We start from the raw sequence: 54,685 nt of genomic DNA on the forward strand, positions 1-54,685 counted from the left end.
AGGCTGGCGCCGAAGATGGCCAGCAGCATGGCGTTGACCATCACGGGGTACCAGCGCAGCCACTCGCTTGAATTGGAGACAGCCAGCACCAGGCAGAACGCCACCGCGGCCAGCGGCAGCAGGCGCGCGCCGGGCTGCGTGTCGCGGCCGGCCAGCCCGCGGGCCAGCCACAGCACGGCCAGCGGCAGCGCCAGCCAGGCCGCGCTGACCCGGCCCAGCGTCGCGTACACGACGAAGGGGTAGGCCAGGCCGGCCACGGCCAGCGCGGGCGCCAGGCCGCGTTTCATGCGCCGGCGTCCTGCTGCTTCTGGCACATGGCCTGCACCACGTCTTCGACGGTGCGCACGCTGCGGAAATCGTTGGCGTCGAGCTTGCGCCCGGTCTGGCGGCGCACGTGGTCGATCAGGTCGATGGCGTCGATGCTGTCGATTTCCAGGTCGGTGTAGAGGTTGGCCTCGGGGGTGATGCGTTCGGGCTCGATCTCGAACAATTCGCTCAGCGTGTCGCGCAGCGTATTGAAGATTTCATCGCGGGTCTGCATGGTCAACTCCATTGCCTCAGTTGCGGCGCTGGGCCGCGACAAATTCGGCCAGGTTGGCGATGCTGGCGAAGTGCTCGCGCATGTTGCGCGTTTCGGGGTCGATGGCGATGCCATAGCGCTTTTGCAGCGCCAGGCCGAGTTCCAGGGCGTCGACCGAGTCCAGGCCCAGTCCGTCGCCGAACAGGCTGGCCTCGCGATCGATGTCGTCGGGGGCGATGTCTTCCAGGCCCAGGGATTCGATGACGAGCGTCTTGAGCTCAGTTTCCAGTTGATTCATCCAGCTTGGACTCCACTTGCGGCGCGATTCGCGCTTGTTCGTTGTCGGGGCCGGCGGCGGGCGCCGGGGCGCCGGCCGGCGCGTGGCGCGTCAGCTCGGCATCGAAATAGGCATGCAGGTAATCGTTCATGCGGCGGCCGGCAATCGGCAGCGGGTGCGCATTGGACCATGTGGCGGGATCGATGTCCTCGCCGACCTGGATCACGTAGCGCATGCGGCACGGCGGAATGCGGTACCAGGGCTCGCCTTTGGTCAGGCTGCGCGGGTTCATGCGGATGACCACCGGGGTCACCACCCGGGCGCCGCGCAGCGCAATGGCGCAGGCGCCGCGATGAAAGCGCGGCAGGCTGTCCTGGGGGGTGCGCGTGCCTTCCGGGAACACGATCAGGGTTTCGCCGTTGCGCAGCACGTCGGCGGCGCGATCGAACATGTCGAAGCTTTCATCGTTGGTGATGTAGGCGGCGTTGCTGACCGGCCCGCGCGTGAACGGATTGCGCGCCAGGCCGTGCTTGACGATGCAGTTGGCGTTCTTGACGTGGCCCACCAGGAACACCACGTCCAGCAGTGACGGGTGGTTGGCCAGGATCATCTGGCCGGGCCGGCCCAGGCGTTCGGCGCCCTTGAAATCCACCGTGAGGATGCCGACGCGCACCATGAAGCGGATGAAGAAGCGGAAGGTGCGGTTCAGCGCCCAGCGCGCGCGGCGCTGGCGGTCGGCGGCATTGCCGGGAATCAGGCGCTGCGGCGGGAACACCAGCAGGCGCAGCAGCAGCCCGCCGACGCCGAACATGGTGAAGGCCATGCCGGTGGCGACCAGGCGCCACAGCCAGAAATCCTGGCGGGGCGGGGGGGCGGCGGAGGGGGGGCTGGAAGGGGTCATGCCGAGCGGGTCCAGAGCCATTGGCGGGCGTGGTTGGCATGCCGCCAGCTGGGCGTTTGCAGGTTCAGGTGACGCAACAGGTTCAGCGCGTTGGGCCAGGGCCGCGGCGCGGCGCCGGCGCCAGGGGAGGTCTCGAGCCGCCAGTCGGCGCCGGCGCGCAGGCGGAACGCCGCCGCGTAGGAAAAGGGCACGTCGTCGATCCAGGGCGAGTAGGGCGCGGGCGGCCGCTCCTCGGCCAGCACCACCAGCACGTTGTCGTGGCCTTCGGCCAGCAGCAGCCCCGCTTCCAGGAAGGCGTGCTCCAGACCGTCGTCCTCGGCCGAGAGCGCGATCGATTCGGTGGTTTCGCGGCGTATGATCGACCACTGGCCGGCCAGGGCGTTGTGCACCGACAGGCCGAACGCGGTGGGCGACAGCGGTTCGCCGGCGGCCAGCGATTGCAGCAGGCCGAAATTGCGGGTGGTTTCGCCATGGCGCGAGGCGTAGACCAGCGGCATGGGTGGCTGGCCTTGGGCGACCGGCCAGGCGCATTCGAACACCGCGCGCGCCATCGGGCTGAGGCGGCGGCGCTGCATCGGGGGCAGGAATTCGAGGCGCGGCGGGCTGGGTTCTCCAACGGGACAATAAGGATGTTCAGCCCAGTACGACCAGCTGCTCGCGTCTTGCATACCCGATGTCCAACCCTGCCATTGCGCAATGGAAAAGGTCAGCATAGCGCGCGATCTTACACTGATCGCAAATTCATTAATTGTTTTTAGACGTTACTAAAACAGTGAAAACGCCCGATATTTTACATTTTGTTTTACCAAATTGTGACGTGAAGCCGTGATTCCTGGGGAACTTTCCTTGTGGTGGGCGGACCAAGGCGCGGCCGCTGATTATCAGCCAGATCTGCTCTCGGCGGCGGACGCGCGACGCGCGTCGGCGCTGCGCTCGGCCAAGGCGCGCGATGACTGGCAGGTCAGCCGCGCCTTGCTGCAGCAGGTGCGGGCGGACGCGCACCCGGCCCATGCCCTGTCGCTCAGCCATAGTGGCGGCCACGCCCTCTGCGCCCAGGCGCCGCGGGACTGGGCCGTGGGCGTGGACCTGGAGCGGGTGCGGGCGCGCGATACCGCCGCGCTGGCCGCCTGGGTCTGCAGCGAACCGGAACGGGCCTGGCTGGCGCAGGCCGCCGATACGGCCGCGCGGCTGGAGCGGTTCTATATGTTGTGGACACTCAAGGAAGCCTTCGTCAAGGCGGCCGGGCTGGATTTTCCGGCGGACATGGCGTCGATCGGCCTGACGCCGGCGGCCTCGGGCCGGCTGGCGCTGCGTCCGCCGGCGGGCCGCTGGCAGGCGATGTGCTGGGGGCTCGGCGGCGACTGGGTGATGGCGGCGGCCTGGCGCGGCGCGGACCCGGCGCCGGTCCGCATCGGCTGGCGCGCGGCGGCGGGATGTGCCTGGCCAGCGCGCCGCCTGCTGGGCGAATGGACGGGGCAGGCCGGTTGAGGGCAAGGATGGTTTTGTGCGCCGCACTTAAACATGTATTATTAATGCATGTTTAAAAAAGGGATGGCGCCGGCGCCGTCCGCAGCACAAGGAGCAGTCGATGTTGAGCCCGCAAATCCGCGCCATGGTCAAGGCCACGGCCCCGGTCCTGAAAACCCATGGCGTGGCCCTGACCCGTCACTTCTACGCCCGCATGTTCCAGCACAATCCGGAACTCAAGCACGTGTTCAACCAGGGCCACCAGGCGGGCGGCGAACAGCAGCAGGCGCTGGCCGGCGCGGTCGCGGCCTATGCCGAACACATCGACGATCCCTCGGTGCTGGCGCCGGTGGTGACCCGCATCGTCCACAAGCACGTCAGCCTGGGCATTCGCCCCGAGCACTATCCGATCGTGGGCAAGCATCTCTTGGCGTCGATCCGCGAGGTGCTGGGCGAGGCCGCCACCGACGCTCTGGTGGATGCCTGGGCCGCCGCCTATGGCCAGCTGGCCGACATGCTGATCGCCGAAGAGGCCCGGCTGTACCGGGATTCGGCCGCCAAGCCGGGCGGCTGGACTGGCTGGCGCGCCTTCCGCGTGGTCGGCAAGCAGCCCGAAAGCGCCGAGATCACCTCGTTCTACCTGGCGCCGGCCGATGGCGGCGCGGTGCCGGCCTATCTCCCCGGCCAGTATGTGTCGGTGCGCGTGTACGTGCCGGAGCTGGGCCTGATGCAGCCGCGTCAGTACAGCCTGTCGGACGCGCCGGGCCAGGACCGCCTGCGGATCTCGGTCAAGCGCGAATCGGGCGGCGCGCACGGGCCAGCCGGACGCGTGTCCAATGCGCTGCACGAGCGCCTGGAGGAAGGCGGCGTGCTGGATGTGGCGCCGCCGCAGGGCGACTTCCACCTGCGCCAAGACAGCGCCGCGCCGGTGGTGCTGCTGAGCGGCGGGGTGGGGCTGACGCCCATGGTGTCGATCCTGAATCATCTGGTGGCGACCGACGATCCGCGCCAGATCCGCTTCGTGCATGGCTGTCGCAACCAGGCGGTGCACGCCATGAAAGACCACGTCAATGCCATCGTCGCGAGCCGCGGCAACGTGCGCAAGGCGGTGTTCTACGAGGAAGTCGGCGGCGGCGACCGCCCGGGCCGCGACTACGACCATCATGGCCGGGTCGACCTGCGCGCCATCCGCGACGAGGCCATTATGCCGGATGCCGATTACTACCTGTGCGGCCCGTCCGGTTTCATGCGGGCGCAGCGCGAAACGCTGTTGGCGCTGGGCGTGGCGCCGGACCGCATTCACGCCGAGGCCTTCGGCAGCGGCGGCGCGCCGGCCTGACCGGTGTATCCTGGCGCCCATGCAACTGACCCGATTCACCGACTTCGGCCTGCGCGTCCTGATGTACCTGACGCAGTGCCGCGACCGGCCCGCGGCGGTCACCATTCCGGAGATCGCCACGCGCTTCGACCTGTCGCGCAACCACCTGGTCAAGGTGGTGCACTTCATGTCGCAGCGCGGCTGGGTCAGCACGGCGCGCGGCAAGGGCGGCGGCCTGGCGCTGGCGCGCCCGGCCGCCGAGTACCGGCTGGGCGACCTGGTGCGCGAACTGGAACAGCAGGGCCCGCTGATCGACTGCGGCGAGCCGCCCTGTGCGCTGGACGGCGCCTGCCGCCTGGCGGGGGTGCTGGCGCAGACCCTGCAGGCGTTCTACGACGCGCTCAATGGCTACACCCTGGCGGACCTGGTGCGCGATCCGACCGCCGCGGCCATCATCAGGCTGCATCGCGCCGCCTGATTCCCGTGCCGATCGCCCGCGCCGGTTGCCCGGGGCTGGTGGTCCAAGTCGGTCGTCCGGGCCGGGACCATGAGGCCGGGTTATGGGTGCTGGGGCTTTGGTGATTTGCGGTCATCCGTCCCCCGCTTCAGAATAAGACCGTTGCCATTTTCTTATTTGGAAGCAGGGTATGCGCGTTTGCGTAATCGGTGCCGGCGTGGTGGGCGTGACCTCCGCTTACTTCCTGGCGCGCCAGGGCCATGACGTCGTGTTGGTCGACAGCCACGCCCATCCGGCCGAGGTTTCCAGCTACGCCAACGGCGGCCAGCTCAGCTACAGCTACGTCGCGCCGCTGGCCGGGCCGGGCGTGTTGCCGAGCGTGCCGGGCTGGCTGCTGCGCGAGGATTCGCCGCTGCGTTTCCGGCCGCGGCTGGACCCGCATCAGTGGCGCTGGTGCCTGCGCTTCGCGCTGGCCTGTCGCGCCTCGGTGGCGCGCGAGTCCACCGCGCAATTGCAGGCGCTGTCCTTTCTCAGCCGCGACGCCATGCATGCCTTGCTGGAACAGGAAAACCTGGAATTCGGCCATCTGCGCAACGGCAAGCTGATCGCCTACCGCAGCGCGGCCCTGCTGGACAAGGCGCGCGCGCTGGTCGCCTACCAGGCGGCCCACGGCGCCGAGCAGCAGGTGCTGGACGCCGCCCAGACGTTGCAGCGCGAGCCGGCGCTGGCCGGCATGGGCGCCAGCCTGGCCGGCGCCATCTACACCCCGAGCGAAGAGGCGGGCGACTGCCGCCAATTCACGCAGGCGCTGTTCGAGCGGCTGCAAGCGCTGCCCAACGTGCAGTGCGCCATGTCCAATCCCGTCGCCGGCCTGCAGCGCGAGGGCAGGCGTATCGTCGCGGTGCGCGCCCAGGACGGCGACATCGGCGCGGACGCGGTGGTGCTGGCCACGGGCATCGGCACGCGCGCCTTGCTGCAACCGCTGGGCCACGATGTGCCGCTGTATCCGCTCAAGGGCTACAGCCTGACCGTGCCGCTGGCGGACGACGATACCGTGGCGCCGCGCATCAGCGTCACCGACTACGAGCGCCGCATCGTCTATGCGCGGGTCGGCGGGGTGCTGCGGATCGCGGCCATGGTGGACATCGGCAGCGCCAATGCCGACATCGATCCGGCTCGCATCGCGCTGCTCAAGCGCCAGGTGCGCGAGGCGTTTCCGGCGCTGGATTTGGCGCAGGCGATTCCCTGGGCCGGGCTGCGTCCGGCCACGCCCACCGGCAAGCCGCTGATCGGACGCAGTTCCGCCGCCGACAACCTGTGGCTGAACATCGGCCAGGGCGCGCTTGGCTTCACCCTGGCCTGCGGCAGCGCGGCGCTGCTGACGGCGCAGATGGGGGGGCTGGATACGCCGCTGGATCCGCTGCCGTTCAGACCCTGAGGGTGGGGCCGCGCCGCGGGGGGCTGCAACTCGCGGGCCGGCACTTCGCGGGCCGGCACTTCGCGGGCCTGTATTTCCCGGGCCTCCGCTGCCTGGGGCTCTGCTTCCCAGGCCTGCATTCGCCGCCCACGACGGCCTGGGATACGGCGGCCTCGGGAATGTCCATTTCAAGATAGTCCCTGCCTGTTCATCGGCAGACGGGCGCTCGCACGCTCAATAGGATACCGGTCATCCGCCACCTGCGCGGCGCCGCGCGCCGCGGCGGAGAGCCGATTCCCCTTCCGCGAGTGAACCCATCATGTCCTACCTGTTTCCATTGTTCGCCATCCTGTTCTGGGCGGGCAATGTCATCGTCTCGAAGATGGCGGCCAGCGCCATTTCGCCCACCGCCATCACGTTCTACCGGCTGATCCTGGCGCTGGCGATCATGGGCCTGTTCACCGCCGTGCCGGCCTGGCGCAACCGCCATGTGATCCTGCGCCACTGGCCCAAGCTGGCGCTGTACGGCGGACTGTCGTCGGCGCTGTTCCAGGCGCTGTCGTACCGCGCCGCCGAGACCACCACCGCCACCAACATGGCGATCCTGACCGCGTTGATCCCGCTGCTGAGCATGCTGCTGAGCGTGGTCATCCTGCGCGATCCGCTGACCCTGGGCATGGCGGTCGGCGGCGCGCTGTCATTCCTGGGCCTGCTGTACCTGGTGGGGCAGGGCGAGATGCTGAGCGTGTTTCAGCACGGCATCCACGTGGGCGACGGCCTGATGCTGATGGCGGCGTTTTCCTACGCGTTGTACGGCGTGCTGCTGCGCCACTGGAAAGTGCCGCTGCCGGCGTGGCAGTCGACCTTCGTGCAGTCGATTTTCGCGCTGCTGTACATGCTGCCGCTGTACCTGCGGGTGCCGCCCGCGCAGGCGGCGCTGGACATGAAGACGATTCCGCTGATCCTGTATGCCGGCATTTTCTCTTCGGTGCTGCTGTCGTTCCTGTGGATCGAGGGCGTGCACCGCCTGGGGCCGAACCGCTGCAGCATCTTCATCAACCTGCTGCCGTTGTTCACCGCGCTGGCCGCGTTCGTGTTGCTGCGCGAGCAACTGCATTCCTACCACCTGCTGGGCGGCGCGGTGACCTTGCTGGGCGTGCTGCTGGCGCAGACGGTGCAGCGGCCGCTGTTCGGCCGCGCCCGGGCCGCCGCGCTGGCAGCCGGCAAGGCGTGACGCGCGCCGGCGCGGTTCACTCCCGTTCAAGACGGGACGGGGCCGGCGCCGCATAGTGGCTCTCTTTGAACGGAGAGCCCATGAGCCTTTTCCAGAAAACCGCCATCGCCCTGGCGCGCAGCCCGGGCGCCGGGCGCGCCATGCGCGCATTGGCCGCGCGCACCTCGCTGGCGCGCCGCTTCGTCGGCGGCGCCGATGTCGAGGCGGCGGTGCGCACCGCCGCGCGGCTGCGCGAGGCGCACGGCATCCGCGCTTCGCTGTTCTACCTGGGCGAATACGTGGCCGACCCGGCGGCGATCGAACACAACACGCAGCAGGCCATGCAGGCCTGCGCCGCGCTGGGCCGGGCGGGGCTGGACGTGCACGTATCGATCGATCCCACCGCCATTGGCTACATGCGCGACGATGCGCTGGGGCGCGGCAATGCCCGGCGCATCGCGGCGGCGGCGCGCCAGGCCGCGGGCGGCGGGCGCGACTGGGTGGTGCTGGACATGGAGGACTCGGGCCTGCGCGAACGCACCTGCGCCTTGCACGCGGAACTGCTGGGCGCCGGCCTGCCCGCCGGCCTGACGCTGCAGGCGCGTCGACGCCGCACGCCGGTCGACCTGGTCTGGGCCATCGGCCAGCGCACCTCGCTGCGGCTGGTCAAGGGGGCGTTCCCGGAACGCGCGCTGGATCATGCCGGCCGCGCCCATATCGACCAGGCCTATCTGGACGCGGCCGCCATCATGCTGTCGCCCCAGGCGCGCGCGGCCGGCTTCCTTCCGGTCTTCGGCACCCATGACGACCGCCTGGCCGGCGCCATCATGGCCCTGGCGCGCGAGCGGGGGTGGGGGGCGGACGAGTTCGAGTTCGAGATGCTCTATGGCGTGCGGCCCGATTGGCAACTGGCGCTGCGGCGCCTGGGCTACGCCGTGCGGGTGTACCTGCCATTCGGGGCGGACTGGTGGCCCTATGCGGTCCGGCGGGTGGGCGAGCATCCGCGCAATGTGTGGCTGCTGGCGCGGTCGTTGGCCGCGGAAGGGGACTATTTCGGGTAGCCTGTCGCCAGTGGCCGGGCTTGCCGAGGCCGCGCCCGAGCGTTTTTCACTGGCGGTTTTCCAATGGCGGTTTCCCAACATATCTGGCATTGCGGCGCCGGCCTGCCCGGCGATGTGCTGATCGCCGACCTGCGCGCCTACCGGTATGACGCGCATTTCCACGACGCCTGGTCGATCGGCGCCATCGCGCGCGGGCGCTGCGCCTTCACGGTGCACGGCCGCCCCTTCGAGGCGGGCGAGGGCGATCTGGTGGTGATCGCGCCGGGCCAGGTGCATACCGGCGGCACGTCGGCCGGCCTGCTCGCCTACCGCATGGCGTACATCGAGCCGGCCTGGTTCCAGCAGCACGCCCTGGCGCTGCGCGAGGGCGGATTGGACCTGCCCGGGCCGGTGATCCGCGATGCCCCCCTGTGCGCGCAATGGCTGGCCGCGCTGGCGCCTGACCATACCGATGACGCGGCGCGCCGCGGCGACCTGTCGGCGGCGCTGTTCCGGCTGTTGGCGGCGCATGGGCGGGCGCCCGCCGAGGCGGCGCGAGATGGCGCCGACGTGTGCGAACTGCTGTGGCAAAGGATGCGCGCCGATCCCGCCTGCGCGCCCGACCTGGAGGCGCTGGCGCGGACCGATGGCCGCCACCGCAGCACCCTGGTCAAGCAGTTCGCGCGCCGCTACGGTCTGCCGCCGCAGGCCTGGCTGCGCAATTGGCGGGTGGCGCGCGCCCGCGCGCTGCTGCGCGGCGGGCTGCCGCTGGCCGAGGCGGCGCTGGCGGTGGGATTTGCCGACCAGGCGCACCTGACGCGGGTGTTCAAGCAGGTCTATGGCAGTCCGCCCGGCGTGCTGCGTCGATCGGCGGCCCGCAAACCGGCCGAATGACATTCCTACGGATCATGTAATGAGCGATGAATGATCGGTTGAATTCACAGTTTTTACCGGATTTAATCGCTTCATGTGGCGTCCGTTGACGCCGTATTGATTGATTCATGGGAATGTGAAGATGGACTCGCAACGCATCACGCTGCGCGCCGCGGACGGCGTGCCGCTGGGAGGCTACGTGTGGCGCCACGCCGACCCCGATCCGGCCGGCCCGCGTCCGGTGGTGGTCATCAATGCCGCCACCTCGGTGCGCTGCCGCTATTACGCGCGCTTCGCGGCCTACCTGCACCAACACGGTTTCGATGTGCTGACCTACGACTATCGCGGCATCGGCGAGTCGCGTCCGGCGTCGCTGCGCGGTTTCCGGGCGTCCTGGATGGATTGGGGCGAGAAGGATTTCGAGGCGGTGCTGGGGTATGTGCGCCACCATTTTCCGGGCCAGCCGGTGGACGTGGTGGCCCACAGCATCGGCGGCTTCGTCACCGGGCTGGCGCCGTCGGCCAGCGGGTTGCGGCGGATTTTCACCATGGGGGCGCAATATGCCTACTGGCGCGACTACGCCGCCGGCCAGCGCCTGCGCATGCTGGCCAAGTGGCATGTGGTGATGCCGCTGCTGGCCGCCTGCCTGGGTTACTTCCCCGGGCGTCGGCTGGGCTGGCTGGAGGACACGCCGCGCGGGGTGGTGCGTGACTGGAGTTTCATGGGCGCGCGCTTCGAGGGGCGCGGCGGGCCGGATCGCCGCGTCGCCGCGATGGCGGCGGTGACCGCCCCGATCCTGGCGCTCAGCGTCACCGATGACGAATTCGGCACCGAGGCTGCCATCGCCCGGCTGCTGGCGTATTTCACCGGCAGCGCCCGCACCCACCTGCGCCTGGCGCCGGCCTCGCTGGGGTTGGACGCGATCGGCCATTTCGCCTTTTTCCATGACCGCTTTCGCGACACGCTGTGGCCGATCGCCCTGGGCTGGCTCAGCCGCGGGGAGCGGCGGCTGGCGGGGGCGACGCCCATACGTTGTGACTGCGTGGCGTCTCTAGCCGATAGTCCGAGTATTTCCGCGTGAAGAATTCGGCGCCCAGTGTTTCGGCCGCCAGCAACGGATTGCGGGGATCCGCCGCGATCTCGCCGCGGCTGTTGCCGGCGCCGTGAACCACCCCGACGAAATCGGCGTGGGTGTAGCGCGCGAATTCCTGCACCTGGTGCACCACGCCCAGGATCGCGCCGGGATAGGTTTCCTCGGACGCCACCGCCAGGGCCAGGCGCTTGCCGGCCATGCGCGCCTTGACCGCCTCGGGTTCGGGGCCGGTGCCGGCGTAATGCGTGAACGAGCGGTCGAAGAATGCCTTGGTCTGCGCCGACATGCCGTACCAGTAGAGCGGGGTGCAGAACAGCACGCCGTCGGCGGGCAGGAAGTGTTCCAGGAACAGCTCGGCGTAGCGGTCGTCCGGCGCCGAGGCATGGCGCAGGTCCGGCAGGAAACCCTTGATGTAGTCGTCCAGGAACAGCAGGCTGGCGTGGCTGCCGGCAGCCTGCGCGCCGCGTTGTGCCGCGGCGCCGAGCGCGGCGCTGTTGCCGTCGCGGCGAGGGCTGCCGGCCAGGATCAGCAGGCGCTTGGATTGATGAGATGGATTCATGTTTGGATGCCTCGATGAGTGAAACGAAAAGGGAAGCTACGAGGCAAAATTTACGCAGCGGCGCGCATCGGGACAAACGAGGATTTCTTGGCTAAGATGAGTTGAATTCATCTGGATGGCACGCCATGTTTGCTTCCCTGCCGGTCACCGCCCTGCGCGCCTTCGAGGCCGCCGCGCGCTTGCGCAGCTTCAAGGCGGCCGCGGCCGAGCTGGCCGTGACGCCCACGGCGGTTTCGCATCAGATCAAGGCGCTGGAGCGCCACGCCGGCGTGGCCTTGTTCGACCGGGTGCCGCAGGGCGTGCGCCTGACCGACGCCGGGGCGCGGCTGTTCGCCAGCGCGCACGGCGCCTTGTTGGACATCGCCCAGACGCTGGATGCGCTGCGGCCGGCCAGCGCGGCCGGCGCGCTGACGCTGTCCACCACGCATTCGTTCGCGGCGCTCTGGCTGGTGCCGCGGCTGGGCCGCTTCTACCAGGCCTATCCGCAGTACCAATTGCGCCTGCAGGCGCAGGCCGAGACGATCGACCTGCTGCAGGACGCCAGCGTCGACGTGGCGATCCGCTACAGCCGCCAGCGCTATCCCCTGCTGCACGCGGCGTGCACGCTGCAGGAGCGGTTCGGGGTCTACGGCGCGCCCGCGGTGGTGGCGCAGGCGCGGCGGGCGCGCCCCGCGCTGGTGACCGTGCGTTGGCGCGATTCGGCGCTGTATGACGAGGGCTGGCTGCAGTGGTGCGAGGCGGCCGGGCTGCCGGCCTGGCGCAAACCGGCGGCGCTGCACGCCTATGCGGAAGAGCACTACGCGTTGCAGGCGGCCATCGCGGGGCAGGGACTGGTGCTGGCCAGTTCGGTCATGGTTTCGGATAGTGTCGCGGCCGGCACGCTGGTGCCGCTGCGTCCCGAGGTCAGCGTGGCCGGCGCGGCCTACACCGCGCTGTGCGCGCCGGGGCGCGAGCGCCATCCGCCGGTCAAGGCGTTCCTGGCGTGGCTGCGGCAGGAATTCAAGGACTAGCGGCGGCGTTGGTCGATGCGTGCCGGTCGACGCGCATTCACGGCCGTGCCGGTCGCGGCAACAGCGGCAAGATTGCCAGCATGGCGCCGCCGGCGGCCAGCCAGGCCAGCGGCCAGGACGCGGCCGCCACCAGCCGCGGCAGCGCCAGCGGCGTCAGGAACAATCCCAGGTAGCCGCAGGTGTTGGCCAGCCCCAGCGCGGTGCCGGCGCGGGCGGCGCCGGCCAGCGTGACCAGTTCGGTGTAGGCCACGCCGTGCCAGGCCGAGGCGCAGATGCCGGCGGCGGCCAGCAGCACCGGCACGGCAAGCAGCGCCGCGCGGTTGCCGGGGACCGTGCCCTGGAGCCAGGCCGCGGCCGCCAGCGCCACGAACAACACACAGCCCAGCCAGACGCAGCCGCGCAGGTAGGCGCGGCGATTGCCGTGGCGGTCGGTCCAGCGGCCGCTGGCGATGCGCGCCACCATGGCGCCCAGTTGCACCGCCACCATCACGGCGGTCAGCGTGGCGATGCCGGCGCCGCTGAAGTCATGCAGGAATACGGTGGCGAACGTCAGCACCGCGAATTGCGGGCAGCAGAGCAGGCCGATCGCCACCGCCGCGCGCCATACCCTGGCGTCGCGCAGGGGGCTCGACGCGGCGGCGATCGGCGTGTGGGTGGCGGCTCGGGAGGGCGGGGTGGTTGTCGGGGTGTTGCCGCCGGCGTGGGAGGCGGCGGCGGAGCCGGCCGCCGTGGCGGGGTGCGCCCGATCCGGCTCGCGCAGCCATCCCAGCGTCAGCAGCGCGGCGCCCGCACACAGGCCGGCCAGCAGGCCGAAGACCGCGCCGAAACCGGCCCGCGACGCCAGCCAGGGCAGCACCAGCGCGCCCAGTCCGCCGCCGAGCGGCACGGCGGTCTGGCGGATGCTCATCGCCAGGCCGCGCTCGCCTTCGTCGAACCACGCCATCACCGCGCGACCGCTGGCGCCGTTGACGCTGCCGCCCATCACGCCCACCAGCAGCAGGCCCAGCGCCAGCAGCCACAAGGCGGGCGCGACGCCGTGGGCCGGCGCGGCGAACAGACTCATCCAGGCCAGCGCCGCGGCCGTCGCGCCCAGGCCGCCCAGCAGCACCGGCCGGTCGCCCCATCGGTCGGCCAGCAGGCCCCAGGGCAGCTCGAACAACGCCACGCCCAGGCCGAGCACGCCGAGCGCCAGGCCCAGGGCGTCGTTGTCCAGTTGATAGTCCGCGCGCAGGAAGACGGCGGTGGCGGGCAGGCCGGCCGCCGCCGCGGAGAAGGCAGCATTGGCGGCCACCCCCACCGACAGCACCTTCCAGCGGTGGGCGGGACGCACGGCAGGGGTTGGGGCGGAAAGCACGGAGGCGGGCAGGGACATGACGGTTCCAGATGGGATTGACGCGGCAAAGTCTGCGCCCGTAACATCATTCTGAAAATCGGGAAATTTTTAATTAAAGGTTTTGAAAAACAGGATGATCAGGCCTGTCACCTTTGACCTGGACGTGCTGCGCAGCTTCGTCGCGGGGGTGGAGCTGGGCAGCTTCGGCCGCGCGGCCGACCGCCTCGGGCGTTCGACTTCGGCCGTCAGCGCGCAGTTGAAAAAACTCGAGGAACAGGCCGGCGTGCCGCTGCTGCGCAAGGCCGGCCGGGGCCTGGCGCTGACCGACGCGGGCGAGACCATGCTGGCGTACGCGCGCCGGCTGCTGGATCTGAACGATCAGGCTTCGGTGGCGGTGCGCGGCACGCGCCTGCAGGGGCGGGTGCGCCTGGGGCTGCAGGAGGATTTCGGTGAGATCCTGCTGCCGCGCGTGCTGGGCCAGTTCGCCCGCGCCCATCCGCAGGTGCGGATCGAAGCGCGGGTGGCGCGCAATGCCGAGCTGCTCGAACGCGTGGCGGCGGGCGAACTGGACCTGGCGCTGGCCTGGGACCATGACGCGGCGCGGCCGCATGGCCAGCGGCTGGCTGAACTGCCGCTGTGCTGGATCGGTCCGGCCGCGACGGGCCCGGCGCGCGATGCCGATGGCGCCTGGCCGCTGGTGGCGTTCGAGGCGCCCTGCCTGTTCCGCAGCCGCGCCACCGATGCCCTGGACCGCGCCGGCATCGCCTGGACCTCGGCTTTCATCAGCCCCAGCCTGGCGGGCCTGTGGGCGGCGGTCAGCGCGGGGCTGGGGCTGATGGTCCGCACGCCGCTGGGGCTGCCCGCCGGGTTGCGGGTGATGGCGCCGGGCGAGCAGGGCCTGCCGTCGTTGCCGCCGTTGTCGCTGTCGCTGTATCACGCGCAAGGCCGGCCCGGTCCGGTGGCCGCGGCCCTGGCCGATATCGTGCGGCGCTGCGTGCGCGACAGCGTCGCGGCGCTGCCGGCCATGTCGGGCCTGCCGGCGCGCGTCCCTTCCGAGGAGGCCGAGCGCCTTGAACCGATTCCATGAAATGACTGTCTTCCTGGCGGTGGCCGAGGCCCAGAGCTTCGCCGCCGCCGCGCGCCGGCTGGCGATGTCGGCGCCGAGCGTGACGCGCAGCGTCGCGGCGCTGGAGCGCCGGCTGGGCACGCTGCTGCTGGTGCGCACCACCCGCAGCCTGCGCCTGACCGAAGCCGGCCAGCGCTACGCGGCCGACTGCCGCGCCATTCTTGAAGCCGTGGAGCAGGCCGACGACGCCGCCGCCGGGGCGATGGCGGCGCCGCGCGGATCGCTGCACATCACCGCGCCGGCGCGCTTCGGTGAACTGCACGTGATGCCGGCGGTGCTGGGCTACCTGCGCCAGCACCGCGAGGTATCGGTGAACGCCCTGCTGGTGGACCGCGTGGTGAACCTGCTGGACGAGGGCGTGGACGTGGCGGTGCGCATCGGCGCCTTGCCCGACTCCACCCTGACGGCGGTGCCGGTGGGGCAGGTGCGGCGGGTGGTGTGCGCCTCGCCCGACTTCCTGCAGCGCCACGGCACGCCCGACAGTCCCGACGCGCTGGCGCGCTTTTGCACCATCACGGCGGCGATGGAAGGGCGCGGCGCGCAATGGCGTTTCCTGCAGGACGGCCAGCCGCGGCGCCTGCCGCTGGCATCGCAGTTGACCGTGACTTCGTTCCAGGCTGCGGTGGCGGCGGCCTGCGAGGGCTGGGGGCTGACCCAGGTGGTGTCCTACCAGGTGGCGCGCGACCTGGCCAGCGGCGCTTTGCAGGTGGTGCTGCGCGACTACGAAATGGCGCCGTTGCCGGTGCACGTGGTGTATCCGGAAGGGCGCAAGAGTTCGGCCAAGGTGCGCAGCTTCGTCGACTTCTGCGTCGACGCGCTGCGCCGCGACCTGGCGGCCCTGCCGGCGTGATCCTTTCACTGGCGGCAATGGTGTCTTGCGCGCCATGGCCGTTCCCCGGCGGGCACGGGCGGTTCAAGATGGAGGCCTGTTTCCGCTATCCGAGATACCCCATGTCCGCCGCTCCCCTGACGTTCTACAGTTTTCCCCTGTCCGGCCATTCGCACCGCGTGGCCCTGATGCTGTCGCTGCTGGATGTGCCGCACCGCAATGTCGAAGTCGATCTGCGCAGCGGCGCGCAGAAGCGGCCCGAGTTCCTGGCGCTGAACGCGTTCGGCCAGGTGCCGGTGATCGACGACAACGGCGTGGTGGTGGCCGATTCCACCGCGATCCTGGTGTACCTGTGCAAGCGCTACAACGGCCAGGCCTGGCTGCCCGAGGACGCGGTGGGCGCGGCGGCGGTGCAGCGCTGGCTGTCGGCCGCCTCCGGCCCGCTGGCGGCCGGCCCGGCCGCGGCGCGGCTGGTGACGGTGTTCGGCGCCCCGTATGACGTGCCGGCCACGCTGGCGCGCGCGCATGCCTTGCTGGCGGTGATGGAGCGGGAGCTCGCGGCCACCGGCTACCTGGCCGGCGCCGCGCCGACGCTGGCCGACGTGGCCTGCTACACCTACGTGGCGCATGCGCCGGAAGGCAACGTGTCGCTGGCGGATTATCCGCGGGTGCGCGACTGGCTGGCGCGGATCGAGGCGCTGCCGCGCTTCGTGCCGATGGTGGCGTCTCCCGTGGGATTGCGGGCGGCGTGAACGCAAGCGTCCGCGCGCAAGGAGCCTGACATGAATACGACCACGACGAGTCCGCTTGGCGCCGCGCCGGCCGGCGGTTCGACGGCCGCCACGACGGCGACCGGCCAGCCGGCCGCGGCCGCGGCGCCCTGGCACGCGGGCGAACTGCGGTTGCAGGCGCATATCGGCATGGCCGAGCGCATGGCGCAGGTGGGCGCCAAAGTGATCCGCCCGTACATGCCGGACCAGCACCGCGCTTTCTTCGCGCAACTGCCGTTCCTGGTGGCCGGCGCGGTCGATGGCCAGGGCGATCCCTGGGCCGGCGTGCTGGAGGGCGAGCCGGGCTTCGCCGTGTCGCCCGACCCACGGACCCTGCAGGTGACCGCGCTGCCGGATGCCGATGATCCGCTGCGCGCCGGCCTGGGGCCGGACCGGCCGGTGGGCCTGCTGGGCATCGAACTGCACACGCGCCGCCGCAACCGCATGAACGGCCGCATCATCGCGTGGGACGGCAGGCGTTTCGCGGTCACGGTGGCCGAGTCGTTCGGCAACTGCCCGCAGTACATCCAGGCGCGCGATTTTCATTTCTCGCGCTCGCCGGCGCTGCGCTTTCCGGGGGCGGCGCGCGAGCGGACCGGTCTGGCCGAGGCCGACCGGGCGCTGATCGCGCGCGCCGACACGCTGTTCGTGGCGACCTATGCAGATACCGACGAGGCCGGCCGCCGGATCGATGTCTCGCACCGTGGCGGCATGCCGGGGTTCGTGCGCGTCGACGGCGACACGCTGACGATCCCGGATTTCTCCGGCAACCGCTTTTTCAATACGCTGGGCAACATGGTGCTCAATCCGCGCGCCGGGCTGCTGTTCATCGATTTCGAGCGCGGCGACGTGTTGCAGGTGTCGGGGCGCGCCGAGGTGATCCTGGACAGTCCGGAGATCGCCACCTTCGCGGGGGCCGAGCGGTTGTGGCGCGTCCACGTGCGGCGGGTGCGGGCCAGGCCGGGCGCGCTGGCGCTGCGGTGGCGCTTTGGCGGCTATTCGCCGACCGCGCTGGCCACGGGGCAGTGGCCGCAGGCCGCCACGGCCTGACGCGGGCCGCTCGCCGGCCGCCGCGCGCGGCGACTGCCTGAGCGGCCAATGGCAGGGGGCGTGCGCCAGGGTCAGGCGCGGTCGGCGCCGACCTTGCGCACCACGGTGTCGTCCGGCGCCAGCGCGCGGCCGTCCTGGGCGCGGATCTCCAGGCGCCGCACCGGCTGGCCGCGCTTGCGGTCGATGAGCGTGGAGTGCGGCTCGTCGGGGCCGTAGTAATGGTCTTCGCCCCATTGGCGCAGGCCGACGATGACGGGAAACAGCGCCTGGCCTTTTTCCGTCAGCACGTATTCCTGGTAGGCGCTGCCGTCGGACGCCGGCGCGGCCGCCAGGATGTCGTGCGCGACCAGGGTGCGCAGGCGGTCGCTGAGGATGTTCTTGGCCACGCCGAGGCTTTTCTGGAATTCGCCGAAGCGGCGCACGCCGTCGAAGGCGTCGCGCACGATCAATAGCGACCACCAGTCGCCGATGGCGTCCAGCGCGCGCGCCACCGGGCAGGCGGCGCCTTCGAGACTGGTGCGTTTGACCATGTCGTCCTGACCTTTGCCGCGCATCGCGGCGGGGAGAGATGTCGAATGTTTGGTTGCATTATAAAACCTAAAGGTCTAGCATTCTGGTTTTGTAATGAAACTACCTTAGGCCGTCATGCCAGACCAGACCGATCCTGCCCCTGCTGCTCCGCCATCTCCTTCATCTCCTTCATCTCCTTCATCTCCTTCATCTCCTTCATCGCCTTCATCGCCGGCATCCACGGCGTCCAACGAATCCACAGCATCCGCGGCATTCGCGGCCTCTGCGGCATCCGGGGCATCCGCTGCATCCACGGCATCTGCTGCATCTGCGCCCGCCACGCCATCCGCCGATCGCCTGCCCGCCGCCCTGGTGCTGCTGCTGGCCGTGGCCTGCGCCTTGAGCGTGGCCAACGTCTACTACGCGCAACCGCTACTGGACGCCATGGGCCGCGAGTTCCGCCTGCACGAGGGCGCGGTGGGCATCGTCGTCACCGCGACGCAGCTGGGCTGCGCGCTGGCGCTGGTGCTGGTGGTGCCGCTGGGCGACCTGCTCGACCGGCGCCGCCTGATGCTGGCGCAACTGGGGCTGCTGGTGCTGGCGCTGGCCGCGGTGGCGCTGGCGTCCGCCGCGCCGTGGCTGCTGGCCGGGATGCTGGCGCTGGGCTTGCTCGGCACCGCCATGACGCAGGGCCTGCTGGCGCTGTCGGCGGCGCTGGCCGCGCCGGGCGAACGCGGGCGGGTGGTGGGCGCGGTGCAGGGGGGCGTGGTGATCGGCCTGCTGCTGGCGCGGACCCTGGCGGGCGCCGTGGCCGACCTGTGGGGATGGCGCGCGGTCTACCTGGTGTCCGCCGGCCTGGCCGCGTTGCTGGCGCTGGCGCTGGCCCGCTGGCTGCCGCGCCGCGCCTTGCCGACCGCGGGACTGGGCTACGGCGCGCTGCTGCGCTCGATGTTCACCTTGCTGGCGAGTGAACGGGTGCTGCGGGTGCGCGGCATGATCGCGCTGTTGATGTTCGCCGTCTTCAGCGCGTTCTGGACGGCGCTGGTGCTGCCGCTGAGCGCGCCGCCGTATTCGCTGACGCACACCGCGGTGGGCGCGTTCGGGCTGGTGGGCGTGGCCGGGGTGCTGGTGGCGGCGCGGGCGGGGCGGCTGGCCGATCGCGGCCATGGGCAACTGACCACCGGCGCGGGCCTGGCGCTGCTGTGCCTGGCCTGGGCGCCGATCGCCTTCCTGGACCGCAGCCTGTGGGCGCTGGCGCTGGGCGTGCTGGTGCTGGACATCGCGGCGCAGGCGCTGCACGTGACCAACCAGGCCATGATCTTTTCCATCAGCGCGCAGGCGCACAGCCGGCTGGTCGGCGGCTACATGATGTTTTATGCGGTGGGCAGCGGACTCGGGTCGATCGCCTCGACCTTCGTCTATGCGCGCGCGGGCTGGCTGGGCGTCTGCGCGCTGGGCCTGGGGCTGAGCCTGGCGGCGACGCTGTTCTGGGCACTGACGCTGCCACGCAAGGCGGCGCCGGACTGCGCGGTTGCGCGGCGGGCGTGAGGGGACGCCGGCGCGTTCCGCTCAGTGATGTTCGAGCGTATGGGCGATGGCCGCCACCTGCCGCGCGAACGCCGGATCGGCGCGGTCGCGCTGCCGCGGCAGGTCGATGTCGTAGTGGCCCGCGATGTTGGCCGGGCGGCCGCCCAGCACCACCACCTTGTCGGCCAGGAACACCGCTTCCTCGATGTCGTGGGTGACGAACAGCACCGCCGCGCCGGAGGCCCGCCACACGCGGATCAGCTCCTGCTGCAGGTTGCGGCGGGTGATGGCGTCGACCGCGCTGAAGGGTTCGTCCATCAGCAGCAGGTCGGGCTTGACGGCCAAGGCGCGGGCGATGCCGACGCGCTGCGCCTGGCCGCCGGACAACTGATGCGGCCAGCGGCGGCCGTAGTCGCCCAGGCCGGTCAGTTGCAGCGCGGCATCGATGCGCTGTTGGCGTTCCTGGCGGTCCAGCCCCAATCCTTCCAGGCCATAGCCGACGTTGCCGCCGACCGTGCGCCACGGCATCAGGCGGCTGTCCTGGAACACCACCGCGCGGCTGCGGCGCCCGGGGCGCGCGGGCGCCTGGAAGCGCACTTCGCCGCTGGCGGGATCAGCCAGGCCGGCCGCCGCGCGCAGCAGCGTGGATTTGCCCACGCCCGAGCCGCCCACCACGGCCACGAAGCTGCCCGCCTCGATCGCCAGCGACAGGCCCTGGATCACCGGCGCGTCGGCGCCCGGATGTTGGTACGAGAGTTTCGAGAATTCGATCACGGACGCCATTGCAGCACCTTGCTTTCGACCATCGAGAACGCCAGGTCGCACAGCGTGTAGACCAGCGAGATGATCAGCATGTAGACCACCACCGCGTCGTAGGCGCCAACGCCGGCGGCGGCATTCATTTCCTGGCCCATGCCGGGCACGCCCAGCAGTTCGGCGGCGATCAGTGTCATCCAGGCCTGGCCGATGCCGGTGCGCACGCCCGACAGCGCGCCAGGCGCGATGGCCGGCAGCGTCACGCCCAGCGCGCGCGCCAGGTAGCCGCCGTGGCCGAAGGCGCGCGCCAGTTCGTAGTAGCGCGGATCGACGTTGCGCACCGCGCTGTAGGTGGCGAAGTAGTTGACCCAGAACACGCCGATGGCGATGACGAAGGCGGCGCCGGCATGGCTGACCTTGAACCAGGCGATGGCGAACACCACCCAGGCCAGCGGCGGGATCGGCCGCAGGATGCGCGCCAGATAGGCTTGCGCCAGGTCGAAGCGCGGCAGCGTCGCGGCCGCCAGGCCCACGCCGAAGCCGAGCGCGGTGCCCGCGGCCAGGCCCCAGAAGTAATGCACCAGGCTGGAGCCTATGGCCGGCAGGAGCCGGCCCGACTGCCATTCCTGGACCAGCGTGGCGGGCAGCGCGAAGGGATCGGGCAGGGTGCCCGCGGGCGCCCATTGCCAGATCAGCGCGGCCTTCCAGATGGCGATGAAGAGGGCCAGTCCGCCGATGCCGTAAGCCGCGCGGCGCACTGCGGCGAACCCCGGCGGCGCGCCCTTGCGGGCTTGCGGCGCGGGCGCGGCCAGGGCGGGGGCGGTCTGGCTCATGGCTTCCCGGCCTTGTCGTAGAAGCGGGTGTCGAACAACTGCTTGACGTCGACCTTGGCGGCCTCGACCGTGCCCAGGCTGGCCTGGAAGGTCTGCAGCTCGGCGGTGGCGTCGACGATGGCGTGCGGATCGGCCACGAACTGGTCATGCGAATTGCGGATGGCCTTCTCGACCAGCGCGCGGTCCAGGCGGCCGCCGCCGACGTATTTCTGCACGTGGCCCGCGGCGCGGGCCGGATCGTTCTTGAGCAGGGCGGTGGCGGCGAGCTGGGCGTCGACCAGTTGCTGCACGGCCTCGGGGTGCTCGGCGATCAGCTTGTCGCGCACCAGCAGCACGGCGCCGGGCTGGTTCGGGAATAGTTGCGAGCCGCGCGCCACCACGCGCGAATCGGGCGCGCGGGTCAGCACGGTGGTGACGGTGGGTTCGAGGATGGCGGCGCCGTCGATGGCGCCGGTCAGCAGCGACTGCTGGATCTGCGCCTCGCCCTGGTAGATCAGTTCCAGGCTGGCCGGGTCGGCCTTGAGGCGGTTGCGCAGCCAGTATTGCAGCGCGGCCTCGGGCACGGCGCCCTTGGGGTAGCTGGCGATGACGGGCTTTCTGCCCTTGTCCTTGGCGAAGCGGGCGAACGCGGTGGCCGCATCGCCCGAGGCGAAATACGGCGCCAGCGCGCCCAGCGCGACCACGTTGACCTGCTCGACGATGTTGGAAGCCACCACCTTGATGCCGGCGCCCTTGGCGCTGGCCACCAGCGCCGGGCCGATGCCGACGTAGGCCACGTCCAACTGGCCGGCCAGCAGCGCCTGGGTCAGCGCGGGGCCGCTCTGGAACTGCACCAGCTTGGGCGCGGGCGCGCCCTTGGCCTGCAAGGTGCCTTCTTCCAGCGCCACGAACAATTGCGCGTCCGGCAGGATCGGCAGGTAGCCGATTTCCAGCGCGGGCGGCGCGGCGTGGGCGGGGGCAACGGCGAAAGCGGTGGCGATGAGCGCGGCGGAAAGCAGCTTGCGAAGCATGGGGGAAGGGTCCTGAACTACGCCTTGGTACGGCTGGCGTCTTGCCCGCGGGCAGGATTTCCGATGTCCGCTTAATAATTTTAGATATGTTTATTTCTTTTATTTATTCTTTTTGGTTATATGTTTAACCGCGCCGCCAACCGGGGTTCGACAGCGCAACAGCGCCGCGCGGTCAGGAAAAAAGGATGCGCGGGCCCCCGCCAGGCTCAAGGCGCCAGCGCGCGCCGGTCGATGCTGGCGATTGTCCGCGTCAGCCAATCCCGATGCGTCGGGACGTGGCCCGGCGGGTCTTCGAATGCCTCGCGCGCGGCCAGGTAGGCCTCGACGTGGCGGAATTGCACCGCGCCGGCGGCGGCCCGCAAGTCGTCCAGCGGCGCATCGGTTTCATAGAGGAAGTCGAAGCGGTGCGCCCAGAATCCCTGTTCCGTCAGGGCCAGCACGTCGACGGATTGCGGGTCTTCGATACTGAACCGGATGAACTCGCGGCCGGTCGCCGTGCCTCGCAGGGCGTAGACGTGGTCGCCATCGTCCCACAGCGGCGCCCCTTGCGGCGCGCGGGCGCCGTGATAGGAGTGGAACGGCGGACCCAGGCACGCGCCGCGCAGCAACGGATGCACGCAGTCGCCGCTGGCCAGCCGGACCAGCGGCGCCGACGCGCCCAGCGCCACCAGCGCGTCGATGCGCGATCCGGCGTCGACCACGCTCATGGCTGCACGGCGTACTCGTTCGACCCCGCCACCACCGCCGCCAGGCCGGGCGCCTGGGTCAGCTTGTGCAGCGCGTAGGTCTGGGCCGTGGCGATCTTGGCCTGGTGGAAGGCCGGGTCCTCGTCCAGGTGGTCCAGCGACGCGAGCAGCGCGCGCGCCATCTGCCAGCCGGCCAGCACCGTGCCGGCCAGCAGCAGGTAGGGCACGGCCGAGCCGAACACCGCGTTGGGATGGGCGGCGGCGTTGGCCACCACGAAGTCGACCGTGTTGGCCAGCGCCAGGCGGCCCTGGCGCAGCGGCGTCAGCACCAGGCGCGCGGCCGGTTCGCTGCGCGCCTGCAGCGCTTCCTCGGTCTTGCGGATCTCCTCGATCAGCGCCTGCGCCACCGCGCCGCCATCGCGCAGCGTCTTGCGGCCGACCAGGTCGTTGGCCTGGATCGCGGTGGTGCCTTCGTAGATGGTGAGGATGCGGGCGTCGCGGTAGTACTGGGCGGCGCCGGTTTCCTCGATGAAGCCCATGCCGCCGTGCACCTGCACGCCCAGGCTGGCGACGTCGATGGAGGCTTCGGTGCACCAGCCCTTGACGATCGGTACCAGGAATTCCTGCACCGCCAGGTGGCGGGCGCGCGCCGCCGGATCGGCGCTGGCGTGCGCCAGGTCGGCGTGGCCGGCGGTGTAGTAGGCCAGCGCGCGGCCGGCCTCGGTCAGGGCGCGCATGGTGCCCAGCATGCGGCGCACGTCCGGGTGCTGGATGATCGGCACGGCCTCGCGCGAGGAGCCGTCCACCGGGCGGCTCTGCACGCGTTCGGCGGCGTAGGCCAGCGCGTGCTGGTAGGCGCGGTCGGCCACCGCGATGCCCTGCACGCCGACGGCGAAGCGGGCCGCGTTCATCATGATGAACATGGCGTCCAGGCCGCGGTTTTCCTGGCCCACCAGGTAGCCGATGGCGCCGCCCGCGTCGCCGAACTGCAGCGTGGCGGTGGGGCTGGCCTTGATGCCCAGCTTGTGCTCGATCGACACGCAGGTAACGTCGTTGCGCGCGCCCAGCGAGCCGTCGTCGTTGACCAGGAACTTGGGTACCAGGAACAGCGAGATGCCCTTCACGCCCTCGGGCGCGTCCGGCAGGCGCGCCAGCACCAGGTGGACGATGTTCTCGGCCAGGTCGTGCTCGCCGTAGGTGATGAAGATCTTGGTGCCCGAGATGCGGTAGGTGCCGTCGCCGACCGGCTGGGCGCGGGTGCGCAGCAGCGCCAGGTCGGAGCCGGCCTGCGGCTCGGTCAGGTTCATGGTGCCGGTCCACCGGCCCGACAGCATCGGACCGATGAAGCGCTCGCGCAGTTCGGGCGAGCCGGCCGTCAGCAGCGCCTCGACCGCGCCGTTGGTCAAGAGCGGACACAGGGCGAACGACAGGTTGGCGGCGTTGAGCATTTCGGAGCAGGGCGCGCCCAGTAGGCCGGGCAGGCCCTGGCCGCCGTATTCGACCGGGTGCGTCATGCCCTGCCAGCCGGCTTCGGCGTATTGGCGGAAGGCCTGCTTGAAGCCGGGCGAGGTGGTGACGGCGCCGTCGCGCCAGGCGCTGGGCTCGCGGTCGGCGGGGTGGTTCAGCGGCGCCAGCACGTCGCCGGCGAAGGTGGCGGCTTCCTCCAGTACCGCCTGGGCGGTGTCGGGCGTGGCTTCGGCATATTGCGGCAGCGCCGCCACCTGCGGCAGGCCGGCCAGGTGGTTCAGCACGAACAGCATGTCTTTCACGGGGGCTTGGTACGTCATGGCGTCGGAGCTCCGGGTAGGAAGGGAATCAGGTGGCGTCGATGGCGCGGGTGGAACCCACCGCGGCGCGCAGTTCGAATTTCTGGATCTTGCCGGTCGAGGTCTTGGGCAGTTCGCCAAAGCGCACCGCGCGCGGCACCTTGAAGCCGGGCAGCAGCAGCTTGCAGTGCGCGATGATCTCTTCGGCGGTGGCGTTGTGGCCGGGCTTGAGCTCGACGAAGGCGCAGGGCGTTTCGCCCCATTTCGGGTCGGGCATGGCCACCACCGCCACGGCGGCCACGGCCGGATGGCGATAGAGGGCGTCCTCGACCTCGATGCTGGAGATGTTCTCGCCGCCGGAGATGATGATGTCCTTGCTGCGGTCCTTGATGCGGATGTAGCCGTCGGGCGTCATCACGCCCAGGTCGCCGGTGTGGAACCAGCCGCCGCTGAAGGCCTCGTCAGTGGCGCGTTCGTTCTTCAGGTAGCCCTTCATGCAGATGTTGCCGCGGAACATGATCTCGCCCACGGTCTGCTCGTCGGCCGGCACTTCCTCCATGGTGTCGGGGTTGCGCACCGAGACGCCGGCCTGCAGGTGGTAGCGCACGCCCTGGCGCGCGGTCAGCAGCGCGCGCTGCTCGTCTTCCAGGTCGTTCCAGGCTTCCTGCGGGGCGCACACGGCGGCCGGGCCGTAGACCTCGGTCAGGCCATAGACGTGGGTCAGCTCGAAGCCGATTTCCTTCATCTTGGCGATCACCGCCGGCGCGGGCGCGGCGCCGGCCACCATGGTGCGCACGGTGTGGCGGATGCCGGCGCGCAGCTCGGCCGGCGCGTTGGCCAGCGCGCTTTGCACGATGGGCGCGCCGCAGTAGTGGGTCACGCCCTCGGCGCGGATCAGGTCGAACACGATCTTGGGATCGAACTTGCGCAGGCAGACGTTGACGCCGGCGCGCGCCGCCACGGTCCAGGCGAAGCACCAGCCGTTGCAGTGGAACAGCGGCAGCGTCCACAGGTAGACCGGATGCTTGGGCATGTCCCATTCGAGGATGTTGCTGACGGCGTTCAGGTAGGCGCCGCGGTAGTGGTAGACCACGCCCTTGGGATCGCCGGTGGTGCCGGAGGTGTAGTTCAGCGCGATCGCGTCCCATTCGTCGGCCGGCGGGCGCCAGTCGAAGGTCGCGGGGGCGGCGGCCAGGAAGGCCTCGTAGTCGGTAGCGCCGGGCAGGGTGGCCGGGGCGCCGTCCAGGTCGTGCACCGAAATCACTTTCAGGTGCGGGAATTCGGCGCGGGCGCGCTGCGCGAGCTCGGCGTATTCGGTGTCGACGATCAGCGCGCGGGCCTCGCCGTGGCCCAGCATGAACAGGACGCTGGGCGTATCCAGGCGCGTGTTGAGGGTGTTGAGCACCGCGCCCAGCATCGGCACGCCGAAGTGCGCCTCGATCATGGCGGGGATGTTCGGCAGCATCACCGCCACCGTGTCGCCGCGCTGGATGCCGGCGGCGGCCAGCGCGCCGGCCAGGCGTTGCGCGCGCTCGTAGGTCTGGGCCCAGGTGCGGCGCACGGCGCCGTGCACCACGGCCAGGCGGTTGCCATAGACCTGCGCGGCGCGGGCGATGAAGTCGACCGGGGTGAGGGGTTCGTAGTTGGCGTCACGGCGTGCCAGGCCGTGGTCGAACAGGCTGCTCATGCTTGTCTCCTGTGGGGCGCGGGGGCGCCCGGATATGCTTTTATGCGGGAAACTTGATCTGGATCGCCTGGGTTGATCGTGGATGCGAATCCCGCTGCTTGCCAGGGGGTACCAACCTTCAAAGGAGCCTCGCATGAGTGCCAAAATGAGCGACTATCAAGGCGCGAAGCGCAGTCGTGGCGGGACCACGGCGAGCATTCGCAACGTAGAGAGGCGCTCATTTTGGCGCTCACCCTACGGGCAGGCAGGTAATCGGCCGCCAGGCGTGGTCGCCGCCGCGTGGCTTTGCCACGCAAGGTGAGCGCAACGACGCCTGGCGGCCGATTACCTGCCTGTGCGAGGCTCCTTTGAAGGTTGGTACCCCCTAGCTTATCGGCCGCCGGAAAATGGTGTCTGTCGCCTGCATGACAGACCTTTTTTCGGGCGCCCAACCCGCAGTTTTACACGGTTCTTTCCATGTCCGATGTTTCAAACATTGTTTCCCCGGCCGAGCTGGCCGGACTGCTGCGCGGCTGCGCCTGGTTCGCCACGCTGGACGCGCCGCACCAGGATTTGGTGCTGGCCACGGCGCGTGCCGAACATGTGGCCAGCGGCGCCTGGATCGCGCGCCGCAATGCGCCGTCGGATTACTGGCTGGGGGTGCACAGCGGCCTGCTGAAGCTGGCGATCTACAACGAGTCGGGACGCAGCTGCACGTTCTCGGGAGTGCCGCCGGGCGGCTGGTTCGGCGAGGGCAGCGTCATCAAGCGGGAGCTGCGCAAGTACGACGTGGTGGCGATCCAGCCGTCGCTGGTGCTGCTGGTGCCGGCCGCCACCTTCCATGCGCTGCTGGCGGCCAGCCTGCCGTTCTCGCATTTCGTCATCGGCCAGCTGAACGACCGCATGGGCGAGTTCATCGCCTCGATCCAGAACCATCGCCTGCTGGACGCCGATGCGCGCGTGGCGCAGTCGCTGGCGCAACTGTTCAACCCGCAGCTGTATCCGTCCACCGACCTGACGCTGGCGATTTCACAGGAAGAACTCGGCTACCTGACCGGCCTGTCGCGCCAGCGGGTCAACCAGGCGCTGCAGACGCTGGCGGACCAAGGGGTGCTGGCGCTGTCGTACAACCAGATCAAGGTGCTGGACCTGGATCGCCTGCGCCAGTACGGGCTGGACCAGCTCTGACCGCGGGCGGGGCCCGGAGGGGGGGGGACGCCGGTTCAGGCGTCAGGCCAGCGCGCGGTCCAGGGCGGCGCGCGCCAGGATGCGGGTCGAGTCCAGCGTCGGCAAGACGCAGTTGGCGTCGTTCAGCACCAGCGGCAGTTCGGTGCAGCCCAGCACCACCGCGTCGCAGCCGGCATCGCGCAGCCGCGCCACCACGCCTTGCAGCAAGGCGACCGATTCGGGCTTGAAGACGCCGTAGACCAGTTCGTCCATGATGACGCGCGCCAGCAGATCGCGGTCGGCCGGCGCGGGACGCACGTAGTCCAGGCCGCGCGCCTGCAGTTTGTCGGGGTAGACCGGACTGTCGACCAGCCAGCGCGTCCCCAGGATGCCGATGCGGCGCAGCCCGCGCGCGGCGGCCTGGGCGGCGACTTCCTCGGCGATGTGCAGCCACGGCAGCGGCGATTGCGGCAGCACGTGGCCCAGGGCCTGGTGGATGGTGTTGTCGGGGCAGATCAGAAAATCCGCGCCGGCGCGCGCCAGCCGATCGGCGGAGGTCAGCATCAGCGCGCCGACGCCGGCCAGGTCATCGCGCTCCAGGCAGGCCACGTAGTCCGCCAGCGACAGGCTGTGCAGCGACACCTCGGGGTGCGCGTGCGGCCCCAGGCGCTGCGCGCCTTCGGCGCAGATCGTGCGGTAGCAGAGCGCGGCGCCCTCGGCCGAGCAGGCGACGATGCCGATGTGCAGGGGCGGACGGACGGGCATGCGGACTCCGTGGCGGTCAGGTCAAGCCGGGGTTCTGGACAAGGCCCGCACATGGCGGGCGATCTGGCGGAACTGCTCGGCCATGGCGTCCTGCTGCGCCGGCGGCAGTTGCGACAGGAACAGTTCGTCAATGGCCGGGCCATACACCTTCCACATCTTGCGGCGCAGCGCCAGGCCTTCCGGCGTGATGCGGGCATAGGTGGCGCGGCGGTCCTCGTCGGAACGGAAGCGCTCGACCAGCCCGGCGGCCTCGATGCGGTCCATCAGGCGCGTCAGGTTGTAGCGCGCGATGACCATGCGCTCGGCCATCTCGAACATGCGCGCGGTGCCGTCGGGCGCGCGTTCCAGCGCCCACAGCGCGTCGTACCACGCCAGCGGCGGCAGGCCGGCGGCGGACAGTCGTTTTTCGATCTCTTCCACCACCAGCGCATGCGCGGTGAGAAAGAGGCTCCACGCGTCGGGCTTGCCCGTGGCCATGCGGTCGCTTCCTTTTCCAGGGATTTCGTTGTCCCGGATTGTAGAGGCCCGGCGGCCGCGGCGCGCGGCGGGCGGGCCGTCACGCGCATTCAAGCCGCGCGCGAGCCGCCATTTTCCTTAATAGTTGCACTTGCAATTGTTCGAAAACCTCCCTACGATTGCAATTGCACATTATGCAAATGCAATTCACGATGTGAAATGATGGCGCCGGCCTTTCCGTGTCCAGGCGCCGCTTGCGCACCACAAGGAGGATGCCCATGGAACCCGAGATCGACTGCGTCGACATCGACCCCGAAGAAACCAGCGAGTGGCTGGACGCGATGCAGGCGGTGCTGGCGCACGAAGGCCTGCCGCGCACGCACTACCTGCTGGACCGCCTGATCGAGCAGGACCGCGCCCGCAGCGGCGGCTATGCCGCGGCCGGCGTCACGCCCTACGTCAACACCATCGGCCTGCCGGCCCAGGCGCCGTTCCCCGGCGACACCCGCATCGAGGCGCGGCTGGATGCCTACCTGCGCTGGAACGCCATGGCCATGGTGCTGCGCGCCGGCAAGCATTCGGGCGTGGGCGGGCACATCGCCACCTACGCCTCGGCCACCACGCTGTACGAAACCGGCTACCGCCATTTCTTCCGCGCCGCCACGCCGGACTACCTGGGCGACATGCTCTACATCCAGGGCCATTCGGCGCCCGGCATCTACGCCCGCGCCTACCTGGAAGGGCGCCTGTCCGAAGCGGAGCTGGACCGCTTCCGCCGCGAGATCGGCGGCGGGCTGGCGTCGTATCCGCACCCGCGCACCATGCCCGGCTTCTGGCAGTTCCCGACCGTGTCGATGGGCCTGGGCCCGTTGATGGCGGCCTACCAGGCGCGCTACATGCGCTACCTGGAAGACCGCGGCCTGATCGCGGCGCAGGACCGGCGCGTGTGGGGCTTCCTGGGCGACGGCGAGCAGGACCAGCCCGAGACGCTGGCGGCCGTCGCCATGGCCGGCCGCGAAAAACTCGACAACCTGATCTTCGTGGTCAACTGCAACCTGCAGCGCCTGGACGGCCCGGTGCGCGGCAACGCCAAGATCATCCAGGAGCTGGAAAGCGTCTATCGCGGCGCCGGCTGGAACGTCATCAAGGTGATCTGGGGCGGCGGCTGGGACGCGTTGCTGGCGCAGGACCACGACGGCCGCCTGCGGCGCCGCATGATGGAATGCGTGGACGGCGAATACCAGGTCTTCAAGGCGCGCGGCGGGGCCTATGTGCGCGAACACTTCTTCGGCGCCGACCCGGTGCTGCTGGAACGTGTGGCGCACCTGAGCGACGAGGAGATCGGCGCGCTCAATCGCGGCGGCCACGATCCGGTCAAGATGCACGCCGCCTACGCCGCGGCGCTGGCGCATCGCGGCCAGCCCACGGTGATCCTGGCCAAGACGGTCAAGGGCTACGGCATGGGCGCGGCCGGCGAGGCCGCCAACACCAACCACCAGCAGAAGAAGATGGCCGACCCGGCGGTGCGCGCCTACCGCGACCGCTTCGACCTGCCGGTGCCGGACGAGCGCCTGGAGGAGATCCCTTACATCAAGCCGGAACCCGGCAGCCCCGAACAGGCCTACCTGGAAGCCGCCATCCGCCGCGCCGGCGGCCACCTGCCGCTGCGTCCGGCCGGCCCCGGCCCGCAGGCCACGCCGGGCCTGGAAGCCTTTGCCGCGCACCTGAAAGGCAGCGACGGCCGCGAATTCTCCACCACCATGGCGTTCGTGCGCATCCTGGCGCAGCTGCTCAAGGACCCGCAGATCGGGGCGCGCGTGGTGCCCATCGTGCCGGATGAATCGCGCACCTTCGGCATGGACGGCATGTTCCGCCAGGTCGGCATCTATTCACACGTGGGCCAGCTGTACACGCCGCAGGACGCCGACCAGCTCAGCGTCTACCGCGAGGACCGGCGCGGCCAGATCCTGCAGGAAGGCATCAACGAGTCGGGCGCCATGGCCTCGTGGATCGCCGCCGCCACCGCCTACAGCACCCACGGCGTGGCGACGATTCCGTTCTACATCTTCTATTCGATGTTCGGCTTCCAGCGCGTGGGCGACCTGGCCTGGGCGGCCGGCGACATCCGCGCGCGCGGCTTCCTGCTGGGCGCGACCTCGGGCCGCACCACGCTGGAAGGCGAGGGCCTGCAGCACGACGACGGCCACAGCCACGTGCTGGCCTCGGTGATCCCGTCGTGCATTGCCTACGACCCGGCCTATGCCTACGAGATCGCCGTGATCGTGCAGGATGGCATGCGCCGCATGTACCAGGAGGAAGAAGACATCTTCTACTACCTGACGCTGATCAACGAGAAGACCGCGCATCCGCCGATGCCGGAAGGCGCCCAGGCCGGCATCCTCAAGGGCATGTACCGGCTGCGCGAGGGCGCGCCGGGCGAGCTGCGCGCGCAACTGCTGGGCAGCGGCGCCATCCTGGGCGAGACCCTGGCCGCCGCCGACCTGCTGCAACAGGACTTCGGCGTGGCGGCCGACGTCTGGAGCGTCACCAGCTATTCCGAGCTGCGCCGCGATGGCCAGGAGACCGAGCGCTGGAATCGCCTGCATCCGCTGGACGCGGCGCGCCAGGGCTTCGTCCAGACGAGCCTGGCCGATACGCGGGGGCCGGTGATCGCGGCCACCGACTACATGAAGACGGTGGCCGAGCAGATCCGGCCTTTCGTGGGGCGCCGTTATGTGACGCTGGGCACCGACGGCTTCGGCCGCTCGGACACGCGCCAGGCGCTGCGGGCGTTCTTCGAGGTGGACCGGCACCATATCGTGCTGGCCACGCTCAAGGCCTTGGCGGACGAGGGCGCATTGCCGGCCGAGCGGGCGGCCGAGGCGATCCGGCGTTACGGCCTGGATCCGGAAGCGGCGTCGGCGGCCTTGCCTTGAAGTAGGTGTCAGGCGCGGCGTGCCAGCAGTGCCCAGACTCCGGCGGCCGACAACAGCGCGCCGCCGCCCAGGTTGAAGCCGCGCTGCGCGCGCGGCGATGCCAGCAGGCGGCGCGCCGAGCCGGCGAACAGCGCGTAGGCGGTGGCGTTGATGCCGGCGCAGGTCACGAAAGTGGCCGACAGCATCCACAGCTGGCGCGTGACGTCGCCGGCCGGGTCGATGAACTGCGGCAGGAAGGCCACGAAGAAGATGATGCCCTTGGGGTTCAGCGCCGTCACCAGGTAGGTGTTGGCGAACAGTTTCCAGCGCGATCCGGCCGCGCCGGCCTGCGGCAGCGTGGCGGGCGAAACGCCGGCGCGCAGCAGCTTGAAGCCCAGGTACAGCAGGTACAGGCCGCCCACGGTCTTGACCACGGTGAACCAGAAGGCCGACGCCGACAGCAGCGCGCCCAGGCCCAGCAGCGACAGCGCCAGGGCGGTGGAGTCGCCCAGCGCCACCGCCAGCACCAACGGCAGGCGGGCGCGCTTGCCATGGGTCAGGGAATAGCTGATGACGGTCAGGATGGTGGGGCCGGGCAGCATCAGCAGCAGGGCGGATGCGCCGAGGAAGGCCAGCCAGGTTTCAAGCGACATCGGGACGACTCCAGGGAGAGGGAGGGGCGGCGACCGCGCCCCGGGCGATTACTGTAGCCCAAGGTGGCGCGCGCCAGGGAGGATTGCGGCCGCCCGAGCGGGCGCGTCTGCGCAACGTGGGCCCGCTTCCGGCGCTGCCCCACCGGCCGGCGACCGCCGGTTGGCCGTGGGGGCAAGCCGGCGGTCGCCGGCGCACTGGTGCAAAATAGCGCTTCTCCCGACAGTGAACGCGTCCCGGCAGCGGGACGGCGAAGGAAACACCATGGCATTCGATTTCGACCTGTTTGTGATCGGCGCGGGCTCCGGCGGCGTGCGCGCGGCCCGCTTCGCGGCCGGCTTCGGCGCGCGCGTGGCGGTGGCCGAAAGCCGCTACCTGGGCGGCACCTGCGTCAACGTGGGCTGCGTGCCCAAGAAGCTGCTGGTCTACGGCGCGCACTACAGCGAGGACTTCGAGCAGGCCCACGGCTTCGGCTGGAGCGTGGACGAACCCCGCTTCGACTGGCCCACGCTGATCGCCAACAAGAACCGCGAGATCGAGCGTCTTAATGGCATTTACCGCAACTTGCTGGTCAATAGCGGCGTGACGCTGCTGGAAGCCCACGCCCGCATCAAGGATCCGCACACGGTCGAGGTGGACGGCAAGTCCCACACCGCCGCGCATATCCTGGTGGCCACCGGCGGCTGGCCGCAGGTGCCGGACATCCCCGGCAAGGAACACGCCATCACCTCGAACGAGGCCTTCTTCCTGAAGACGCTGCCGCGCCGCGTGCTGGTGGTGGGCGGCGGCTACATCGCGGTCGAATTCGCCTCCATCTTCAACGGCATGGGCGCCCAGACCACCCAGGTCTACCGCGGCCCGCTGTTCCTGCGCGGCTTCGACCAGGCGGTGCGCGAGCACCTGCGCGATGAGCTGGTCAAGAAGGGCATCGACCTGAAGTTCGACGCCGACGTGGCGCGCATCGACAAGCGCGCCGACGGCACCCTGGCCGCCACCCTCAAGGACGGCAGCGTGATCGAGACCGATTGCGTGTTCTACGCCACCGGCCGCCGCCCGATGCTGGACAACCTGGGCCTGGAGAACACCGGCGTCAAGCTCGACGAGAAGGGCTTCATCGCGGTGGACGACGAATACCGCACCAGCGAGCCGTCGATCCTGGCGCTGGGCGACGTCATCGGCCGCGTGCCGCTGACGCCGGTGGCGCTGGCCGAGGGCATGGCGGTGGCGCGCCGCCTGTTCCGCCCCGAGGAATACCGCAAGGTCGACTACAAGCTGATCCCGACCGCCGTGTTCAGCCTGCCCAACATCGGCACCGTCGGCATGACGACCGAAGAGGCGCGCGCCGCCGGCCACAGGATCAAGCTGTTCGAAAGCCGCTTCCGCCCCATGAAGCTGACGCTGACCGAATCGCAGGAAAAGACCCTGATGAAGCTGATCGTCGACGCCGAGACCGACAAGGTGCTGGGCGTGCACATGGTCGGCCCCGAGGCCGGCGAGATCGTGCAGGGCATCGCCATCGCGCTCAAGGCCGGCGCCACCAAGCGCGTGTTCGACGACACCATCGGCATCCACCCGACCGCGGCCGAAGAGTTCGTGACGCTGCGCACGCCGGTCGCCGATTGAGGCGGTTGCCGGCCCTCTCCCGGGGGCGGCCTTGCCGCCAAAGGCCAGGCCGGCGCGTCGGCTACAGTCGTTCGATCATGGCGCGCGCTGCCGCCGGCGCGCGTTCCTTGGCGCCATTGATGAAAAACGCGAACACATCGCGCGGGTGCGTCGCGCCAGCGGGCTTGCGCGGGTCCACCCGCGGCAGGTCGGCCGGGTCGCCGCCGCGCGCCCAGGTGCGTAGCCGGTCGGCCCACGCATCGAGCACCTTGGGCGCATAGCCGGCCTTGAAGGCGGTGCTGGCCCGCATCAGCCGGGCATAGACGAAATCGGCGCTGCGATCGGCCAGCGACGGGAAGTCCTCGCTGTCGGTGTAGACCGTGGCCACGCCGTGGCGCCGCGCCAGGTCCAGGTAGGCCTGGCAGGCGAAACTGGCGTGACGCACGTCCATCACGTGGCGCAGCGGCAGGCCGTCGACCTGGTCCGGCAGCAGCGCCAGGAAGGCGCCGAAGTCCCCGGCGTCGAACGCCTTGGTGGGCGCGAACTGCCACACGATCGGCCCCAGCTTGGGACCCAGTTCGGCGATGCCGCCGTGCACGAAGCGGTGCACGGATTCGCCGGCGCCGGCCAGTTCGCGGCGGTTGGTGGCGTAGCGCGAGGCCTTGAGCGAGAACACGAAATCATCGGGCGTCTCGTCGCGCCATTTGGCGAAGGTGGCCGGCTTCTGGCTGCTGTAATAGGTGCCGTTGATCTCGATGGCGGTGAGCTGCCGGCTGGCGTATTCAAGCTCGCGCGCGTGCGGCAGGCCTTCCGGGTAAAAGGGGCCGCGCCACGGCGCGTAGGTCCAGCCGCCGACGCCGACGCGGATGGCGCCGGCGCGGGCGGCGGACGAAGACGATGATCGTGGCGGCATGGGCGGATCCTCCCTGGATCGAGTCGACATTCAACGGCGCCGCCCGCGCCTCCTGCGGGCGGGGCAATCCGATCACTGTATCCCGGTCCAGCCGCCGCTCCCATCCGGCCACATTTAAAAGTGGCGCGGTTGTTGTATCCCGGCGGCGTGGTCGTTGAACGCGGCCGTCGCCGCCGGCGCGCCCAGGCCTGCGGCGGGCGCGCAACACGCGCGCCGCGGCCGCAAAAAACCCCGCTGTTCCGATACAGATTTCAGATAACGTGATGCATCATCCCGCCACTACCGACCGGCGCGCGCCGGCGCATCATGCCTGACATCGCCAATCTCCTGACGTTCGCCCTGGTCGCCCTGGGCATGGTGCTCACGCCCGGGCCCAACATGATCTACCTGGTGTCGCGCTCGATTTCGCAGGGGCCCAAGGCCGGCCTGATTTCGCTGTCCGGGGTGGCGGTGGGTTTCATCTTCTACGTGCTGTGCGCGGCCTTCGGCCTGACCGTGCTGCTGATGTCGGTGCCCTATGCCTACGACGCGCTGCGCTTCGGCGGCGCGCTATACCTGCTGTACCTGGCCTGGCAGGCGGTGCGTCCGGGCGGCCGCTCGCCGTTCCAGGTGCGCGAGCTGCCGGCCAGCAGCCCGCGCACGCTGTTCACGATGGGGCTGGTGACCAACCTGCTCAATCCCAAGATCGCCGTGCTGTACGTGTCGCTGCTGCCGCAATTCATCCAGCCCGACCATGGCAGCGTGTTCACCCAGTCGATCGCGCTGGGGCTGACGCAGGTGGCCATCAGCCTGTCGGTCAACGCGGTCATCGCCATCATGGCCGGGTCCATTGCCGGTTTCCTGGCCGGCCGGCCGCTGTGGATGGTGATCCAGCGCTGGCTGATGGGCACGGTGCTGGCCGGCCTGGCCGTGCGCATGGCGCTCGATTCGCGCCGCTGATGCGGGGCGCCGCGGCGCCACGCCTGGCCGCGCCCGGTCGACGGATCGCGGCACGATGCGTGCCGCCGGCCTGGGGGCGAATCCGCAATGCCGCCGGCCACGATTCAGGTCCGCAGCGTCGCGGCCAGCTTGCCCAGTTGCCGGACCAGCGCCGGGAAGCGGTCGGCGCTGGTGTTGCCGTAGCCGATCACCAGGCCGTTGTCCTGCGGTTGCGGGTTGATGGCGAAGGTCGATAGCGCGTTGGGGTTCATGCCCAGCCGGCGCGCCTGTTCGACGATGGCGCGGTCGGGCACGTCCGGCGGCAGCCGCACCGTCAGATGCAGGCCGCTGTGGCCGCCCAGCACCTCGTGATCGATGCCCAGGTGCCGCGCCAGCGCGTCGCGCAGGGCGGCCTGGCGGTCGCGGTACAGCCGCCGCATGCGGCCCAGGTGGCGCGAGAATTGGCCATTTTCGATGAAGGCGGCCATGGTCAGCTGTTCCAGCCGGTGCCCGCCGCGCAGCATTTCCGTGATCGACGGCATCGCCGGCCCGGCGATGGACTGCGGCAGCACCAGGAAGCCGAGCCGCAGCGCGGGGAACATGGTCTTGCTGAAGGTCCCCACGTACAGCACCGGCGCGTCCGGCAGCAGGCCCTGCATGGCGGCGATCGGCTCGCCCTGGTGGCGGAATTCGCTGTCGTAGTCGTCCTCGATGATCCAGGCGCCGGCGCGGCGCGCCCGCTCCAGCAGGTCGAGGCGGCGCGCCAGCGACAGCACGGCGCCGGTGGGGTATTGGTGCGTCGGCGTGGTCTGGATCAGGCGCGGCGGCCGGATGCGCCAGTCTTCGTCGGTGATGGCGACGCCGTCGGCGTCGACCCGCATCGCCACCACGTTCAGGTCGCCCGCGTGGAAGGCCGACTTGGCGCCCCGGTAGCCGGGTTCCTCCAGCCAGGCGGTGTCGCCGGGATTGGTCAGCAGTTGCACGCACAGCGCCAGCGCGCCCTGCGCGCCTTCCGTGATGACGATGCGCGAGGCGTCGCAGTGAACCCCGCGCGACACCCGCAGATATTGGGCGATGGCTTCGCGCAGCGCCGGTTCGCCCACCGGCGGGCCGTAGCCCAGCGTGGCGGCGGGAGCGGCCTGCAGCGCCCGGTCCTGGGCCCGGCGCCAGGCATTGATGGGAAACTGGGTCAGCGCCGGCGTGCCGGGCGTGAGCGGCAGCGAGCCGTCGTTGGGGGCGCGCGTCGAGACGATGCGCGACAGCCGCGTGGCGGTGCGCAAGGCCGGCGCGTCGGCTGCGCCCGACTGTCCGGCCGCTTGCGCGGCGGCTTGTCGCACGGCCTGCCGGGCGGCGCTGGCGGCGGCGGCCGACAACGGCGCCACGCGGGTGCCCTGGCGGTCGGCGATGACGTAGCCTTCGGCGGTCAACTGTTCGTAGGCGATCAGCACCGTGTTACGCGAGATGTCCAGCTCGTCGGCCAGCACGCGCGAGGCTGGCAGCTTGCCGCCAGCGGGCAGCTGCCCCGCCAGGATGGCCTGCTTGAGCCGCTGGATCAGCTGGCGTTGACGCGGCGGGGCGCCCGGCCCGCGCGCCAGCGGACTGGAGAGCAGGGCGGCTTGGTCGGTCATGGCTCTATTAAATTCAGGAATCGTGGTGCTTTTTATCATGCCACGGTTTGGCTATCGTGGGAGCATGCCAGGGCCTGTCACGACGAAAAACCCTGGCAGCCGGCCGCCCCGGCGGCGCTTTCCCCAACCCGCTTGCCACCAGGATGAGGCCTCGCAGCATGCAACCCCGCGTCAACGCATTCGAACAACCCATCGGCGCCGACCTGTCCGGCTGGACACCGCGTCCGCGACCGCCGCTGGCCCCCGCGCAGGGCCGCTACTGCCGCCTCGAACCGCTGTCGGCCGAGCGCCACGCGGCGGACCTGTACGCCGCCTTCAGCCAGGCGCCCGACGGCCGCGACTGGACCTACATGAGCGTCGGCCCCTTTGCGGACGCCGCCGCCTACCGCCAGTTCGCCGAGCAGGCGCAGGCCCATGCCGCCAGCGACCCGATGCATCATGCCGTCATCGACCTGGCCAGCGGCCGCGCGATCGGCTCGCTGTCGCTGATGCGCATTGACCCGGCCAGCGGCGTGATCGAAGTCGGCTTCGTGGCATTTTCGCCGTTGCTCAAGCGCACCCGCATCGCCACCGAGGCGCAGTTCCTGTTGATGCGCCGCGCCTTCGACGAGCTGGGCTACCGCCGCTACGAATGGAAATGCGACAGCCTGAACGCGCCGTCGCGCGCCGCCGCCGCGCGGCTGGGTTTCCAGTTTGAAGGCATCTTCCGCCAGGCCACGGTCTACAAGGGCCGCAGCCGCGACACCGCCTGGTTCTCGATCATCGACAGTGAATGGCCGGCGTTGCGCGCCGCCTACGAAAGCTGGCTCGATCCCGCCAACTTCGACGCCGAAGGCCGTCAGCGCCAGGGCCTGACGGACCTGATCGCCCGGGAAAAGGCCGCGTGCGCCTGATCCCGGTTGCGCTGGCGCTGTTCTGGGGCCTGAACTGGCCGGCGGTCAAGATCGTGCTGTCGATCTGCCCGCCGTTCACCCTGCGGCTGCTGGGACTGGGCAGCGGCGCCGCGCTGCTGCTGATCCTGGCGCGCGCCAAGGGATTGGCGCTGTTGCCGCCGCGCGCCTCGTGGCGGGGCATCGTCATCGGCGGCATCCTGGCCGTGGCGGTGTTCAACCTGGCGGTGGCCTGGGCCCAGCTCAGCACCAGCACCTCGCGGGCCGCGGTGCTGACCTTCACCATGCCGATGATGTCGGCGCTGCTGGCCTGGGCCGTGCTGGGCGAACGGCTGGACCGCCGCCGCGGCCTGGCGCTGCTGTTGGGCGGGCTGGGCGTGGCGGTGCTGGCCTGGCCGGTGCTGCGCGCCATCTTCGCCGATCACGACCTGGCCGCCGCGCGCGGCCTGGCGTTTCCGCTCACCGCCGCCTTCGGGTGGGCCGCCGGCACGGTCTACCTGAAGCGCTGGCCGGTGATGGGGCACCGCATCGTGGTGACGGCATGGCAACTGGCGGTGGGCGCGGCCTGCGCGCTGGCCGGCATGCTGCTGGCGGGCGAGACCTTTCCAACGCAGGGCTGGAGCCCGCGGGTGGCGGCGGCGCTGACGTTCCACATCGTGCTGGGCACGGCGGTGGCGTATTGGCTGTGGTTCGTGCTGAGCGAACGGGTCAGCGCCACGGTGGCGGCCCTGACCACGCTGATGGTGCCGGTGGTCGGCGTGCTGGGCGCGATGGCGCTGGTGGGCGATCGCCCCGCCGTGGCCGACTGGTGGGGCTTCGCGCTGGTGCTGGCGGGGGCGGCGCTGATCGTCTTGAACCTGGGCGGCCAGCGCCGGGCCTGAAGGGCCGGCACCCCGAACGCGCGCCGGTCATGGCAATGGCCGGCGCGCCAGGCGCCGGGTCAGCCCGTGACCCGGCCCACGCCTGTCACTCCACTACGGCCACCCCGCGCCGTTCAGGCGCGCCGGCCGCGCCGCAGCTTCTCGCGCAGCAGGCCGGCGCCGCTCACCAGCGAGATGCCGGCCAGCACCATCAGCGCGCCCATGACGAAGGCGCCGTCCAGCGGCTCGTCCAGGATCAGCACGCCGAACGACACCCCGAACAGCGGCGTCATGAACGACAGGATCGACAGGCGCGAGGCCAGATAGCGCCGCAGCAGCCAGAACCAGGCCAGGTAGCTCGACAACGCCACCACCACCGACTGGAACGCCACGCTCAGCATCGCCGACGGGGTGTAGCGGATGCTGGCGTTGCCGGTGGCCGCGGCATAGACCAGCAGCACCAGCGCGGCGATCGCCATCTGGTAGAACAGCGTCTTGGACGGCGCCGCTTCCGACAGCGCGGTGCGGCGGATCGCCACCGTGGTGGCGCCCCACAGCAGCCCGCCCAGCAGTCCGAGGCTGTCGCCCAGCAGCATGTTGCTGGCGGCCGCGGCCTGCGGCTGGCCGTTGCCCAGGAAGGCCACGGCGATGCCGCCGAAGGCCACCGCCACGCCCAGCCATTGCAGCGGCGCCATGCGTTCTTCAGGAACGCGCCAGTGCAGGCCCAGCGCGGTGAAGATCGGCGCGGTGTACAGGAACACCGACATGTGCGAGGCCGTGGTGTAGACCAGTCCCTGCGCGATCGCCAGGAACTCGACGCCGAACAGCAGGCCCACCAGCACGCCCGCGCCCAGCGTGCCATCGCGCAGCGCGCGCGAGCCTTCGGCGCGCCACACCACCGCGCCCAGCACCAGCGCCGCGAAGGTCGAGCGCAGGCCGACCTGCATGATGGGCGAGATGTCGGCGGCCACCAGCTTGATGGCGATCTGCTGGAAGCCCCAGCAGACGCACAGCAGCAGCATCACGCCGGTGGCCAGCGAGTCCAGCGGACGGCGGGCAGGGGCCGGGAGGGCGGCGACGGCGCTCACGGCAGTTCGGCCGGGTAGCTGTCCAGCGCCAGTCCGATCTGCTGGCGCAGATCCCATTCGGCCAGACTGGCCTGCACCGGGCCGAAGAAGGCGCCGTCGCGCGTGACGAACATGGCCGGCAGGTGAAAGACCTCGTAGCGTTCGACCAGGCCGCCGTTCTCGCCCGCATCGACCCAGCACACGCGTTCCACCGGCAGGTCCAGCTTGGGCAACTGTTCGCGCGCGATGCGGCAAGTGCCGCAGGTGCGGCTGTGGAACACCAGCAGCGTCAGGCCGGGGGTGTCCAGCAGGTAGCGGTCGGCGGTGCTGTCGTTCAGTTCTATCTGTTCCATGGCGGCATCAGGGTGGGTTATCGGGACAGCCGGCGATCCAGTTCCAGCACGGTCTGGTACAGCACGCGGGTGCCGTCCAGCAACTGCGCCGGCTCGATCCACTCCTCGGGGCAGTGGCTGCGTCCGTTCAGGCAGGGGATGAAGATCATGCCGATGGGGCCGGTGGGCGCCATGTAGACGGCGTCGTGGCCGGCGCCGCTGGGCAGGCGCATACTGGCGTAGCCGAGCTGGTCGGCGGCGGCCTGCACCGCGTCCATCACCAGGGGCGTGCAGTCGGTGGGTTGGGCCCGGCTCAACTGGACGAAGCCGGCGGTCAGGCGCAGCGCCTTCAGGTCGGCGGCCACACCGGCCATCAGCGTTTCGGGGAAGGCGTCCAGCACGGCGTTGCTGTCGCTGCGCATTTCCAGCGTCAGCTCGACGCGGCCGGGCACGGCGTTGGCGGCGTTGGGCGTCATGGCGAGCTTGCCGACGGTGGCGACCACGTAGTGCGGGTTGCCGCTGGCGGCGCTGGCCTGGCGGCTGGCGGCATCGATGATGCGGGCCGCGCCGACCAGCGCGTCGCGGCGGATGTCCATGGGCGTGGTGCCGGCGTGATCGGGCTGGCCTTTCACCGTGATCAGCACGCGGCGGATGCCGACGATGTTGGTGACCACGCCGATGGGCAGCTGGCGGCTTTCCAGCACGGGGCCTTGCTCGATGTGCAGTTCGACGAAGGCGGCGGTGCCGTCCGGGCCGCGCAGGGGCGCGGTCAGCGCGCTGGGATCGCCGCCGATGCGGGCGATGCCCTGCGCCAGCGTCTCGCCGTCGGCGTTGCGCGCGGCCAGCATGTCGGCGCTCAACTGGCCGCTCAGGGCGCGGCTGCCGACGCAGGAGATGCCGTAGTCGCTGGGTTCTTCCGACAGGAAGTCGATGACCTCGAACGGGTGCTCCAGTTCGATGCCGTGTTCCCGCATCGTGTGGGCGACCTCGATGCCGGCCAGGACCCCGATGATGCCGTCAAAGCGGCCGCCGCTCATCACGGTGTCGCAGTGCGAGCCGGTGGCAATGGGCTTGCGGTGCGCGTTGCGGCCGGCGCGGGTGCCGATCAGGTTGCCGCCGGCGTCCAGGCGGGTGGCCAGGCCAGCGGCCTCGAATTCACCGCGCAGCCACTCGCGCGCTTGCAGGAACAGCGGCGAAAAGGCGCGGCGGGTCCAGGGTTGGTCGGGCAGGGTGTAGCGCGACAGGGTCTCGACGCGCGACCACAGGCGTTCGGCGTTCAACGGGGGGAAAACGGGCAAGGCGGTGGGCATGGACGTTCCAGAAAATGCATCGCCGATTATGGCATGTGGGACACGCGCCGCCCCACCAGCCCCAGCCCCGTGCGCCGGCTCCAGCGCTGCATCATCAGCACCGCCACCACCGCCAGGCCGATGGCCAGCCCGCTCCAGATGCCGACGCCGCGCCAGCCGGCCCGGAACGCCAGCCAGGCGCCGCACGGCAAACCCACGCCCCAATAGCCGATGGCCGCGTAGATCATCGGCACGCGCGTGTCGTGCAGGCCACGCAGCATGCCCGCGCCCAGCACCTGCGCGCCGTCGACGATCTGGAACACCGCCGCCACCGCCAGGTAGCTGACCGCGAAGGCCTGCACCTTGGCGTTGGCCGGGTCGTGCACGTCCATGAACACCGACACCAGCGTGTACGGCGCCGTCACCATCAGCGCCGCGGCGATCACCATCGAGCCGATGCCCAGGCCGAAGGCGCTCCAGCCGGCGCGCGTCACGCCCACGCCGTCGCCCGCGCCCTGGGCGTAGCCGACCCGCACCGTGGCCGCCTGCGCCACGCCGTAGGGAATCATGAAGGTCACGCTGGCGATCTGGATGGCGATGGCATGCGCCGCCAGTTCGGCCTCGCCCAGCCAGCCGATGAGGAAAGCGGCGGCGTTGAAGATGGTGACCTCGAAGGCGGTTGCGACGGCGATCGGCAGGCCCAGTTTCCAGAAGGCGCGCAAGCGCTGCCAATCGGGTTGCAGCAGGTCGCCGAACAACCGGTAGCGGCGAAAGCGCCGGTCACGCAGCACCACCACGACCATGCCCACGAACAGCGACAGGCTGGCCAGGGCGCTGGCCACGCCCGCGCCGATCAAACCCATGGCGGGAAAGCCGAGATTGCCAAACACCAGCACCCAATTGCCAAACACATTGAACAGGATCGCGCCCACCGCCACGATGAAGGCCCAGCGCGGCTGCTGCAGCGCGGCCACGAACGAGCGCAGCACCAGGAAACCCAGGAACGGCGGCATGGCCCACAGCAGCGCGCGCAGGTACTGGCCGGCCGGCGCGGCCAGCTCGGGCGGTTGGCGCAGCAACAGCAGGATGTGTTCGCCGAACCACAGCGCCAGGCAGCCCGGCACCGAGATCAGCAGCGCGCTCCAGAACCCCTGGCGCACCGTGCGGCGCACTTCCCGCACCGAGTTGCGGCGCGCGCCCTCGGCACGCGCCGCCATGGGCGCGGTGGCGCTGACCAGGCCGAGTGCGAAGAAAGCAATCGCCGAATACAGGTTGGCGCCCAGCGCGCTGGCTGCCAGCGCTTGCGAGCCCAGGTGGCCGATGAACATCACATCGGTCACCGTCATTGCGATCTGCGCCAGGTTGGTCAGCACCAGCGGCAGGCTCAGCAGCAGGGTGGCGACGATTTCACGTTTCCAGGCGGCGCGGCGTAGGGCGGGCATGCGGCTTCTCTTGTGGACGAAGTCCGCATCTTAAACGTCGTTCCGGGTTAACCCGGATATTCCCCTGGCCTGGGCGGGGCATCTTGCTTGCCATGTTCGCCGCGGCGCGGACGCGCCGCACCGCCTCGCCTTGCCTCAGGACGCGCGCCAGGCCGGCCGGCGCTTTTCCAGGAACGCGCTGACGCCTTCCCGCGCTTCATCCGACGCACGCACCGCCGCGATGCGTTCGACCGAATCGGCCACCAGCGCGTCATCCAGCGGCCGGCCGGCAAAGTCGCGCACCAGCCGCTTGCTGGCCTGCACTGCCTGTGGGCCGTTGTCGCACAGCGCGCGGCAGACGGCGTCGGCTTCGTCCTGCAGCCGCGCCAGCGGCACGACGCCATGCAACAGCCCCATGCGGTACGCGGCGGCGGTGTCGAAGCGTTCGGCGGTCAGGAAGTAACGATTGGCGGCGCGTTCGCCCATGGCGCGGATCACGTAGGGGCTGATGGTGGCCGGCAGCAGCCCCAGGCGCGTTTCCGACAGGCAGAACTGCGCGTGATCGGCGGCGATGGCGACGTCGCAGGCCGCCACCAGGCCCATGCCGCCCGCATAGGCGTCGCCGTTGACCGCCGCCACCACGGGTTTGGGGCAGGACCAGATGGCGCGCAGCATCCGCGCCAGGCGGTCGGCGTCGGCGCGATTGTCGGCGTCGGTCAGCGTGGCCATCCTGCGCATCCAGTTCAGGTCGCCGCCCGCGCAGAACGCCTTGCCCGCGCCGGTCAGCAGCAGCACCCGCACGGCCGGGTCGTCCGCCGCCTCGCGCACCGCCGTGGTCAGCGCCGCGATCAGCGTCTCGTCGAAGGCATTGCGCATGTCCGGGCGGTTCAGCGTCAGGCGGGCGACGGGGCCGTCGCGGTCCACCAGCAGCGGGGTCGGCGTGCTCATGCGGGTCTCCGAATTATTGATAAAGACTCAACTAATAGCCCGAAACCATGCATTGTTTCCATAGGGTTATACGCCTACCTTGCGTGCTTTTCGTCAAGTAATTGAGTTATCCTCAAAAAAACAATGGAGCGAGACATGAACCCATCCCCCGACGGCGCCGCCGCGGCGGCGCGCTACGCGTCGGTCTTCCGGCCGGGCCTGTTCGACGGCAAGACCGTCATGGTCACCGGCGGCGGCAGCGGCCTGGGGCGCTGCACCGCGCACGAGCTGGCTTCGCTCGGCGCGCGCCTGGCGCTGGTGGGCCGCAAGCCGGAAAAACTGGAGGCCGCGCGCGATGAACTGGCGCGCATCTACCCCGAGGCCGCCGACCGCATCACGCTGCACGCCTGCGACATCCGCGGCGAAACCGGCGTGCGCGGCGCGGTGGCCGACGCGCTGGCCGCGCATGGCGCCATCGACGGCCTGTTCAACTGCGCCGGGGGCCAGTTTCCGGCGCCGCTGGAGCAGATCAGCTTCAATGGCTGGAACGCGGTGGTGCAGAACAACCTGCACGGCACGTTCCTGATGGCGCGCGAGGTCTACACCCAGCACATGCGCCAGCATGGCGGCGCCATCGTCAACATGCTGGCCGACATCTGGGGCGGCATGCCCGGCATGGGTCATTCCGGCGCGGCCCGCGCCGGCGTCTGGAACCTGACCGAAACGGCGGCCTGCGAATGGGCCCACGCCGGCGTGCGGGTGAACGCGGTGGCGCCGGGCTGGATCGCCTCCAGCGGCATGGACAGCTACGACGAGGACTACCGCGCGGTGCTGCGCGGCCTGGCCGCGAAGGTGCCGTTGCAGCGCTTCGGCACCGAGGCCGAGCTGGCGGCGGCGGTGGTGTTCCTGCTGTCGCCGGCGGCGGCCTTCATCAACGGCAGCGTCATCCGCGTGGATGGCGGCGTGCCCAACGCGCGCCATTCCTGGACGCTGGCGCCGGCCGCGCGCGGCGAGACCTACGACGGCTTTCCTCAGTACGCGCCGCCGTCCTTGTTCTCGGCGGACTGAAGCCGATGCAGGGCGTCTTGCACCTCGCCCCGGAATCGCGCCAGCGCCAGCGCGTCGCGGCGCGGCGGCTGCAGCGCCTGCCACAGGAAGTCGACCAGCTGGTCGGCGGTGGCCGCCACGTCGACCCGCGTTCCGCGCAGGATGGCGTCCCACAGCACGTGTTCCATCGGGCCATAGATGGCCGAGCGCAGCAGGCGCAGCGGCATGTCCTGGCGGATGTGGCCGTCGGCCTGGCCTTGCGCGAGGATGCGCATCAGCGGCGCGGTGTAGCGCCGCTGCAGGCCGGCGTAGATCTCGCCGAAATCGTCGTTGCGGGCCCGGCCTTCGGACAGGATGAAGGCGCACAGCCCGGTGCCCTCGGCCAGCAGGTGACGCAGGTGCGCATGCACCAGGTAGTGCAGTTGGGCCCGCGCGCCCTGCACGTGCGGCAGGTAGTCCTCGACCTTGGCGATGATCTCGTCGTACCAGTCGCTGATGACGCGCACGCACAGCTCGCGCTTGCCGCCGAAGTAGGTGAACACCGTGCCCTCGGACACGCCCAGCCGCTGCGCGATCTCGGTGGTGGTGGCGGCCTGGAAGCCGGCCTCGGAAAACACCTGCCGCGCGACCCGCAGGATGTCCCGTATCCGTTGCTCGGACTTGGCGCTGGCCGGCGGGCGGCGCATCGGGACGGCGGCGGTTTTTTCCATGGGGGCGGCGGGGCGATGGGAAGTGGCCAGGGCTTACTATCATAACGACCCGCGGCGCCGCGCCTCAAAGCCCCCGCCACGAATACAAAAGAACAGCGAACACAAGAACCGCGACACGGAGACCCGAGCATCATGCTGTCCAGAACCGAAACCTACGCGCAGTTGGCGTCTTCCTTCCAATGGCGCGTGCCGGCGGCCTACAACATCGGCGTGGACGCCTGCGACAAGTGGGCCGACGGCAGCGGCCGGCTGGCGCTGATCCACGAGAAAAGCGACGGCAGCCAGACGCGCTACAGCTTCGACGACATCAAGGCGCGCGCCAACCAGCTGGCCAACGCGCTGCGGCGCCAGGGCGTGCGGCGCGGCGACCGGGTGGCGGTGTACCTGCCGCAGGCGCCCGAGACCGCCGTGACCCACATCGCCGTGTACAAGCTGGGTGCGGTGGCGGTGCCGCTGTTCACCTTGTTCGGCGTCGACGCGATCCAGTACCGGCTGGCCGACAGCGGCGCCGCCGCGCTGGTCACCGACGCCGAGGGCTGCCGCCGCCTGCGCGAGATCCGCGCCACGCTGCCGGCCCTGCGGACGGTCTATTGCATCGACGGCCCGGGCGAGGGCGGGGCGCTGCCGTTTCACGCCTCGCTCGACGCCGAATCCGCGCAGTTCGAAGCCGAACCCACCGCGGCCGACGACCCGGCCGTCATCATCTACACGTCGGGCACCACCGGCAAGCCCAAGGGCGCGCTGCACGCCCACCGCGTGCTGCTCGGCCACCTGCCGGGCGTGGAGATGTCGCACGAATTCTTTCCCGAGCACGCCACGCTGATGTGGACGCCGGCCGACTGGGCCTGGATCGGCGGCCTGCTGGACGTGCTGCTGCCGGCCTGGCACCACGGCGTGCCGGTGCTGGCGCGGCGCTTCGAGAAATTCGACGGCGCCGCGGCCTTCGACCTGATGGCGCGCCATGGCGTCACGCACACCTTCCTGCCGCCCACCGCGCTCAAGATGATGCGTGGCGTAGCCCATCCGCCGGCGCCGGGCGCGCTGGCGCTGCGCTCGGTGGCCAGCGGCGGCGAATCGCTCGGCGCCGAACTCATCGACTGGGGCCGCCGGGTGCTGGGCGTGACCATCAACGAGTTCTACGGCCAGACCGAATGCAACATGCTGGTGTCGTCGTGCTCATCCCTGTTCGCGCCGCGCATCGGCAGCATTGGCCGCGCCGCGCCCGGCCACCGGGTCGCCATCGTGGACGAGCAGGGCGCCGAAATGGCCGATGGGCAGGAAGGCAATATCGGCGTATTGCGGCCCGATCCGGTGATGTTCCTGGGCTACTGGAACAACCCGCAGGCCACCGCCGAGAAATTCGCCGGCGATTACCTGCTGACCGGCGACATGGGCGTGCGCGACGCCGACGGCTTCGTCCGCTTCGTCGGCCGCAACGACGACGTCATCACCAGCGCCGGCTACCGCATCGGCCCCGGGCCGATCGAGGACTGCCTGCTGGGCCACCCCGCGGTGCGCATGGCCGCCGTGGTGGGCGTGCCCGACGCCGAGCGCACCGAGGTGGTGATGGCCTACGTGGTGCTGCACGACGGCGTGGCCGGCGACGAGGCGCTGGTCAAGACCTTGCAGGCGCACGTGCGCAACCGCCTGGCGGCCCATGAATATCCGCGCCGCATCCGCTTTGTAACGAGTTTGCCGACCACCGCCACCGGCAAGATCATCCGCCGTTCCCTGCGCGACGGCAGCTATGCCTGAGTCCTGGCGGCGCGGCGAAAACCGGGTGACAAACCCGGTGACAAACTCGTCCGTTTGGTCGGGTTGACGGCCTGCCCGGCGCTGCAAGTATGATGGCGCAAACATGTATACGGCCCCAGTCAAACGGGGCCGTATCGCCATTAGCCTTAGTATGGAGATAACCCTGATGAATAAACCCTTGGACGGGGGCCTGGCGGCCTTGAACGTACCCGCGTACGTCAAGCATCGCGGCCTGATCGACTGGGTCGCCAGCGTCGTGGCGCTGGCCAAGCCGGACCGCGTCGAATGGTGCGATGGTTCGCAGGAAGAATACGACCGCCTCTGCGAACAGATGGTCCAGGCCGGCACCATGCGCCGCCTCAACCCGGCCAAGCGGCCCAATTCCTTCCTGGCCTGTTCCGACCCGTCGGACGTGGCGCGCGTCGAAGACCGCACCTTCATCTGCTCCGACCGTCCCGAGGACGCGGGCCCGACCAACAACTGGGCCGACCCGGCCGAAATGCGCGCCACGCTCAACGGCCTGTTCGACGGCGCCATGCGCGGCCGCACGCTGTACGTGGTGCCGTTCTCGATGGGTCCGCTGGGTTCGGACATCGCCCACATCGGCGTCGAACTGTCGGACAGCCCGTATGTCGCGGTCAACATGCGCATCATGACGCGCATGGGCAAGCAGGTCTACGACGTGCTCGGCGCCGACGGCGACTTCGTGCCGTGCGTGCACTCGGTCGGCAAGCCGCTGGCCGCCGGCGAGGCCGACGTGGCCTGGCCCTGCAACGCCACCAAGTACATCGTTCACTTCCCCAAGAGCCGCGAGATCTGGAGCTTCGGCTCGGGCTACGGCGGCAATGCGCTGCTGGGCAAGAAGTGCTTCGCGCTGCGCATCGCCTCCACCATGGGCCGCGACCAGGGCTGGCTGGCCGAACACATGCTGATCCTGGGCGTGACCTCGCCCAAGGGCCGCAAGTACCACGTCGCCGCCGCGTTCCCGTCGGCCTGCGGCAAGACCAACTTCGCCATGCTGATCCCGCCGCAGGGCATGGACGGCTGGAAGGTCACCACCATCGGCGACGACATCGCCTGGATCAAGCCGGGCGCCGACGGCCGCCTGCACGCCATCAACCCCGAGGCCGGCTATTTCGGCGTGGCCCCGGGCACCAGCGAGCAGACCAACTTCAACGCCATGGCCACGCTCAAGGCCAACGTCATCTTCACCAACGTCGCCCTGACCGACGACGGCGACGTCTGGTGGGAAGGCATGACCGACACGCCGCCGGCGCACCTGATCGACTGGCAGGGCCAGGACTGGACCCCGGCCATCGCCCGCGAAACCGGCCGCAAGGCCGCCCACCCCAACGCGCGCTTCACCGCCCCGGCGGCGCAGTGCCCCTCGATCGACCCCGAGTGGGAAAACCCGCAGGGCGTGGTGATCGACGCCTTCATCTTCGGCGGCCGCCGCTCCACCACCGTGCCGCTGGTGACCGAGGCGCGCAACTGGGTCGAAGGCGTCTACATGGCCGCCACCATGGGCTCGGAAACCACCGCCGCCGCCGTCGGCCAGCAGGGCGTGGTGCGGCGCGATCCGTTCGCCATGCTGCCGTTCTGCGGCTACAACATGAGCGACTACTTCACGCACTGGCTCAAGCTGGGCAAGCAGCTCGAAGCCGCCGGCGCCACGCTGCCGCGCATCTACTGCGTCAACTGGTTCCGCAAGGGCCCCGACGGCAAGTTCGTCTGGCCCGGCTTCGGCGAGAACATGCGCGTGCTGCGCTGGATGCTGGGCCGCATCGACGGCCAGGCCGGCGGCGTCGACCAGGTGTTCGGCATCTCGCCCAGCTACCAGGACATCGACTGGACCGGCCTGGAATTCAGCCCCGACAAGTTCGAACAGGTCATGTCGGTCGACGACGGCGCCTGGCGCGACGAACTGGCGCTGCACGACGAGCTGTTCGGCCAGCTGGCCCAGGGCCTGCCCGACGACCTGCCCGCCGCCAAGGCCCGGATCGAAGGCCGTCTGGCCGCCTGAGCCTGCCGTGCCGAGGGCGGCCGCAGGTCAGCCGCCCGCGTCTGCGCCGGTCGCGCTGATATCGGCCGCGCCTAAGCCGGCCACGCCTCAGCCGGCCGCACCTCAGCCGGTCGCGCCCGACCCCAAACCCGCGCAGGGTGACGTGCGCGGGTTTTTTTTACGGCACAATCGTTCCATGCACCTCGACGCCGAAGACCTCGCCAAGATCACCGAACTGACCCTGGCCCACTACGAAGAAAGCGCCCAGTCTTTCGAGGCCGGCACGCGCGACCACGACGTCAGCCAGAACATCGCCGCGCTGCTGCGCCATATCGACGGCGAGCCGCCCTACGACATCCTCGACCTCGGCTGCGGCCCCGGCCGCGACCTCAAGACCTTCGCCGCCCTTGGCCACCGCCCCGTCGGCCTGGACGGCACCCCCAGCTTCGTCGCCATGGCCCGCGCCGCCAGCGGCCGCGAAGTCTGGCACCAGGACTTCCTACGCCTGCAACTGCCCGCCGCCCGCTTCGACGGCATCTTCGCCAACGCCGTCCTGTTCCACGTCCCCACCCAGGAACTGCCCCGCGTCCTGCGCGACCTGCGCGCCACCCTCAAACCCGGCGGCGTCCTCTTCAGCTCCAACCCCCGCGGCGGCAACCAGGAAGGCTGGAACCGCGGCCGCTACGGCGCCTACCACGACCTGGACGGCTGGCGCACCCTGCTGCAAGCCGCGGGCTTCGAAGAGCTCGAACACTACTACCGCCCCGACGGCCTCCCTCGCGACCAACAACCCTGGCTCGCCAGTGTATGGAGAAGGGCGGACTGACCGCACGACGCGATACACGCGTCACCTTCCGCTCCCCGCATCGGTGAAATGGCCAACCTCTCTCTATCTCCCAGCAAGTTGCGGAAGATGGATATGCATCGATCACCGGCGCGCAGCGCATTCGCCACCCCCTCAAACTCCTGGACGCCAATCTCGGCCGCCCGCGCGGCCAAGATTGGCAGCCCTGAAAGTTCCCTTCCCCGACCACAGGTCTAGCAGCGCGACAGACCAAGACGCACGTAGCCCCTCGGGCGGGCGCAGTCGGTGGCGGGCAACCTCGATGCGCCCGAGGGAATCTGAAGGCAGTCGCCGCAGGCGACAACGAAGATGACAACGGGGCAGTCCGGAGCGAACGCTCCGGACCGCAATCGTGGGCGCCCGCCACCGACTGCGCCCGCCCGAGGGGCAGCCTACGAAGCAGAGCCGGCCTACGAAGCAGAGCCGGCCTACGAAGCAGAGCCGGCCTACGAAGCAGAGCCGGCCTACGAAGCAGAGCCGGCCTACGAAGCAGAGCCGGCCTACGAAGCAGAGCCGGCCTACGAAGCAGAGCCGGCCTACGAAGCAGAGCCGGCCTACGAAGCAGAGCCGGCCTACGAAGCAGAGCCGGCCTACGAAGCAGAGCCGGCCTACGAAGCAGAGCCGGCCTACGAAGCAGAGCCGGCCTACGAAGCAGAGCCGGCCTACGCAGCAGAGCCAGCCTACGAAGCCCATCACCCTGACTACCCCTTCCCCAGGCGAACAAAGCAAAGCAAAAACCGGATACCCACCGCAGCCACCGGCCATCCCCCCCTGACGGCCATCAACCCCGCCCGCAATACCCGCACTCCCCGGATACCCACCGCCAAATCCGGCTACCCCCCAGCAAGCGCCCAGCCGCAACATCCGCCTCACGATCTCAGCAATCCAGGAGGCAAGCAAATGAAGGGACTGGCCCACAAAACCGCCATCGTCACCGGCGGCGCCACGCTGATCGGCGCCGGCGTCGTCGCCGCGCTGCGCGCCAACGGCGTGCGCGTCGCCATCTTCGACATCGACGCCGACGGCGCCGCCCGCGTCGCCGCCACCGACCCCGACGGCATCCGCGCCTGGCCGATCGACATCACCGACGACGCCCAGCTGGCCCGCGCCGTCGCCGAGGTTGCCGCCCACTTCGGCCGCATCGATTACCTGGTCAACCTCGCCGCCACCTACCTCGACGACGGCGCCGCCTCCGGCCGCGCCGACTGGCTGCGCGCTCTGGACATCAACGTCGTCAGCGCCGTCATGGCCGCCCGCGCCGTGCACCCGCACCTGGTGGCCGCCGGCGGCGGCGCCATCGTCAACTTCACCAGCATCTCGTCGCGCGTCGCGCAGACCGGCCGCTGGCTCTATCCGGTCTCCAAGGCCGCCTTGCTGCAGGTCACCCGCAGCCTGGCGATGGACTACGCCGGCGACCGCATCCGCGTCAATTCGGTCTCGCCCGGCTGGACCTGGTCGCGCGTGATGGACGAACTGACCCAGGGCGACCGCGCCAAGACCGACCGCGTCGCCGCCGACTTCCACCTGCTGGGCCGCGCCGGCGATCCGGCCGAGGTGGCCGAGGTGGTCGCCTTCCTGCTGTCGGACCACGCCAGCTTCGTCACCGGCGCCGACTACGCCGTCGACGGCGGCTATTCCGCCATGGGCCCCGAACAGGCCCGTCCCGCCATCCCGCGCCTGGCCGAATAAGGCCGGCCTTACCGCCCATCGGCCCGCCAGGCACCCGGCGGACCCGCACACCAAACAGGAGAAGCATCATGCGTCGAATCGCGATCGTCGGAGGCGGGCAGGCCGGCCTGCCGTTGGCACTGGGCCTGCTGGACAAGGGCTACGAGGTGACCGTGGTCACCAACCGCGCGCCCGATGACATCCGCCGCGGCAAGGTCATGTCCAGCCAGTGCATGTTCGACGCCTCGCTGCAGATCGAACGCGACCTGGGCCTGAACCAGTGGGAAGCCGACTGTCCGCCGGTCGAAGGCATCGGCCTGGCCGTGCCGCACCCCGAGCGCCCCGGCCACAAGCTGATCGACTGGGCCGCGCGCCTGGATCGCCCGGCGCAGGCGGTGGACCAGCGCATCAAGATGCCGGCCTGGATGGAATTGTTCGCCGCCCGCGGCGGCCGCCTGCTGATCCAGGATGGCGGCGTGGCCGAACTGGAGCTGCTGGCCGCCTCGCATGACCTGGTGCTGCTGGCCGCCGGCAAGGGCGATGTGGTCAAGCTGTTCGAGCGCGACACGGCGCGCTCGCGCTTCGACCAGCCGCAGCGCGCGCTGGCCTTGACCTACGTGCACGGCATGCGCCCGGCGCCGGTGTTCTCGCGGGTCGCCTTCAACCTGATTCCCGGCGTCGGCGAGTACTTCGTGTTTCCTGCGCTGACCCTCAGCGGCCCCTGCGAAATCATGGTGTTCGAAGGCGTGCCGGGCGGCCCGATGGACTGCTGGCGCGACATCAAGACGCCGCAGGACCATCTGGCCAGGAGCCTGGACATCCTGCGCACCTTCCTGCCCTGGGAGGCCGAGCGCTGCGCGGCCGTCGAGCTGACCGACGCCAACGGCATCCTGGCCGGCAGCTTCGCGCCCACGGTGCGCAAGCCGGTCATGACCCTGCCTTCTGGCCGCCTGGTGTTCGGCCTGGGCGACGCCGTGGTCACCAACGACCCCATCACCGGCCAGGGCTCGAACAACGCCACCAAGGCCTGCGCCGTCTACCTGGAGGCGATCCTGGCGCGCGGCGACCAGCCCTTCACCGCCGACTGGATGCGGCAGACCTTCGAGCGCTTCTGGGACTACGCCAGCGCCGTGGTCGACTGGACCAACTCGATGCTGCTGCCGCCGCCGCCGCACTTGCTGCAACTGCTGCAGGCCGCCGGCGACGCGCCCGCGCTGGCCAGCGCCGTCGCCAACGGCTTCAACCATCCGCCCAACTTCTTCCCGTGGTGGACCGACGCCACCGCCTGCGAGGCCTTCATCGCCGCCAAATCCACCCGGGCGGCGGCGTGATGGCGGCCCTGGACTGGGGCAGCACCGACCTGCATCCGAAGGTCCTGCGCGGCGTGCTGGGCAGCTACCCGACCGGCGTGGCCATCGTCGCCACGCGCTGTCCGGACGGCCGCAAGGTCGGGCTGACCATCAACTCCTTCGCCTCGCTGTCGCTCGATCCGCCGCTGGTGCTGTGGAGCCTGGTGAACCGCTCGCCCAACCTGGCCGCATTCCGCGACTGCGACCACTTCACCATCAGCGTGCTGGCCCGCGGCCAGGAGGCGCTGGCGCGGCGCTTCGCCGATCCGGCGGTGCCCGACAAGTTCGAAGGCGCCGAGCTGCAGGAGGTGCCCGAGGGCGTGCCCGCCATCGCCGGCGCCGTGGCCACGCTGGTCTGCGCCAACGACCAGCAGAGTCCGGCTGGCGACCACCTGCTGCTGTTCGGCCGGGTGCTGCGCGTGGCCAGCGTGTCGGCCACGCCGCTGGTGTTTCACGCGGGACGCTTCACCGCGCTGACGTAGCGGGGCGGCGCGCCGGTCCGTGCCCGCATCGGGCAGCGCGCCGGTCGGTGGTCCGGCCGGTCCGCGCCGCTGCCGTCGGCCTGCGCGTGCCGCCGTTGCCTGGCGCGGGGCAGGTCCGCCTCGCAATGTGTCTCAGCTTCATCAACCTTCCCGGCCCGCGTGGCCGGCCGGAGCCTGTGATGGCCTTATCTTCCGCCTCCGACGCCCAGATCATCGTGGTGGGCAGCGGCATGAATTCGCTGGTGTGCGCCGCGCTGCTGGCGCAGCGCGGCAAATCGGTGCTGGTGCTGGAGCGCAACGACCGCCTGGGCGGCTGCATCCGCACCGAGGAACTGTTTCCCGGTTACCGCCACGACGTGCTGTCGAGCTGGTATCCGCTGTTCGTCGGCGGTCCGGCCTACGCCGCCCTCAAGCCGGCCCTGCAGGCGGCCGGCCTGGAATTCGCACAGTGCGATTACGCCACCGGCCTGGCGCTGCCCGACGGCAGCGGCATCGCCCTCAAGCAGGACATCGCCGACAGCGCGCGGCGCCTGGACGCGTGGGCGCCCGGCGACGGCGCCGCGTTCGGCGCCATGGCACAACGCCTGTTCGGCGAAGACGCCGCGCTGACCTTCGGCCTGCTGGGCCAGAACCCCTATGGCGCCGGCATGCTCAAGCTGCTGTTCGGCGAGTGGCTCCGGCGCGGCCTGGACGGACTGATGGCGTTCGCCGCCGATTCGCTGGAGAGCTTTCGCCGCTGGTCCGACCGTGAATTGCAATCCGATGCGGCGCGCGCGCTGATCGCGCCCTGGGTGCTGCACACCGGCCTGGGACCGGACGACGCCTGTTCGGCGCTGATCGGCAAGCTGACCTTCGCCGCGGTGGTGGCCGGCGGCATGCCGGTGGTCAAGGGCGGCAGCCAGGGCGTGGTGGACGCCCTGGCCAAGGTCATCGAACAGCACGACGGTCGGCTGCGGACCGGCACCGCCGTCGAACGCATCCTGACGCATGGCGAAGGCCGCCGCCGCCGCGCCGTCGGCG

Annotated in this window: 54 protein-coding genes (2 of these 54 cut by a window edge); 28 read left to right on the top strand and 26 right to left on the bottom strand. The window is 70.3% G+C overall.

Translation table 11 applies throughout. The annotated features are described in order from the left end of the window. The 5 genes in view from ABFG95_RS25030 to ABFG95_RS25050 are tightly spaced (at most 16 nt apart) and all read right to left on the bottom strand, a layout consistent with a single transcriptional unit that may run on beyond the window. On the bottom strand, positions 1 to 287 hold the 5' portion of the coding sequence (locus tag ABFG95_RS25030; protein ID WP_348995015.1) for a hypothetical protein. The gene continues 262 nt to the left of window position 1, outside the view; the window shows 287 of its 549 coding nt (coding positions 1-287); it begins with the start codon at positions 285 to 287; its stop codon lies beyond the left edge, outside the window. Continuing rightward, positions 284 to 541 carry an acyl carrier protein gene (locus ABFG95_RS25035; RefSeq protein ID WP_049077956.1) on the bottom strand — a complete coding sequence of 86 codons (258 nt, stop codon included), beginning with the start codon at positions 539 to 541 and terminating at the stop codon, positions 284 to 286. Before ABFG95_RS25035 ends, ABFG95_RS25030 begins: the two co-directional genes overlap by 4 nt. A 16-nt stretch (positions 542 to 557) precedes the next feature. Continuing rightward, complete coding sequence (locus ABFG95_RS25040) at positions 558 to 818, bottom strand: phosphopantetheine-binding protein (RefSeq protein WP_049074885.1); 261 nt, start codon at positions 816 to 818, stop codon at positions 558 to 560. Continuing rightward, a complete protein-coding gene (locus ABFG95_RS25045) occupies positions 799 to 1,698 on the bottom strand; it encodes a lysophospholipid acyltransferase family protein (RefSeq protein ID WP_348995016.1) in 900 nt (299 codons plus the stop codon). The genes ABFG95_RS25040 and ABFG95_RS25045 overlap by 20 nt, the downstream gene beginning before the upstream one ends. Then, entirely contained in the window at positions 1,695 to 2,366 is a 672-nt protein-coding gene (locus tag ABFG95_RS25050) for a beta-ketoacyl synthase chain length factor (RefSeq protein ID WP_278992291.1), read from the bottom strand. Before ABFG95_RS25050 ends, ABFG95_RS25045 begins: the two co-directional genes overlap by 4 nt. Positions 2,367 to 2,544: 178 nt before the next feature. Here ABFG95_RS25050 and ABFG95_RS25055 point away from each other — a divergent pair, with 178 nt between their 5' ends. The 8 genes from ABFG95_RS25055 (at position 2,545) to ABFG95_RS25090 (ending at position 10,564) form a co-directional block, all read left to right on the top strand. After that, positions 2,545 to 3,186 (top strand): 4'-phosphopantetheinyl transferase superfamily protein, encoded by a 642-nt coding sequence (locus tag ABFG95_RS25055; RefSeq protein ID WP_348995017.1) that lies wholly within the window; start codon positions 2,545 to 2,547, stop codon positions 3,184 to 3,186. Between the two features lie 100 nt (positions 3,187 to 3,286). Beyond that, entirely contained in the window at positions 3,287 to 4,504 is a 1,218-nt protein-coding gene (gene hmpA, locus ABFG95_RS25060) for an NO-inducible flavohemoprotein (protein WP_348995018.1), read from the top strand. Positions 4,505 to 4,523: 19 nt separating this feature from the next. After that, on the top strand, positions 4,524 to 4,961 hold the full coding sequence (locus tag ABFG95_RS25065) for an Rrf2 family transcriptional regulator (RefSeq protein ID WP_049074876.1): 438 nt from the start codon (positions 4,524 to 4,526) through the stop codon (positions 4,959 to 4,961). A gap of 169 nt (positions 4,962 to 5,130) precedes the next feature. Beyond that, a complete protein-coding gene (locus tag ABFG95_RS25070) occupies positions 5,131 to 6,378 on the top strand; it encodes a D-amino acid dehydrogenase (protein ID WP_348995019.1) in 1,248 nt (415 codons plus the stop codon). 298 nt (positions 6,379 to 6,676) lie between these two features. Beyond that, complete coding sequence (locus tag ABFG95_RS25075) at positions 6,677 to 7,591, top strand: DMT family transporter (protein ID WP_348995020.1); 915 nt, start codon at positions 6,677 to 6,679, stop codon at positions 7,589 to 7,591. 80 nt (positions 7,592 to 7,671) lie between these two features. Beyond that, positions 7,672 to 8,631 carry a proline dehydrogenase family protein gene (locus tag ABFG95_RS25080; RefSeq protein WP_348995021.1) on the top strand — a complete coding sequence of 320 codons (960 nt, stop codon included), beginning with the start codon at positions 7,672 to 7,674 and terminating at the stop codon, positions 8,629 to 8,631. A 63-nt stretch (positions 8,632 to 8,694) separates the two neighbouring features. Next, complete coding sequence (locus tag ABFG95_RS25085; RefSeq protein WP_348995022.1) at positions 8,695 to 9,504, top strand: AraC family transcriptional regulator; 810 nt, start codon at positions 8,695 to 8,697, stop codon at positions 9,502 to 9,504. Positions 9,505 to 9,625: 121 nt separating this feature from the next. After that, a complete protein-coding gene (locus ABFG95_RS25090) occupies positions 9,626 to 10,564 on the top strand; it encodes an alpha/beta fold hydrolase (protein ID WP_049074866.1) in 939 nt (312 codons plus the stop codon). Here the strand turns inward: ABFG95_RS25090 and ABFG95_RS25095 are convergent. Further along, positions 10,473 to 11,135 (bottom strand): NAD(P)H-dependent oxidoreductase, encoded by a 663-nt coding sequence (locus tag ABFG95_RS25095; protein WP_269888946.1) that lies wholly within the window; start codon positions 11,133 to 11,135, stop codon positions 10,473 to 10,475. The two genes, ABFG95_RS25090 and ABFG95_RS25095, sit on opposite strands and share 92 nt — an antisense overlap. 125 nt (positions 11,136 to 11,260) lie before the next feature. On the opposite strand from ABFG95_RS25095, the gene ABFG95_RS25100 reads away from it, so the two are divergent. Then, complete coding sequence (locus ABFG95_RS25100) at positions 11,261 to 12,145, top strand: LysR substrate-binding domain-containing protein (protein ID WP_054518896.1); 885 nt, start codon at positions 11,261 to 11,263, stop codon at positions 12,143 to 12,145. Positions 12,146 to 12,182: 37 nt separating this feature from the next. Here the strand turns inward: ABFG95_RS25100 and ABFG95_RS25105 are convergent, their stop codons facing one another. Next, positions 12,183 to 13,517: an MFS transporter gene (locus ABFG95_RS25105; RefSeq protein ID WP_348995023.1), complete on the bottom strand. Its 1,335-nt coding sequence runs from the start codon at positions 13,515 to 13,517 to the stop codon at positions 12,183 to 12,185. A 97-nt stretch (positions 13,518 to 13,614) separates the two neighbouring features. On the opposite strand from ABFG95_RS25105, the gene ABFG95_RS25110 reads away from it, so the two are divergent. The 4 genes from ABFG95_RS25110 (at position 13,615) to ABFG95_RS25125 (ending at position 17,253) form a co-directional block, all read left to right on the top strand. After that, positions 13,615 to 14,565, top strand: coding sequence for a LysR substrate-binding domain-containing protein (locus tag ABFG95_RS25110; RefSeq protein ID WP_348996060.1), 951 nt, complete (start codon positions 13,615 to 13,617; stop codon positions 14,563 to 14,565). A 1-nt stretch (position 14,566) separates the two neighbouring features. Next, entirely contained in the window at positions 14,567 to 15,454 is an 888-nt protein-coding gene (locus tag ABFG95_RS25115; RefSeq protein WP_080684470.1) for a LysR family transcriptional regulator, read from the top strand. 101 nt (positions 15,455 to 15,555) lie between these two features. Continuing rightward, positions 15,556 to 16,185: a glutathione S-transferase family protein gene (locus ABFG95_RS25120; protein ID WP_020927112.1), complete on the top strand. Its 630-nt coding sequence runs from the start codon at positions 15,556 to 15,558 to the stop codon at positions 16,183 to 16,185. 30 nt (positions 16,186 to 16,215) lie between these two features. After that, positions 16,216 to 17,253: a pyridoxamine 5'-phosphate oxidase family protein gene (locus ABFG95_RS25125; RefSeq protein WP_348995024.1), complete on the top strand. Its 1,038-nt coding sequence runs from the start codon at positions 16,216 to 16,218 to the stop codon at positions 17,251 to 17,253. Between the two features lie 71 nt (positions 17,254 to 17,324). Here the strand turns inward: ABFG95_RS25125 and ABFG95_RS25130 are convergent, their stop codons facing one another. Continuing rightward, on the bottom strand, positions 17,325 to 17,783 hold the full coding sequence (locus ABFG95_RS25130) for a helix-turn-helix domain-containing protein (protein WP_054416236.1): 459 nt from the start codon (positions 17,781 to 17,783) through the stop codon (positions 17,325 to 17,327). A gap of 113 nt (positions 17,784 to 17,896) precedes the next feature. Further along, entirely contained in the window at positions 17,897 to 18,091 is a 195-nt protein-coding gene (locus ABFG95_RS25135; RefSeq protein WP_348996076.1) for a hypothetical protein, read from the bottom strand. Positions 18,092 to 18,120: 29 nt separating this feature from the next. On the opposite strand from ABFG95_RS25135, the gene ABFG95_RS25140 reads away from it, so the two are divergent. Further along, entirely contained in the window at positions 18,121 to 19,311 is a 1,191-nt protein-coding gene (locus ABFG95_RS25140; protein ID WP_348996061.1) for an MFS transporter, read from the top strand. Between the two features lie 21 nt (positions 19,312 to 19,332). On the opposite strand, the gene ABFG95_RS25145 is transcribed toward ABFG95_RS25140, so the two are convergent. The 6 genes from ABFG95_RS25145 to ABFG95_RS25170 all read right to left on the bottom strand — a co-directional run bounded on the left by ABFG95_RS25145 (position 19,333) and on the right by ABFG95_RS25170 (position 26,028). Further along, the gene (locus ABFG95_RS25145) at positions 19,333 to 20,073 is read right to left on the bottom strand and encodes an ABC transporter ATP-binding protein (protein WP_175145678.1); all 741 of its coding nucleotides are present in this window, start codon (positions 20,071 to 20,073) and stop codon (positions 19,333 to 19,335) included. After that, a complete protein-coding gene (locus tag ABFG95_RS25150) occupies positions 20,061 to 20,879 on the bottom strand; it encodes an ABC transporter permease (RefSeq protein ID WP_231891719.1) in 819 nt (272 codons plus the stop codon). Before ABFG95_RS25150 ends, ABFG95_RS25145 begins: the two co-directional genes overlap by 13 nt. Further along, positions 20,876 to 21,889 (bottom strand): ABC transporter substrate-binding protein, encoded by a 1,014-nt coding sequence (locus ABFG95_RS25155; RefSeq protein ID WP_054416131.1) that lies wholly within the window; start codon positions 21,887 to 21,889, stop codon positions 20,876 to 20,878. The genes ABFG95_RS25150 and ABFG95_RS25155 overlap by 4 nt, the downstream gene beginning before the upstream one ends. 206 nt (positions 21,890 to 22,095) lie before the next feature. Beyond that, positions 22,096 to 22,596 (bottom strand): hypothetical protein, encoded by a 501-nt coding sequence (locus ABFG95_RS25160; RefSeq protein WP_348995025.1) that lies wholly within the window; start codon positions 22,594 to 22,596, stop codon positions 22,096 to 22,098. Continuing rightward, the gene (locus ABFG95_RS25165; protein ID WP_054416130.1) at positions 22,593 to 24,362 is read right to left on the bottom strand and encodes an acyl-CoA dehydrogenase; all 1,770 of its coding nucleotides are present in this window, start codon (positions 24,360 to 24,362) and stop codon (positions 22,593 to 22,595) included. The genes ABFG95_RS25160 and ABFG95_RS25165 overlap by 4 nt, the downstream gene beginning before the upstream one ends. A gap of 28 nt (positions 24,363 to 24,390) precedes the next feature. Then, positions 24,391 to 26,028 (bottom strand): acyl-CoA synthetase, encoded by a 1,638-nt coding sequence (locus ABFG95_RS25170; protein WP_348995026.1) that lies wholly within the window; start codon positions 26,026 to 26,028, stop codon positions 24,391 to 24,393. 456 nt (positions 26,029 to 26,484) lie between these two features. Between ABFG95_RS25170 and ABFG95_RS25175 the strand changes: the two genes are divergently transcribed. Further along, complete coding sequence (locus ABFG95_RS25175; RefSeq protein ID WP_348995027.1) at positions 26,485 to 27,195, top strand: Crp/Fnr family transcriptional regulator; 711 nt, start codon at positions 26,485 to 26,487, stop codon at positions 27,193 to 27,195. 42 nt (positions 27,196 to 27,237) lie between these two features. Here ABFG95_RS25175 and ABFG95_RS25180 read toward each other — a convergent pair whose 3' ends face one another. Beyond that, a complete protein-coding gene (locus ABFG95_RS25180) occupies positions 27,238 to 27,939 on the bottom strand; it encodes an amino acid racemase (RefSeq protein WP_348995028.1) in 702 nt (233 codons plus the stop codon). A gap of 21 nt (positions 27,940 to 27,960) precedes the next feature. Further along, positions 27,961 to 28,416: a MarR family transcriptional regulator gene (locus ABFG95_RS25185; RefSeq protein WP_049074838.1), complete on the bottom strand. Its 456-nt coding sequence runs from the start codon at positions 28,414 to 28,416 to the stop codon at positions 27,961 to 27,963. Between the two features lie 257 nt (positions 28,417 to 28,673). On the opposite strand from ABFG95_RS25185, the gene aceE reads away from it, so the two are divergent. Continuing rightward, on the top strand, positions 28,674 to 31,331 hold the full coding sequence (gene aceE / locus ABFG95_RS25190; RefSeq protein WP_175203396.1) for a pyruvate dehydrogenase (acetyl-transferring), homodimeric type: 2,658 nt from the start codon (positions 28,674 to 28,676) through the stop codon (positions 31,329 to 31,331). A gap of 8 nt (positions 31,332 to 31,339) precedes the next feature. Here aceE and ABFG95_RS25195 read toward each other — a convergent pair whose 3' ends face one another. Continuing rightward, positions 31,340 to 31,963 (bottom strand): LysE family translocator, encoded by a 624-nt coding sequence (locus ABFG95_RS25195; protein WP_049074834.1) that lies wholly within the window; start codon positions 31,961 to 31,963, stop codon positions 31,340 to 31,342. 262 nt (positions 31,964 to 32,225) lie between these two features. Between ABFG95_RS25195 and gorA the strand changes: the two genes are divergently transcribed. Beyond that, the gene (gene gorA, locus ABFG95_RS25200) at positions 32,226 to 33,584 is read left to right on the top strand and encodes a glutathione-disulfide reductase (RefSeq protein WP_348995029.1); all 1,359 of its coding nucleotides are present in this window, start codon (positions 32,226 to 32,228) and stop codon (positions 33,582 to 33,584) included. A 61-nt stretch (positions 33,585 to 33,645) separates the two neighbouring features. On the opposite strand, the gene ABFG95_RS25205 is transcribed toward gorA, so the two are convergent. Then, positions 33,646 to 34,476, bottom strand: coding sequence for a DUF72 domain-containing protein (locus tag ABFG95_RS25205; protein WP_100505463.1), 831 nt, complete (start codon positions 34,474 to 34,476; stop codon positions 33,646 to 33,648). Positions 34,477 to 34,782: 306 nt separating this feature from the next. Here ABFG95_RS25205 and ABFG95_RS25210 point away from each other — a divergent pair, with 306 nt between their 5' ends. After that, a complete protein-coding gene (locus ABFG95_RS25210; RefSeq protein WP_054503790.1) occupies positions 34,783 to 35,415 on the top strand; it encodes a LysE family translocator in 633 nt (210 codons plus the stop codon). A gap of 104 nt (positions 35,416 to 35,519) precedes the next feature. Here the strand turns inward: ABFG95_RS25210 and ABFG95_RS25215 are convergent, their stop codons facing one another. Continuing rightward, complete coding sequence (locus ABFG95_RS25215; RefSeq protein WP_348995030.1) at positions 35,520 to 37,061, bottom strand: PLP-dependent aminotransferase family protein; 1,542 nt, start codon at positions 37,059 to 37,061, stop codon at positions 35,520 to 35,522. Positions 37,062 to 37,180: 119 nt separating this feature from the next. Between ABFG95_RS25215 and ABFG95_RS25220 the strand changes: the two genes are divergently transcribed. Further along, complete coding sequence (locus ABFG95_RS25220) at positions 37,181 to 37,915, top strand: GNAT family protein (RefSeq protein WP_059269874.1); 735 nt, start codon at positions 37,181 to 37,183, stop codon at positions 37,913 to 37,915. Further along, complete coding sequence (locus tag ABFG95_RS25225) at positions 37,906 to 38,793, top strand: DMT family transporter (RefSeq protein WP_348995031.1); 888 nt, start codon at positions 37,906 to 37,908, stop codon at positions 38,791 to 38,793. Before ABFG95_RS25220 ends, ABFG95_RS25225 begins: the two co-directional genes overlap by 10 nt. A gap of 113 nt (positions 38,794 to 38,906) precedes the next feature. On the opposite strand, the gene ABFG95_RS25230 is transcribed toward ABFG95_RS25225, so the two are convergent. From ABFG95_RS25230 to ABFG95_RS25250, 5 genes are all read right to left on the bottom strand, one after another. Further along, on the bottom strand, positions 38,907 to 39,794 hold the full coding sequence (locus ABFG95_RS25230; RefSeq protein ID WP_348996062.1) for a DMT family transporter: 888 nt from the start codon (positions 39,792 to 39,794) through the stop codon (positions 38,907 to 38,909). Positions 39,795 to 39,856: 62 nt separating this feature from the next. Beyond that, entirely contained in the window at positions 39,857 to 40,192 is a 336-nt protein-coding gene (locus tag ABFG95_RS25235; protein WP_049074821.1) for a thioredoxin family protein, read from the bottom strand. 17 nt (positions 40,193 to 40,209) lie between these two features. Next, complete coding sequence (locus tag ABFG95_RS25240) at positions 40,210 to 41,481, bottom strand: Zn-dependent hydrolase (protein WP_348995032.1); 1,272 nt, start codon at positions 41,479 to 41,481, stop codon at positions 40,210 to 40,212. Between the two features lie 26 nt (positions 41,482 to 41,507). Beyond that, a complete protein-coding gene (locus ABFG95_RS25245) occupies positions 41,508 to 42,902 on the bottom strand; it encodes an MATE family efflux transporter (RefSeq protein WP_348995033.1) in 1,395 nt (464 codons plus the stop codon). A gap of 135 nt (positions 42,903 to 43,037) precedes the next feature. Beyond that, on the bottom strand, positions 43,038 to 43,829 hold the full coding sequence (locus ABFG95_RS25250; protein ID WP_348995034.1) for an enoyl-CoA hydratase/isomerase family protein: 792 nt from the start codon (positions 43,827 to 43,829) through the stop codon (positions 43,038 to 43,040). Positions 43,830 to 43,964: 135 nt separating this feature from the next. Between ABFG95_RS25250 and ABFG95_RS25255 the strand changes: the two genes are divergently transcribed. Then, positions 43,965 to 44,876: an SDR family oxidoreductase gene (locus tag ABFG95_RS25255; RefSeq protein ID WP_063580275.1), complete on the top strand. Its 912-nt coding sequence runs from the start codon at positions 43,965 to 43,967 to the stop codon at positions 44,874 to 44,876. On the opposite strand, the gene ABFG95_RS25260 is transcribed toward ABFG95_RS25255, so the two are convergent. Continuing rightward, a complete protein-coding gene (locus tag ABFG95_RS25260) occupies positions 44,840 to 45,565 on the bottom strand; it encodes a TetR/AcrR family transcriptional regulator (protein WP_049074811.1) in 726 nt (241 codons plus the stop codon). The genes ABFG95_RS25255 and ABFG95_RS25260 overlap by 37 nt on opposite strands. Before the next feature lie 132 nt (positions 45,566 to 45,697). On the opposite strand from ABFG95_RS25260, the gene ABFG95_RS25265 reads away from it, so the two are divergent. The 7 genes from ABFG95_RS25265 to ABFG95_RS25295 all read left to right on the top strand — a co-directional run. Further along, positions 45,698 to 47,320 (top strand): acyl-CoA synthetase, encoded by a 1,623-nt coding sequence (locus ABFG95_RS25265; RefSeq protein WP_348995035.1) that lies wholly within the window; start codon positions 45,698 to 45,700, stop codon positions 47,318 to 47,320. A gap of 166 nt (positions 47,321 to 47,486) precedes the next feature. Next, entirely contained in the window at positions 47,487 to 49,343 is a 1,857-nt protein-coding gene (locus tag ABFG95_RS25270) for a phosphoenolpyruvate carboxykinase (GTP) (RefSeq protein ID WP_175145648.1), read from the top strand. Positions 49,344 to 49,518: 175 nt separating this feature from the next. Continuing rightward, on the top strand, positions 49,519 to 50,148 hold the full coding sequence (locus ABFG95_RS25275) for a class I SAM-dependent methyltransferase (RefSeq protein ID WP_348995036.1): 630 nt from the start codon (positions 49,519 to 49,521) through the stop codon (positions 50,146 to 50,148). A gap of 918 nt (positions 50,149 to 51,066) precedes the next feature. Further along, entirely contained in the window at positions 51,067 to 51,855 is a 789-nt protein-coding gene (locus ABFG95_RS25280; protein ID WP_059269883.1) for an SDR family oxidoreductase, read from the top strand. A gap of 68 nt (positions 51,856 to 51,923) precedes the next feature. Continuing rightward, on the top strand, positions 51,924 to 53,165 hold the full coding sequence (locus tag ABFG95_RS25285; protein ID WP_348995037.1) for a styrene monooxygenase/indole monooxygenase family protein: 1,242 nt from the start codon (positions 51,924 to 51,926) through the stop codon (positions 53,163 to 53,165). After that, a complete protein-coding gene (locus tag ABFG95_RS25290; protein ID WP_348995038.1) occupies positions 53,165 to 53,665 on the top strand; it encodes a flavin reductase family protein in 501 nt (166 codons plus the stop codon). Before ABFG95_RS25285 ends, ABFG95_RS25290 begins: the two co-directional genes overlap by 1 nt. Before the next feature lie 179 nt (positions 53,666 to 53,844). Continuing rightward, positions 53,845 to 54,685: the 5' portion of an NAD(P)/FAD-dependent oxidoreductase gene (locus ABFG95_RS25295; RefSeq protein ID WP_348995039.1), read on the top strand. Its footprint extends 788 nt past the window's final position; 841 of the gene's 1,629 nt are visible here — the first part of the coding sequence; the start codon lies at positions 53,845 to 53,847; its stop codon lies off the right edge, out of view.

Source organism: Achromobacter sp. HNDS-1, assembly GCF_040084795.1.
GTDB classification, from domain to species: Bacteria; Pseudomonadota; Gammaproteobacteria; order Burkholderiales; family Burkholderiaceae_B; genus Achromobacter; species Achromobacter ruhlandii.

Excerpts from the sequence above, each read along its gene's own strand:
- ABFG95_RS25035 (WP_049077956.1), bottom strand. The coding sequence starts at position 541 with ATGCAGACCCGCGATGAAATCTTCAATACGCTGCGCGACACGCTGAGC.
- ABFG95_RS25040 (WP_049074885.1), bottom strand. The coding sequence starts at position 818 with ATGAATCAACTGGAAACTGAGCTCAAGACGCTCGTCATCGAATCCCTG.
- ABFG95_RS25045 (WP_348995016.1), bottom strand. The coding sequence starts at position 1,698 with ATGACCCCTTCCAGCCCCCCCTCCGCCGCCCCCCCGCCCCGCCAGGAT.
- ABFG95_RS25050 (WP_278992291.1), bottom strand. The coding sequence starts at position 2,366 with ATGCAAGACGCGAGCAGCTGGTCGTACTGGGCTGAACATCCTTATTGT.
- hmpA (WP_348995018.1), top strand. The coding sequence starts at position 3,287 with ATGTTGAGCCCGCAAATCCGCGCCATGGTCAAGGCCACGGCCCCGGTC.
- ABFG95_RS25065 (WP_049074876.1), top strand. The coding sequence starts at position 4,524 with ATGCAACTGACCCGATTCACCGACTTCGGCCTGCGCGTCCTGATGTAC.
- ABFG95_RS25070 (WP_348995019.1), top strand. The coding sequence starts at position 5,131 with ATGCGCGTTTGCGTAATCGGTGCCGGCGTGGTGGGCGTGACCTCCGCT.
- ABFG95_RS25075 (WP_348995020.1), top strand. The coding sequence starts at position 6,677 with ATGTCCTACCTGTTTCCATTGTTCGCCATCCTGTTCTGGGCGGGCAAT.
- ABFG95_RS25080 (WP_348995021.1), top strand. The coding sequence starts at position 7,672 with ATGAGCCTTTTCCAGAAAACCGCCATCGCCCTGGCGCGCAGCCCGGGC.
- ABFG95_RS25085 (WP_348995022.1), top strand. The coding sequence starts at position 8,695 with ATGGCGGTTTCCCAACATATCTGGCATTGCGGCGCCGGCCTGCCCGGC.
- ABFG95_RS25090 (WP_049074866.1), top strand. The coding sequence starts at position 9,626 with ATGGACTCGCAACGCATCACGCTGCGCGCCGCGGACGGCGTGCCGCTG.
- ABFG95_RS25095 (WP_269888946.1), bottom strand. The coding sequence starts at position 11,135 with ATGAATCCATCTCATCAATCCAAGCGCCTGCTGATCCTGGCCGGCAGC.
- ABFG95_RS25100 (WP_054518896.1), top strand. The coding sequence starts at position 11,261 with ATGTTTGCTTCCCTGCCGGTCACCGCCCTGCGCGCCTTCGAGGCCGCC.
- ABFG95_RS25105 (WP_348995023.1), bottom strand. The coding sequence starts at position 13,517 with ATGTCCCTGCCCGCCTCCGTGCTTTCCGCCCCAACCCCTGCCGTGCGT.
- ABFG95_RS25115 (WP_080684470.1), top strand. The coding sequence starts at position 14,567 with ATGACTGTCTTCCTGGCGGTGGCCGAGGCCCAGAGCTTCGCCGCCGCC.
- ABFG95_RS25120 (WP_020927112.1), top strand. The coding sequence starts at position 15,556 with ATGTCCGCCGCTCCCCTGACGTTCTACAGTTTTCCCCTGTCCGGCCAT.
- ABFG95_RS25125 (WP_348995024.1), top strand. The coding sequence starts at position 16,216 with ATGAATACGACCACGACGAGTCCGCTTGGCGCCGCGCCGGCCGGCGGT.
- ABFG95_RS25130 (WP_054416236.1), bottom strand. The coding sequence starts at position 17,783 with ATGGTCAAACGCACCAGTCTCGAAGGCGCCGCCTGCCCGGTGGCGCGC.
- ABFG95_RS25135 (WP_348996076.1), bottom strand. The coding sequence starts at position 18,091 with ATGCAGCAGATGCCGTGGATGCAGCGGATGCCCCGGATGCCGCAGAGG.
- ABFG95_RS25145 (WP_175145678.1), bottom strand. The coding sequence starts at position 20,073 with ATGGCGTCCGTGATCGAATTCTCGAAACTCTCGTACCAACATCCGGGC.
- ABFG95_RS25150 (WP_231891719.1), bottom strand. The coding sequence starts at position 20,879 with ATGAGCCAGACCGCCCCCGCCCTGGCCGCGCCCGCGCCGCAAGCCCGC.
- ABFG95_RS25155 (WP_054416131.1), bottom strand. The coding sequence starts at position 21,889 with ATGCTTCGCAAGCTGCTTTCCGCCGCGCTCATCGCCACCGCTTTCGCC.
- ABFG95_RS25160 (WP_348995025.1), bottom strand. The coding sequence starts at position 22,596 with ATGAGCGTGGTCGACGCCGGATCGCGCATCGACGCGCTGGTGGCGCTG.
- ABFG95_RS25165 (WP_054416130.1), bottom strand. The coding sequence starts at position 24,362 with ATGACGTACCAAGCCCCCGTGAAAGACATGCTGTTCGTGCTGAACCAC.
- ABFG95_RS25170 (WP_348995026.1), bottom strand. The coding sequence starts at position 26,028 with ATGAGCAGCCTGTTCGACCACGGCCTGGCACGCCGTGACGCCAACTAC.
- ABFG95_RS25175 (WP_348995027.1), top strand. The coding sequence starts at position 26,485 with ATGTCCGATGTTTCAAACATTGTTTCCCCGGCCGAGCTGGCCGGACTG.
- ABFG95_RS25180 (WP_348995028.1), bottom strand. The coding sequence starts at position 27,939 with ATGCCCGTCCGTCCGCCCCTGCACATCGGCATCGTCGCCTGCTCGGCC.
- ABFG95_RS25185 (WP_049074838.1), bottom strand. The coding sequence starts at position 28,416 with ATGGCCACGGGCAAGCCCGACGCGTGGAGCCTCTTTCTCACCGCGCAT.
- aceE (WP_175203396.1), top strand. The coding sequence starts at position 28,674 with ATGGAACCCGAGATCGACTGCGTCGACATCGACCCCGAAGAAACCAGC.
- ABFG95_RS25195 (WP_049074834.1), bottom strand. The coding sequence starts at position 31,963 with ATGTCGCTTGAAACCTGGCTGGCCTTCCTCGGCGCATCCGCCCTGCTG.
- gorA (WP_348995029.1), top strand. The coding sequence starts at position 32,226 with ATGGCATTCGATTTCGACCTGTTTGTGATCGGCGCGGGCTCCGGCGGC.
- ABFG95_RS25205 (WP_100505463.1), bottom strand. The coding sequence starts at position 34,476 with ATGCCGCCACGATCATCGTCTTCGTCCGCCGCCCGCGCCGGCGCCATC.
- ABFG95_RS25210 (WP_054503790.1), top strand. The coding sequence starts at position 34,783 with ATGCCTGACATCGCCAATCTCCTGACGTTCGCCCTGGTCGCCCTGGGC.
- ABFG95_RS25215 (WP_348995030.1), bottom strand. The coding sequence starts at position 37,061 with ATGATAAAAAGCACCACGATTCCTGAATTTAATAGAGCCATGACCGAC.
- ABFG95_RS25220 (WP_059269874.1), top strand. The coding sequence starts at position 37,181 with ATGCAACCCCGCGTCAACGCATTCGAACAACCCATCGGCGCCGACCTG.
- ABFG95_RS25230 (WP_348996062.1), bottom strand. The coding sequence starts at position 39,794 with ATGCTGCTGCTGTGCGTCTGCTGGGGCTTCCAGCAGATCGCCATCAAG.
- ABFG95_RS25235 (WP_049074821.1), bottom strand. The coding sequence starts at position 40,192 with ATGGAACAGATAGAACTGAACGACAGCACCGCCGACCGCTACCTGCTG.
- ABFG95_RS25240 (WP_348995032.1), bottom strand. The coding sequence starts at position 41,481 with ATGCCCACCGCCTTGCCCGTTTTCCCCCCGTTGAACGCCGAACGCCTG.
- ABFG95_RS25245 (WP_348995033.1), bottom strand. The coding sequence starts at position 42,902 with ATGCCCGCCCTACGCCGCGCCGCCTGGAAACGTGAAATCGTCGCCACC.
- ABFG95_RS25250 (WP_348995034.1), bottom strand. The coding sequence starts at position 43,829 with ATGAGCACGCCGACCCCGCTGCTGGTGGACCGCGACGGCCCCGTCGCC.
- ABFG95_RS25255 (WP_063580275.1), top strand. The coding sequence starts at position 43,965 with ATGAACCCATCCCCCGACGGCGCCGCCGCGGCGGCGCGCTACGCGTCG.
- ABFG95_RS25260 (WP_049074811.1), bottom strand. The coding sequence starts at position 45,565 with ATGGAAAAAACCGCCGCCGTCCCGATGCGCCGCCCGCCGGCCAGCGCC.
- ABFG95_RS25265 (WP_348995035.1), top strand. The coding sequence starts at position 45,698 with ATGCTGTCCAGAACCGAAACCTACGCGCAGTTGGCGTCTTCCTTCCAA.
- ABFG95_RS25270 (WP_175145648.1), top strand. The coding sequence starts at position 47,487 with ATGAATAAACCCTTGGACGGGGGCCTGGCGGCCTTGAACGTACCCGCG.
- ABFG95_RS25275 (WP_348995036.1), top strand. The coding sequence starts at position 49,519 with ATGCACCTCGACGCCGAAGACCTCGCCAAGATCACCGAACTGACCCTG.
- ABFG95_RS25280 (WP_059269883.1), top strand. The coding sequence starts at position 51,067 with ATGAAGGGACTGGCCCACAAAACCGCCATCGTCACCGGCGGCGCCACG.
- ABFG95_RS25285 (WP_348995037.1), top strand. The coding sequence starts at position 51,924 with ATGCGTCGAATCGCGATCGTCGGAGGCGGGCAGGCCGGCCTGCCGTTG.
- ABFG95_RS25290 (WP_348995038.1), top strand. The coding sequence starts at position 53,165 with ATGGCGGCCCTGGACTGGGGCAGCACCGACCTGCATCCGAAGGTCCTG.